General features: G+C 64.7%; 54 protein-coding genes and 7 tRNA genes (2 of these 61 running past the window's edge). 43 read left to right on the forward strand and 18 right to left on the reverse strand.

What is annotated here, in order from left to right; all coding sequences use genetic code 11:
* Together BKX93_RS19290 and lgt are read right to left on the reverse strand one after the other, a co-directional pair.
* Window positions 1-602 carry the 5' portion of an ABC transporter substrate-binding protein gene (locus BKX93_RS19290; protein ID WP_046157285.1) on the reverse strand. The gene continues 202 nt to the left of window position 1, outside the view, so the window shows 602 of its 804 coding nt (coding positions 1-602); the start codon lies at window positions 600-602; its stop codon lies beyond the left edge, outside the window.
* A gap of 182 nt (window positions 603-784) precedes the next feature.
* A complete protein-coding gene (gene lgt, locus BKX93_RS19295; RefSeq protein WP_046157284.1) occupies window positions 785-1,636 on the reverse strand; it encodes a prolipoprotein diacylglyceryl transferase in 852 nt (283 codons plus the stop codon).
* 197 nt (window positions 1,637-1,833) lie between these two features.
* On the opposite strand from lgt, the gene ilvD reads away from it, so the two are divergent.
* Window positions 1,834-3,690 (forward strand): dihydroxy-acid dehydratase, encoded by a 1,857-nt coding sequence (ilvD, locus tag BKX93_RS19300; RefSeq protein WP_046167460.1) that lies wholly within the window; start codon window positions 1,834-1,836, stop codon window positions 3,688-3,690.
* A gap of 161 nt (window positions 3,691-3,851) precedes the next feature.
* On the opposite strand, the gene BKX93_RS19305 is transcribed toward ilvD, so the two are convergent.
* The 3 genes from BKX93_RS19305 to BKX93_RS19315 form a co-directional block, all read right to left on the reverse strand.
* A complete protein-coding gene (locus BKX93_RS19305) occupies window positions 3,852-4,172 on the reverse strand; it encodes an SMR family transporter (protein WP_070980935.1) in 321 nt (106 codons plus the stop codon).
* A complete protein-coding gene (locus BKX93_RS19310) occupies window positions 4,169-4,537 on the reverse strand; it encodes a DMT family transporter (protein WP_070980937.1) in 369 nt (122 codons plus the stop codon). Before BKX93_RS19310 ends, BKX93_RS19305 begins: the two co-directional genes overlap by 4 nt.
* A gap of 165 nt (window positions 4,538-4,702) precedes the next feature.
* Window positions 4,703-5,797 (reverse strand): AAA family ATPase, encoded by a 1,095-nt coding sequence (locus tag BKX93_RS19315; RefSeq protein ID WP_070980939.1) that lies wholly within the window; start codon window positions 5,795-5,797, stop codon window positions 4,703-4,705.
* A 297-nt stretch (window positions 5,798-6,094) separates the two neighbouring features.
* On the opposite strand from BKX93_RS19315, the gene BKX93_RS24850 reads away from it, so the two are divergent.
* Both BKX93_RS24850 and BKX93_RS19320 read left to right on the forward strand, forming a co-directional pair.
* The gene (locus tag BKX93_RS24850; RefSeq protein ID WP_145929341.1) at window positions 6,095-6,274 is read left to right on the forward strand and encodes a hypothetical protein; all 180 of its coding nucleotides are present in this window, start codon (window positions 6,095-6,097) and stop codon (window positions 6,272-6,274) included.
* A gap of 339 nt (window positions 6,275-6,613) precedes the next feature.
* The gene (locus BKX93_RS19320) at window positions 6,614-7,687 is read left to right on the forward strand and encodes a hypothetical protein (RefSeq protein ID WP_070980942.1); all 1,074 of its coding nucleotides are present in this window, start codon (window positions 6,614-6,616) and stop codon (window positions 7,685-7,687) included.
* Window positions 7,688-7,740: 53 nt separating this feature from the next.
* On the opposite strand, the gene BKX93_RS19325 is transcribed toward BKX93_RS19320, so the two are convergent.
* Window positions 7,741-8,667, reverse strand: a complete 927-nt coding sequence (locus tag BKX93_RS19325) for a LysR family transcriptional regulator (RefSeq protein WP_070980944.1) — start codon at window positions 8,665-8,667, stop codon at window positions 7,741-7,743.
* 172 nt (window positions 8,668-8,839) lie between these two features.
* Here BKX93_RS19325 and BKX93_RS19330 point away from each other — a divergent pair, with 172 nt between their 5' ends.
* The 10 genes from BKX93_RS19330 to BKX93_RS19375 all read left to right on the forward strand — a co-directional run bounded on the left by BKX93_RS19330 (window position 8,840) and on the right by BKX93_RS19375 (window position 18,798).
* Complete coding sequence (locus BKX93_RS19330; protein ID WP_046167457.1) at window positions 8,840-9,541, forward strand: pirin family protein; 702 nt, start codon at window positions 8,840-8,842, stop codon at window positions 9,539-9,541.
* Between the two features lie 88 nt (window positions 9,542-9,629).
* Window positions 9,630-10,283: a hydrolase gene (locus BKX93_RS19335; protein ID WP_046167456.1), complete on the forward strand. Its 654-nt coding sequence runs from the start codon at window positions 9,630-9,632 to the stop codon at window positions 10,281-10,283.
* 65 nt (window positions 10,284-10,348) lie between these two features.
* Complete coding sequence (locus tag BKX93_RS19340) at window positions 10,349-12,229, forward strand: amidohydrolase (protein ID WP_070980945.1); 1,881 nt, start codon at window positions 10,349-10,351, stop codon at window positions 12,227-12,229.
* Window positions 12,230-12,333: 104 nt separating this feature from the next.
* Window positions 12,334-13,581, forward strand: coding sequence for a serine hydroxymethyltransferase (glyA, locus tag BKX93_RS19345; protein ID WP_046157138.1), 1,248 nt, complete (start codon window positions 12,334-12,336; stop codon window positions 13,579-13,581).
* Window positions 13,582-13,723: 142 nt separating this feature from the next.
* On the forward strand, window positions 13,724-14,182 hold the full coding sequence (nrdR, locus tag BKX93_RS19350; protein WP_021476991.1) for a transcriptional regulator NrdR: 459 nt from the start codon (window positions 13,724-13,726) through the stop codon (window positions 14,180-14,182).
* Window positions 14,183-14,239: 57 nt separating this feature from the next.
* The gene (locus tag BKX93_RS19355) at window positions 14,240-14,788 is read left to right on the forward strand and encodes a GNAT family N-acetyltransferase (protein WP_070980947.1); all 549 of its coding nucleotides are present in this window, start codon (window positions 14,240-14,242) and stop codon (window positions 14,786-14,788) included.
* Window positions 14,785-15,318 (forward strand): GNAT family N-acetyltransferase, encoded by a 534-nt coding sequence (locus BKX93_RS19360; protein ID WP_070980949.1) that lies wholly within the window; start codon window positions 14,785-14,787, stop codon window positions 15,316-15,318. Before BKX93_RS19355 ends, BKX93_RS19360 begins: the two co-directional genes overlap by 4 nt.
* The gene (gene ribD / locus BKX93_RS19365; protein WP_070980951.1) at window positions 15,315-16,421 is read left to right on the forward strand and encodes a bifunctional diaminohydroxyphosphoribosylaminopyrimidine deaminase/5-amino-6-(5-phosphoribosylamino)uracil reductase RibD; all 1,107 of its coding nucleotides are present in this window, start codon (window positions 15,315-15,317) and stop codon (window positions 16,419-16,421) included. Before BKX93_RS19360 ends, ribD begins: the two co-directional genes overlap by 4 nt.
* A 99-nt stretch (window positions 16,422-16,520) precedes the next feature.
* The gene (locus BKX93_RS19370) at window positions 16,521-17,162 is read left to right on the forward strand and encodes a hypothetical protein (protein ID WP_070980953.1); all 642 of its coding nucleotides are present in this window, start codon (window positions 16,521-16,523) and stop codon (window positions 17,160-17,162) included.
* A 148-nt stretch (window positions 17,163-17,310) separates the two neighbouring features.
* The gene (locus BKX93_RS19375) at window positions 17,311-18,798 is read left to right on the forward strand and encodes a carboxypeptidase M32 (protein ID WP_070980955.1); all 1,488 of its coding nucleotides are present in this window, start codon (window positions 17,311-17,313) and stop codon (window positions 18,796-18,798) included.
* A 145-nt stretch (window positions 18,799-18,943) separates the two neighbouring features.
* On the opposite strand, the gene BKX93_RS19380 is transcribed toward BKX93_RS19375, so the two are convergent.
* On the reverse strand, window positions 18,944-19,813 hold the full coding sequence (locus BKX93_RS19380) for an alpha/beta fold hydrolase (RefSeq protein WP_070980957.1): 870 nt from the start codon (window positions 19,811-19,813) through the stop codon (window positions 18,944-18,946).
* A gap of 731 nt (window positions 19,814-20,544) precedes the next feature.
* Here BKX93_RS19380 and BKX93_RS19385 point away from each other — a divergent pair.
* The 4 genes from BKX93_RS19385 to BKX93_RS19400 all read left to right on the forward strand — a co-directional run bounded on the left by BKX93_RS19385 (window position 20,545) and on the right by BKX93_RS19400 (window position 25,523).
* The gene (locus BKX93_RS19385) at window positions 20,545-21,069 is read left to right on the forward strand and encodes a fimbrial protein (RefSeq protein WP_046157131.1); all 525 of its coding nucleotides are present in this window, start codon (window positions 20,545-20,547) and stop codon (window positions 21,067-21,069) included.
* A gap of 68 nt (window positions 21,070-21,137) precedes the next feature.
* Window positions 21,138-21,887: a fimbrial biogenesis chaperone gene (locus BKX93_RS19390; RefSeq protein ID WP_046167448.1), complete on the forward strand. Its 750-nt coding sequence runs from the start codon at window positions 21,138-21,140 to the stop codon at window positions 21,885-21,887.
* Window positions 21,888-21,942: 55 nt separating this feature from the next.
* Entirely contained in the window at window positions 21,943-24,513 is a 2,571-nt protein-coding gene (locus BKX93_RS19395; protein WP_145929342.1) for a fimbria/pilus outer membrane usher protein, read from the forward strand.
* 44 nt (window positions 24,514-24,557) lie between these two features.
* A complete protein-coding gene (locus tag BKX93_RS19400; protein WP_046157128.1) occupies window positions 24,558-25,523 on the forward strand; it encodes a fimbrial protein in 966 nt (321 codons plus the stop codon).
* Window positions 25,524-25,595: 72 nt separating this feature from the next.
* Here BKX93_RS19400 and BKX93_RS19405 read toward each other — a convergent pair whose 3' ends face one another.
* From BKX93_RS19405 to BKX93_RS19415, 3 genes are all read right to left on the reverse strand, one after another.
* Window positions 25,596-25,898, reverse strand: coding sequence for a hypothetical protein (locus BKX93_RS19405; RefSeq protein ID WP_046157127.1), 303 nt, complete (start codon window positions 25,896-25,898; stop codon window positions 25,596-25,598).
* A gap of 421 nt (window positions 25,899-26,319) precedes the next feature.
* Window positions 26,320-27,933, reverse strand: coding sequence for an MFS transporter (locus BKX93_RS19410; RefSeq protein WP_046157126.1), 1,614 nt, complete (start codon window positions 27,931-27,933; stop codon window positions 26,320-26,322).
* Window positions 27,930-29,582 carry a GMC family oxidoreductase gene (locus BKX93_RS19415; RefSeq protein ID WP_070980959.1) on the reverse strand — a complete coding sequence of 551 codons (1,653 nt, stop codon included), beginning with the start codon at window positions 29,580-29,582 and terminating at the stop codon, window positions 27,930-27,932. Before BKX93_RS19415 ends, BKX93_RS19410 begins: the two co-directional genes overlap by 4 nt.
* Window positions 29,583-29,748: 166 nt before the next feature.
* On the opposite strand from BKX93_RS19415, the gene BKX93_RS19420 reads away from it, so the two are divergent.
* A complete protein-coding gene (locus BKX93_RS19420; protein ID WP_070980961.1) occupies window positions 29,749-30,666 on the forward strand; it encodes a LysR family transcriptional regulator in 918 nt (305 codons plus the stop codon).
* 9 nt (window positions 30,667-30,675) lie between these two features.
* Entirely contained in the window at window positions 30,676-31,530 is an 855-nt protein-coding gene (locus BKX93_RS19425) for an AraC family transcriptional regulator (RefSeq protein ID WP_070980962.1), read from the forward strand.
* 67 nt (window positions 31,531-31,597) lie between these two features.
* On the opposite strand, the gene guaB is transcribed toward BKX93_RS19425, so the two are convergent.
* Complete coding sequence (gene guaB, locus BKX93_RS19430) at window positions 31,598-33,061, reverse strand: IMP dehydrogenase (protein ID WP_046157122.1); 1,464 nt, start codon at window positions 33,059-33,061, stop codon at window positions 31,598-31,600.
* Window positions 33,062-33,202: 141 nt separating this feature from the next.
* Between guaB and BKX93_RS19435 the strand changes: the two genes are divergently transcribed.
* The 12 genes from BKX93_RS19435 to BKX93_RS19490 all read left to right on the forward strand — a co-directional run bounded on the left by BKX93_RS19435 (window position 33,203) and on the right by BKX93_RS19490 (window position 40,228).
* Window positions 33,203-33,631: a DUF4124 domain-containing protein gene (locus tag BKX93_RS19435; protein ID WP_046157152.1), complete on the forward strand. Its 429-nt coding sequence runs from the start codon at window positions 33,203-33,205 to the stop codon at window positions 33,629-33,631.
* Window positions 33,631-35,436: an excinuclease ABC subunit UvrC gene (gene uvrC / locus BKX93_RS19440; protein ID WP_082113719.1), complete on the forward strand. Its 1,806-nt coding sequence runs from the start codon at window positions 33,631-33,633 to the stop codon at window positions 35,434-35,436. Before BKX93_RS19435 ends, uvrC begins: the two co-directional genes overlap by 1 nt.
* 86 nt (window positions 35,437-35,522) lie before the next feature.
* The gene (gene pgsA, locus BKX93_RS19445) at window positions 35,523-36,104 is read left to right on the forward strand and encodes a CDP-diacylglycerol--glycerol-3-phosphate 3-phosphatidyltransferase (protein WP_021477010.1); all 582 of its coding nucleotides are present in this window, start codon (window positions 35,523-35,525) and stop codon (window positions 36,102-36,104) included.
* A gap of 101 nt (window positions 36,105-36,205) precedes the next feature.
* Window positions 36,206-36,281, forward strand: a tRNA-Gly gene (locus tag BKX93_RS19450).
* Between the two features lie 22 nt (window positions 36,282-36,303).
* A tRNA-Gly gene (locus BKX93_RS19455) sits at window positions 36,304-36,379 on the forward strand.
* Window positions 36,380-36,401: 22 nt separating this feature from the next.
* Window positions 36,402-36,477: transfer RNA gene (locus BKX93_RS19460), tRNA-Gly, on the forward strand.
* A 25-nt stretch (window positions 36,478-36,502) separates the two neighbouring features.
* A tRNA-Gly gene (locus BKX93_RS19465) sits at window positions 36,503-36,578 on the forward strand.
* A 26-nt stretch (window positions 36,579-36,604) separates the two neighbouring features.
* Window positions 36,605-36,680: transfer RNA gene (locus BKX93_RS19470), tRNA-Gly, on the forward strand.
* A gap of 45 nt (window positions 36,681-36,725) precedes the next feature.
* Window positions 36,726-36,799: transfer RNA gene (locus BKX93_RS19475), tRNA-Cys, on the forward strand.
* 214 nt (window positions 36,800-37,013) lie between these two features.
* The gene (locus tag BKX93_RS19480; protein WP_046157121.1) at window positions 37,014-37,910 is read left to right on the forward strand and encodes an N-acetylmuramoyl-L-alanine amidase; all 897 of its coding nucleotides are present in this window, start codon (window positions 37,014-37,016) and stop codon (window positions 37,908-37,910) included.
* A 183-nt stretch (window positions 37,911-38,093) separates the two neighbouring features.
* Entirely contained in the window at window positions 38,094-39,281 is a 1,188-nt protein-coding gene (gene ampC, locus BKX93_RS19485; RefSeq protein ID WP_083340704.1) for a class C beta-lactamase, read from the forward strand.
* Window positions 39,282-39,526: 245 nt separating this feature from the next.
* Window positions 39,527-40,228 (forward strand): hypothetical protein, encoded by a 702-nt coding sequence (locus tag BKX93_RS19490; protein ID WP_046157120.1) that lies wholly within the window; start codon window positions 39,527-39,529, stop codon window positions 40,226-40,228.
* Between the two features lie 52 nt (window positions 40,229-40,280).
* Here the strand turns inward: BKX93_RS19490 and BKX93_RS19495 are convergent, their stop codons facing one another.
* Window positions 40,281-40,637, reverse strand: coding sequence for a hypothetical protein (locus BKX93_RS19495; RefSeq protein WP_046157119.1), 357 nt, complete (start codon window positions 40,635-40,637; stop codon window positions 40,281-40,283).
* Between the two features lie 131 nt (window positions 40,638-40,768).
* Complete coding sequence (locus tag BKX93_RS19500) at window positions 40,769-41,452, reverse strand: DJ-1/PfpI family protein (RefSeq protein WP_046167444.1); 684 nt, start codon at window positions 41,450-41,452, stop codon at window positions 40,769-40,771.
* 83 nt (window positions 41,453-41,535) lie between these two features.
* Between BKX93_RS19500 and BKX93_RS19505 the strand changes: the two genes are divergently transcribed.
* Window positions 41,536-42,483: a GlxA family transcriptional regulator gene (locus BKX93_RS19505; protein WP_070980967.1), complete on the forward strand. Its 948-nt coding sequence runs from the start codon at window positions 41,536-41,538 to the stop codon at window positions 42,481-42,483.
* Window position 42,484: 1 nt separating this feature from the next.
* Here the strand turns inward: BKX93_RS19505 and BKX93_RS19510 are convergent, their stop codons facing one another.
* Window positions 42,485-42,748, reverse strand: a complete 264-nt coding sequence (locus tag BKX93_RS19510; protein WP_046168709.1) for a hypothetical protein — start codon at window positions 42,746-42,748, stop codon at window positions 42,485-42,487.
* Complete coding sequence (locus tag BKX93_RS19515) at window positions 42,745-43,539, reverse strand: N-acetylmuramidase domain-containing protein (RefSeq protein WP_046168708.1); 795 nt, start codon at window positions 43,537-43,539, stop codon at window positions 42,745-42,747. Before BKX93_RS19515 ends, BKX93_RS19510 begins: the two co-directional genes overlap by 4 nt.
* Window positions 43,540-44,252: 713 nt before the next feature.
* On the opposite strand from BKX93_RS19515, the gene BKX93_RS19520 reads away from it, so the two are divergent.
* The 6 genes from BKX93_RS19520 (at window position 44,253) to BKX93_RS19545 (ending at window position 49,710) form a co-directional block, all read left to right on the forward strand.
* Window positions 44,253-44,337, forward strand: a tRNA-Leu gene (locus BKX93_RS19520).
* 183 nt (window positions 44,338-44,520) lie between these two features.
* Window positions 44,521-44,985, forward strand: coding sequence for a ProQ/FINO family protein (locus tag BKX93_RS19525; RefSeq protein ID WP_046157114.1), 465 nt, complete (start codon window positions 44,521-44,523; stop codon window positions 44,983-44,985).
* 122 nt (window positions 44,986-45,107) lie between these two features.
* Complete coding sequence (gene htpG, locus BKX93_RS19530; protein ID WP_070980969.1) at window positions 45,108-47,003, forward strand: molecular chaperone HtpG; 1,896 nt, start codon at window positions 45,108-45,110, stop codon at window positions 47,001-47,003.
* A gap of 105 nt (window positions 47,004-47,108) precedes the next feature.
* Window positions 47,109-47,525: a VOC family protein gene (locus BKX93_RS19535; protein ID WP_046168706.1), complete on the forward strand. Its 417-nt coding sequence runs from the start codon at window positions 47,109-47,111 to the stop codon at window positions 47,523-47,525.
* 62 nt (window positions 47,526-47,587) lie between these two features.
* Complete coding sequence (locus BKX93_RS19540) at window positions 47,588-48,181, forward strand: cysteine hydrolase family protein (RefSeq protein ID WP_046168705.1); 594 nt, start codon at window positions 47,588-47,590, stop codon at window positions 48,179-48,181.
* Between the two features lie 59 nt (window positions 48,182-48,240).
* A complete protein-coding gene (locus BKX93_RS19545) occupies window positions 48,241-49,710 on the forward strand; it encodes a hypothetical protein (RefSeq protein WP_046168704.1) in 1,470 nt (489 codons plus the stop codon).
* 2 nt (window positions 49,711-49,712) lie between these two features.
* Here the strand turns inward: BKX93_RS19545 and BKX93_RS19550 are convergent, their stop codons facing one another.
* A complete protein-coding gene (locus BKX93_RS19550; protein WP_144408920.1) occupies window positions 49,713-50,123 on the reverse strand; it encodes a hypothetical protein in 411 nt (136 codons plus the stop codon).
* A 93-nt stretch (window positions 50,124-50,216) separates the two neighbouring features.
* Here BKX93_RS19550 and BKX93_RS19555 point away from each other — a divergent pair, with 93 nt between their 5' ends.
* From BKX93_RS19555 to BKX93_RS19575, 5 genes are all read left to right on the forward strand, one after another.
* Window positions 50,217-51,065: a segregation and condensation protein A gene (locus tag BKX93_RS19555; RefSeq protein ID WP_046157108.1), complete on the forward strand. Its 849-nt coding sequence runs from the start codon at window positions 50,217-50,219 to the stop codon at window positions 51,063-51,065.
* The gene (locus tag BKX93_RS19560; protein ID WP_070980971.1) at window positions 51,062-51,871 is read left to right on the forward strand and encodes a carbon-nitrogen hydrolase family protein; all 810 of its coding nucleotides are present in this window, start codon (window positions 51,062-51,064) and stop codon (window positions 51,869-51,871) included. The genes BKX93_RS19555 and BKX93_RS19560 overlap by 4 nt, the downstream gene beginning before the upstream one ends.
* 68 nt (window positions 51,872-51,939) lie before the next feature.
* Window positions 51,940-52,407 (forward strand): OsmC family protein, encoded by a 468-nt coding sequence (locus tag BKX93_RS19565; RefSeq protein ID WP_046168702.1) that lies wholly within the window; start codon window positions 51,940-51,942, stop codon window positions 52,405-52,407.
* Between the two features lie 15 nt (window positions 52,408-52,422).
* Entirely contained in the window at window positions 52,423-52,884 is a 462-nt protein-coding gene (locus BKX93_RS19570; protein WP_070980973.1) for a thioredoxin family protein, read from the forward strand.
* A 3-nt stretch (window positions 52,885-52,887) separates the two neighbouring features.
* Window positions 52,888-53,292 carry an NUDIX hydrolase gene (locus BKX93_RS19575; protein WP_070980974.1) on the forward strand — a complete coding sequence of 135 codons (405 nt, stop codon included), beginning with the start codon at window positions 52,888-52,890 and terminating at the stop codon, window positions 53,290-53,292.
* Between the two features lie 16 nt (window positions 53,293-53,308).
* On the opposite strand, the gene BKX93_RS19580 is transcribed toward BKX93_RS19575, so the two are convergent.
* Window positions 53,309-54,133, reverse strand: coding sequence for an undecaprenyl-diphosphate phosphatase (locus BKX93_RS19580; protein ID WP_046168699.1), 825 nt, complete (start codon window positions 54,131-54,133; stop codon window positions 53,309-53,311).
* A gap of 149 nt (window positions 54,134-54,282) precedes the next feature.
* Window positions 54,283-54,685: the end of a methyl-accepting chemotaxis protein gene (locus BKX93_RS19585; protein ID WP_052717696.1), read on the reverse strand. Its footprint extends 1,226 nt past the window's final position; 403 of the gene's 1,629 nt are visible here — the last part of the coding sequence; its start codon lies off the right edge, out of view; its stop codon occupies window positions 54,283-54,285.

Below are 54,685 nucleotides of genomic sequence, written 5' to 3' on the forward strand. Positions count from 1 at the left end.
TACTTGGCCTTGTCCGGCGCGTTGGCCAACAGCGCGGCCAGCTTGGAGCCGTCCTGGGTGATGGCCTGGACGTTGCCGTTGCGCAGCGCGGTGAAGGCCAGCGGGGTGTCGTCATAGGCGACGACGGTGGTCTTCGGGTACTTGTCGCGCAGGTACACTTCCTGGGTGGTGCCCTTGTCCACGCCTACGCGCAGGCCGGCCAGCTGCTCCGGCTTCTGCAGCGCGCCCTTGCGGACGATGAACTGCTGGCCGGAGGCGAAGTAGGGCAGGCTGAAGTCCACTTGCTTCTTGCGCTCGTCGGTGACTGTGAAGTTGGCGGCGACGATGTCGGCCTTGCCGGACACCAGCAACGGCACGCGGTTGGCCGGGTTGGTCGGGATCAGTTGCAGCTTCACGCCCAGTTTCTTGGCGATATGCTGGGCCACGTCGACGTCCAGGCCGGAAATCTGGCGGGTCTTGGCGTCCAGGAAGCCGAACGGCGGGTTGCTGTCGAAGGCGGCGACGCGCAGCACGCCGGCTTTCTTGATGTCATCCAGGCGGTCGGCCAGGGCGGCGGTGGAAGTCAGGGCAACGGCGAGTGCGAGGGCAATGGTCTTTTTCATGGCGAGCCTTGTAGGGTTGTTTGCCGATGTGAAGCTGATTGCCGCCATCTTATCCGAATGAATTAATATCCAGAAATTATAAAAAATTAGTTATATATTCCGGAATTTGTTTTAAAGCTGGCGTGTCGCGTTTGCCGGGCGCAAAAAAGGCCGGGATGTCCCGGCCCTTCGCATCAAAACGCTCAGCCCTGTTTGCGCCGGCCGAAGAATACCAGCAGCCCGATGCCGATCACGATCATCGGCAGGCTCAGCCACTGGCCCATGCTGATCACGTCGGACTTGCCGAAGATGCCGGCATCCGGATTGCGGAAGTATTCGCTGATGAAGCGGGCCAGGCCGTAGCCGATCAGGAACAGCGCCGACACCTTGCCGGTGGCGCGCGGCTTGGCGCTGTAGATCCACAGCGCGCCGAACAGCACGATGCCCTCCAGCGCGAATTCGTACAGCTGCGACGGGTGTCGCAGCAGGCCGCCGTACTGCATCAGCATGTTCATCAGGTCGGCCGATTGCTGGGCCTCGGCGATGTCCTCCATCCGAGCCTGCGGGAACAGCATCGCCCACGGCAGGTCCGGGCTGGCCACGCGGCCCCACAGCTCGCCGTTGATGAAGTTGCCGACGCGGCCGGCGGCCAGGCCCAGCGGCACCAGCGGCGCGACGAAGTCGGTCAGCTGCCAGAAGCCGCGGCCCACCTTGCGGCCGTAGATCGCCACCGCGATCAGCACGCCGAGGAAGCCGCCGTGGAAGGACATGCCGCCTTTCCACACCATGAAGATTTCCAGCGGATGGCTGAAGTAGTAGCCGGGCTGGTAGAACAGCACCTCGCCCAGGCGGCCGCCCACCACCACGCCGACCGCGCCGTACATCAGCATGTCGTCCAGCTGCGGCACGGTGAGCACGTCGTTGCCGTTTTTCAGGCGGTATTTGCCCATGGTGAGGAACAGGGCGAAGCCCAGCAGGTACATCAGGCCGTACCAATGAACGGCCAGCGGGCCCAGGTGGATAGCCACCGGATCGAACTGAGGATGAATCAGCATTTGTCAGTGATGTGCGTTTGCGGTAAAAGAAATGTGACGAGATTATACGGAAAGCGTTCCCCGCCGTCGCGCCGCTCACCCGCGGCGATGCGGCATCATGGTTGGTCCACCCGGCACCCGCGGACCAACCGCCGCCAGCTTACCCTGCTGGCGTGACGGAACGACGACCGGTTTTGTTTACCGATTAAGGATGCATCATGCCTCAATACCGCTCCCGCACTTCCACCGCCGGCCGCAATATGGCGGGTGCCCGCGCGCTGTGGCGCGCCACCGGAATGACAGACGCCGACTTCGGCAAGCCCATCATCGCCATCGCCAACTCCTTCACCCAGTTCGTGCCCGGCCACGTGCATCTGCAGAACATGGGCCAGCTGGTGGCGCGCGAGATAGAAAAAGCCGGCGGCGTCGCCAAGGAATTCAACACCATCGCCATCGACGACGGCATCGCCATGGGCCACGGCGGCATGCTGTACAGCCTGCCCAGCCGCGACCTGATCGCCGACAGCGTGGAATACATGGTCAACGCCCACTGCGCCGACGCGCTGGTGTGCATCTCCAATTGCGACAAGATCACCCCCGGCATGCTGATGGCGGCGATGCGCCTCAACATCCCGGTGGTGTTCGTCTCCGGCGGGCCGATGGAGGCCGGCAAGGTGCAGTGGGGCAACGAAGTGCGCAAGCTGGACCTGGTGGACGCGATGGTGGAGGCCGCCAACAGCGCGGTGTCCGACGAGGACGTCGACCGCGTCGAGCGCTCCGCCTGTCCCACTTGCGGCTCCTGCTCCGGCATGTTCACGGCGAACTCGATGAACTGTCTGACCGAGGCGCTGGGCCTGAGCTTGCCCGGCAACGGCAGCCTGGTGGCCACCCACGCCGACCGGAAAGAGCTGTTCCTCAAGGCTGGCCGCCTGATCGTCGAGCTGGCCAAGCGCCATTACGAGGGCGAGGACTTCTCCATCCTGCCGCGCGGCATCGCCACCAAAGAGGCCTTCGAGAACGCGATGAGCCTGGACGTGGCGATGGGCGGCTCGACCAATACTGTGCTGCACTTGCTGGCCGCAGCCAGCGAGGCCGGCGTCGATTTCAAGATGGCCGACATCGACCGCATCAGCCGCGGAGTGCCGTGCCTGTCCAAGGTGGCGCCGGCGACGCAGAAATACCATATGGAGGACGTTCACCGCGCCGGCGGCGTGATCGGCATCCTGGCCGAGCTGGACCGCGCCGGCCTGATCCACCGCGACGTCGCCACCGTGCACAGCCCGACGCTGGGCTCGGCGCTGGAGCAGTGGGACGTGATGCGCCACGGCGAAGGCAGCGAGCCGCACCGCCTGTTCCGCGCGGCCCCGGGCGGCGTGGCCACCACCATCGCCTTCAGCCAGAGCATGCGCTACCCGACGCTGGACGACGACCGCGCCGACGGCTGCATCCGCGACCAGGCCCACGCCTACTCGCAGGACGGCGGCCTGGCGGTGCTGTACGGCAATATCGCCGAGCGCGGCTGCATCGTGAAGACCGCCGGCGTCGACGAATCGATACTGAAATTCACCGGCCGCGCCCGCATCTTCGAAAGCCAGGACGCGGCGGTGGAGGGCATTCTCGCCGACCAGATCGTCGCCGGCGACATTGTCATCATCCGCTACGAGGGGCCGAAAGGCGGCCCGGGCATGCAGGAGATGCTGTACCCGACGTCCTATCTGAAGTCCAAGGGCCTGGGCAAGGCCTGCGCGCTGCTGACCGACGGCCGCTTCTCCGGCGGCACCTCCGGCCTGTCCATCGGCCACGCGTCGCCGGAAGCGGCCGAAGGCGGCGCGATCGGCCTGGCGCAAGAGGGCGACACCGTGGAGATCGACATCCCCAACCGCCGCATCCATCTGGCGGTGTCTGACGAGGAGCTGGCCAAGCGCCGAACCGCGATGGACGCCAGGGGCCGCGACGCCTGGAAGCCCGTCGGTCGCGAACGCGTGGTCAGCCCGGCCTTGCGCGCCTACGCGGCGATGACCACCAGCGCCGACACCGGCGCGGTGCGCGATGTGTCGCAAGTGGAACGCAAATAAATAAAGCGTAGGGTGCGTCACCCCGCCAGGGGCGACGCACCTAAGGCGACACGCCGAAATAGAAGGGGAGGCCAAGCGCCTCCCCCTTTTTTGTTCCAGGCGGGCCTGAAAATTTCGCCGCTGTCCCGCTCGGGACGGTGGAATTTTCGGGCCTGGCTGATTTACACGGTGGACAAGGTCACCACCGACGCCGCGACGATGCCGATGCCGGCCCAGCCGATCGGCTTCAGTTTTTGCTTGTACAGCAGGCGGCCGCCGATGGCGGTGCCGAGAATGCCGATGGAGCCCCACAAGGCGTAGGCGATGGCTAGATCCATGCCTTTTACCGCTTGGCCCAGCAGCGCGAAGGCCAGCCACACCAGCAGGATGGCGCCTATGCCCCAGGCGCGGCGGCGGAAACCGTCTGATTTTTCCAGCATCAGGTTGGCGCCCACTTCTATCAGCGCGGAGGCCAGCACGAACAACAGGTAAACGGTTTTCATGCCGCGGCCTCCTCATCATGGGTTTCGCCCATTGTCACGCAGACCAGGCCCAGCAGCGCGAGGCCCAGGCCAAACACTTCCTGCGGCACCAGCTTTTCGCCGAACAGCCAGACGCTGACCGCGGTCAGGCCGACCAGGCCCAAACCTTCCCACACCGCGTAGGCGACGCCGACCGAGATCGCGCGCAGCGCGAGGGACAGCAAATAGTAGGACAGCGCCAGCGCCAGCGACATCCAGACATAGCCCAGATAGCCGCCGCTGCGGGCGGCGACCGCCATGAACGAGGTGCCGACGATTTCACAGACGATGGCCGCCATCAGGATCAGCCAGGCAACGAGCAGAGGGGAGAAGAATTTTTTACACATAGTGTTGAATAAAATAAACAAGACAGGGGTAGGACCTTGACCATATGACCGGAGTTCCCCGCATATCGCGTTACTTGATTGGCATGTTGTATAAAATCGGCGAATTTTCTTAAAAATGGCATGCAAAAAAGCCGCCTGGAGGCGGCTTGGTCGATGCGAGGGGTGTCAGTCGTTCCGCAGCAGGGTTTCGCCATCCTGCTGGGCGAGCTGGAAGGTTTTCAGCGGTCGGTGGCGGCGGATCCGCTCGGCCAATTCCGGCGAGTGGCTGGTCACCCACAGCTGGCTGTGGCGGCTGGCCTCGGCGATCAGCCGCGCCAGCGCCGGCAGCAAGGCCGGATGCAGGCTGTTTTCCGGCTCGTTCAAGGCCATGAAGGCGGGTGGCCGGGGGCTGAGCAGCGCCACCGCCAGGCATAGGAAGCGCAGCGTGCCGTCGGACAGCTCGGCGGCCTCCAGCGGCCGCAGCAGACCGTCGCGCTGCATCAGCATCTGGAAGCGCCCTTGCTGCGTGTCCACCAGGAAGCGGCAATCGGGGAAAGCGTCGGCCAGCATGCTGTCCAGCAGCTCGCGATCACCGATCTCGACGATGGTCTGGAACGCGGCGGCCAGATTGGCGCCGTCGTGCGCCAGCACCGGCGAACGGATGCCGACCTGAGGCGCGCGCAGCGGCGAGCCGGGCCAGACGGCGAACTCGTGGTAGAAGCGCCAGTTGCGCAGTGTCTCGCGGATTTGGGACAGTTCCGGATAGCGGTGCGGCTCGGCCAGCTGGCCGAAGATGGACTCCTCGGCGCGCAGGCTGGCCGGGTAGCTGTTCCGCTCGCCTTCCACGCCGCAGAGAAAAGCGGCCTGGTTGCGGCGCTCCAGCAGCAGCGTGGAAGGCCGCCGGCCGTGCCCGGCCAGCCACAGGCTTTCCTCCTTCACTAGCGGGTCCAGCGAGAACAGGCTGAGGCTGGGTTCCGGGTAGCCCAGTTGCAGTTCGTAGTCGTAGTCGTCCAGGCGGGCGGACAGGATCATCCGTTTCGGCGCGCGCGGCTTGTCGCCGCGGCGGGCGCCGCCGGCCCACATCGCCTTCTGCGCGCCCCCTTCCTGGGCCAGCGCGGCGGACAGCCGGCCTTCGGACGCCGCATGCAGCAACTGGATGGCCTTGTACAGATTCGATTTGCCGCAACCATTGGGGCCGACGACAACGTTGAGCGAGTCCAATTCAAGCGTCAGCTTGCGTATCGAGCGAAACCCGGCGAGATGGAGGCTGTGTATCGGCATGTGGAAAGGTTTGGGCGAGGAGAAGGTCTGAGACCGCGCGGCAAGGATGGCGGTTCCCGGGCCGGCGGATGGGGAGGCCGGTCTGGGTGGGGCGAAAGTTATTGGGTATTGATTATTGTCATAATGCCGCAGCGTGATCCTGTTAGCATGCGCCTGCGTTGTCTGACAGTTGGGAACTCGTCAAGCCGCGCGCGGTCCGTCCAAGTATTCCCCTTCAAGCTTTTTCTCTAGGTTGTTCGGTTCACTTCGTGAAAAACCGAACAATACTGTCCGCCGAAGATTCGTTTTGTTTCGAAAATGAAATATCTGTTAAATGCATATGGAATTGATATATTTTCAATTATACACCAATGGCATTTTGATAGACTGTTGAACAGCGATGAAAAAGAGGCGCTGCCGCTTGCGCCGCAAGCTGCGGGGCGGGAGGCTTCTGGCGGTTCCATTGTGACGGAATGTCCGTACAGCAATGATTTTTAATATTTTTGGGAGTGTTTGTGTGGCGGGCGGGCAAAAAAAATGCGCGGTGCCTTACGGCCCGCGCCAAGTCTACAAAGGAGAAATAGAGGAGAAACTATCAAGAAGCAATTGCTGCATCTCAACGAGAACGGATTATCCGGATTGCGGTACCGAGTGTCAACATGTGCGTTTTCGAAAATGTCGAGAAATGTAAGTTTTTGTCGCGCCTTGATACATTGCCTGCTGGAATGCCTGATTTTCCATTGCTTCAGCCCGTTGGCATGGCTCGCTTCCCTCCGCGCAAGAACGTGGCGGCTGTGCCACAATAGGCGCTTTCGATAGTTGCAGGATGTCAGCACCATGGACGCCGTCCGCCATATTCTTCCCGATCCGCGCCAGTACCACCCGCAGGTTTCCCTGACCAACCGCCTGATCCATCACGCCCAGTCGGTGCTGGACGCGCCGAATGCGGATGACCGCGAAATGTGGCGCCAAGGGCTGGCGGGCGCGATGGACGAAATGCTGCAGCGCCGCGAGCTGCTGTCCATCTCCGTCGCGCTGGCGATGGTGCCGTCCCAGGCCTGCTACCAGGTGGTATGGGACGCCTTGCGCCAGACCGTGGAAGGCGGCAGCGCCAATGTGGCGCTGTTCGCGCTGCCGCTGGTGCTGGTGGCGGGCAGCCGCGAGCAGGCGACGCTGCCGGCCGAAATCGCCGATATCGATGGCCTGAACGATCTCTTGCGCCGGCATGGCGTGTTCGCCGACGGCGACGCCGCGCTGGGCGGCGCGCTGCTGCACCCGGACAGCCTGACCGGCCTCGACGCGGTCAAACTGTACGAGATGTCGCGCCAGGGCGCCGACGCGCGCAATGGCCTGCCTAGCCAGCCGGCGCCGATCACGGTGAAGGAAGAGGGCGTATTCCTGCGCTATCTGCTGGGCGCGGCGATCCTGCGCGACGGCGCGGAGCCGCCAGTGAAGCTGGGCGGCTTGGTCGGCGCCTGGGGCATGCCGGTGATGAAATTCCTCGGCGAGCAGCTGAAGACCGAAGGCGTGACGCTGTTCCCGATCGCCCGTCCGCCGCTGCCGGCGATGCAGGCGCTGGTGGCCGGCAACTTCGCCCGCTTCGAAGTGGCGCTGCAGGTGTTCGCCAGCAGCCAGATCCGCCGCCTGCGCGAGCTGGACAAGGACCCGGTGGCGATTCTGTCCGCTCACGACAACGGCGAGCTGCACTTCACCTTGTCGGCCAAGGGCGATGAGCGCAATTGGGAAGGCTTCGTCTGGCCGCTGGCGTCGCTGGACAACGTCAAGCTGATAGAAGAGAACTTCCGCGAGCTGATGCGCGAATGCCATGTGCGCGACGTGCATGTGCTGGCGGAGCTGCAGGCGGAAAGCCGGGACGGCGTGCCGCTGTTCTTCACCGCCGACGATTTGTAAGGCCGCGATCTTCGAAAATCGGCCCCGCCTCTAGCGGGGCTTTGTTTTGCCCGTCAGCCGGCGTCGTCTTCCATCCGCACCCAGGGCGCGCCGGCCAGTTTTTCCGCCAGATAGTCGATCAGCGCTTGCACGCGCGCCGGCCGCCCGCGTCCCGGCGGCGTCAGGATGTACAGCGCGATGGGATCGACCTCCCAGCCCGGCATCGCCGCTTCCAGGCGGCCCGCCTGCAGGTCTTCCCAGGCCAGAAACTCCGGCTGCAAGGCCAGTCCCAGCCCGGCCCGCAGCGCCGGCGCCAGCGCTTCGGCGTTGTTGACGCGCAGCGCCGTCGGCACTTCCAGCGCGAACTCTCCTTTCTCCGCATGGCGGAAGCGCCAATGGCGGTTTTGCGCGTTGCTGTAGCGCAGGGCGCGGTGCCCGGCCAGCTCGCCTGGATCGGCCGGCCTGCCGTGGCGCTCGAAATACGAGGGCGCGCCCACCAGCAGGATGCGCACCGCGCACAAGCGCCTGGCCAGCAGGCTGGAATCGGCCGGCGAGGCGATGCGCAGGGCCAGGTCCATCCGGTTCGCCACCAGGTCCACCTGTTCGTCGCTGAAGTGAAAATCCAGCTCCACCTCGGGGTGGCGCGCCATGAATTCCGGCAACAAAGGGGCCAGGTGGGAGATGCCGAAGGACATCGGCGCGGCGACGCGCACCGTGCCGCGCAGGCTGCCGGATTGCTCGGCGACGTCGGCCTCCACCGCCTCTCCCTCGGCAAGGATGCGCGCCGCCCGCTCCAGCGCGGCGTCGCCGGCCGCCGTCAGCGCCAGCCGGCGGGAGGTGCGGTGCAGCAGCGTGGCCTTGATCCTCGCTTCCAGCCGCGTCACCGCCTTGGACACGGTGGCCTGCGACAGCGCGAGTTCCTCGGCCGCGCGGGCGAAGGAACCGCATTCGGCTACTTTGGCGAAGATGGCCCAGGCTTCAAGATCGGGAAGTCGTTTCATGTTCCATGCCGGAAAGGGAGGGGTTGGGGGCAAAGTCTAGCAGTCAACTGCCAGGATGGCGCGTTGATCATGACTAAAATAGAAATGATGCTATTCAATCTATTCCATTTTAATCCTGATGCCGGCTGTTTATAGTGGCTACATCATTCTTCCGCCATCGCAGGAGCAAGCCATGATCGAACGCCGACCCTTCGCCAGCCTGGGCGCAGCCCATCACGGCTGGCTCGACGCCAAACACCATTTCTCCTTCGCCGACTACCGCGACCCGGCGCGCATGCACTGGGGCGCGTTGCGGGTGTGGAACGACGACACCATCGCCGGCGGCGGCGGCTTCGCCCCGCATCCGCACGCCGATATGGAAATCATCACCTATGTCCGCGAAGGCGCGATCAGCCATCAGGACAATCTGGGCAACCGCGGCCGCACCGAGGCTGGCGACGTGCAGGTGATGAGCGCCGGCAGCGGCATCGTCCATTCCGAATACAACCTGGAGCCTGTCGCCACCCGCATCTTCCAGATCTGGATCTACCCGGACAGCCGAGGCGGCGAGCCGTCTTGGGGCAGCAAGCCTTTTCCCAAGGCCGACCGCTCCGGCGCCTTCGTCGCGCTGGCCAGCGGCATGGCCGGCGATGACGGGGCCTTGCCGATCCGCGCCGACGCCCGCGTGCTGGGCGCCACGCTGAAGGCCGGCGAAAGCGCCGACTACCGGCTGGGCGCCGGCCGTCGCGGCTATCTGGCGCTGTCCGCCGGATCGGCCCTGGTGAACGGCGTGGCGCTGCAGACAGGCGACGGCGCGGCCATCCGCGACGAGGACCTGGTTCGCGTCGAGGCCGGCGAGGATGCCGAACTGATCCTGGTGGACACCCGGGAATGACGCGTTTGGCGAGCGGTGGGGCGGCGGCCCCCCGCCGACGCCCGTCCATCGAACCGGCCGCCGGCATATTTACAATGGAGAAACCGTGATGAAACCGACCGCTACAGCCGCGCCCAGCCCCTTGCTGCTGACTCCGCGCGACCACACGCTGATCATGATCGACTACCAGTCGCAGATGGCCTTCGCCACCCATTCCATCGATATTCCGACGCTGCGCAACAACGCCGGCCTGGTCGCCAGCGCCGCCGCCGGATTCGGCGTGTCCGCCATCCTGACCACCGTCGCGGAGAAAAGCTTTTCCGGTCCGATGTTCGACGAAGTGACCGCGCCGTTCCCGGACTTGCGCATGCTGGACCGCACGTCGATGAACACCTGGGAAGACGCCGCGGTGATCGCCCGCGTCAATCAGATCGGCAAGAGCCGCATCGTGCTGGCCGGCCTGTGGACCAGCGTTTGCATCGTCGGTCCGGCGCTGTCCGCGCTGGACCAGGGTTTCGAGGTCTACGTGATCGCCGACGCTTGCGGCGACATCTCGACCGAGGCGCACGAGCGCGCGATGCAGCGCATGGTGCAGGCCGGCGCGCGGCCCATCACCTCGCTGCAGTACCTGCTGGAGCTGCAGCGCGACTGGGCGCGCGCCGACACCTATGAGCTGACCACCGGCATCGCCGCCAAGCTGGGCGGCGGCTACGGCCTGGGCATCCGTTACGCCAAAACCATGTTCGGCGGCCACGAAGGCTGATCGCCGCGCCGCTGCCGGCCGCGTCTATCCGCCGGCGGCGGCCGATATCCAGGGGAGAAGCCATCATGGCTACAGCTGATACGATTCTGCGCAATGGCCGCATCGCCACGCTGGACCGGCGGCGACCGCAGGCAAGCGCCGTCGCCGTCAAGGATGGCCGTTTCCTGGCGGTGGGGGAGGAGGCCGAGATCATGGCGCTGGCCGGGGCGGCCACCCGCGTCGTCGACCTCAGGGGGCGGCGCGCGTTGCCCGGCCTGATCGACAACCACACCCACCTGGTGCGCGGCGGGCTCAACTTCAATATGGAGCTGCGCTGGGACGGCGTGCGCTCGCTGGCCGACGCGATGGACATGCTGCGGCGGCAGGTGGCCGTCACGCCCGCTCCGCAATGGGTGCGGGTGGTGGGCGGCTTCACCGAGCACCAGTTCGTCGAGAAACGGTTGCCGACGCTGGACGAGATCAACGCCGCCGCGCCGGACACGCCGGTTTTCCTGCTGCATTTGTACGATCGCGCCTTGCTCAATGGCGCGGCGCTGCGCGCCGTGGGCTACGGCCGCGATACGCCGGCGCCGCCGGGCGGCGAGATCGTCCGTGACGGCAACGGCAATCCCACCGGCCTGCTGCTGGCCAAGCCCAACGCCGCCATCCTGTACGCGACGCTGGCCAAGGGCCCCAAGCTGCCGTTCGACTACCAGCTCAACTCCACCCGCCACTTCATGCGCGAACTGAACCGGCTGGGCGTGACCGGCGTCATCGACGCCGGCGGCGGCTCCCAGAACTACCCGGATGATTACGAGGTGATCCGGCAACTGGCCGATTCCGGGCAGATGACGGTGCGGTTGGCCTACAACCTGTTCACCCAGAAGCCGAAGGCGGAAAAGGAGGATTTCCTGGCTTGGACCGGCAGCGTCCGCTACAAGCAGGGCGACGATTATTTTCGCCACAACGGCGCTGGCGAGATGCTGGTGTTTTCCGCCGCCGATTTCGAGGACTTCCGCCAGCCACGTCCCGACATGGCGCCGGAAATGGAGGGCGAACTGGAAGAAGTGGTGCGCATCCTGGCGCAGAACCGCTGGCCGTGGCGCTTGCATGCCACTTACGACGAAACCATCTCCCGCGCGCTGGACGTGTTCGAGAAGGTGGATCGCGACATCCCCCTGCAAGGGCTGAATTGGTTTTTCGACCACGCCGAGACCATTTCCGAGCGCTCGATGGACCGCATCGCCGCGCTGGGCGGCGGCATCGCGGTGCAGCACCGGATGGCCTACCAGGGCGAGTATTTCGTCGAGCGCTACGGTGCGGCGGCGGCCGAGTCGACGCCGCCCATCGCCCGCATGCTGGACAAGGGTTTGAAGGTGTCGGCCGGCACCGACGCCACCCGCGTCGCCTCCTATAATCCCTGGGTGTCGCTGGCCTGGATGATCACCGGCAAGACTGTCGGCGGCTTGCGGCTCTATCCGCAGCGCAACTGCCTGGACCGCGAAACCGCGTTGCGGATGTGGACCGAGAACCTGGCCTGGTTCACCAACGAGGAGGGCGGGCGCGGCCGCATCGAAGTGGGCCAGCTGGCAGATCTGGTCGTGCCGGACCGGGATTTCTTTTCCTGCCCGGAGGACGACATCTCCTTCCTGGTGTCCGAGCTGACCATGGTGGGCGGCCGCGTCGTTTACGCCGCGGGCGGTTTCGCCGAGCTGGACGACAATCCCTTGCCGCCGGCGATGCCGGACTGGTCGCCGGCGCGGACCTTCAAGGGCTACGCCGCCTGGGGCGATCCGCAAGGCTCCGGCCGCCATTCGCTGCATCGCCAGGCCTCCGCCGCTTGCGGCTGCGCCAGCGCCTGCGGCATGCACGGCCACCAGCATGCGCGGGCCTGGGGCGCGGAGCTGCCGGTATCGGATGCCAAGGGCTTTTTCGGCGCTTTGGGCTGCTCCTGTTGGGCGGTGTGAGGGGCGCGACGCAGCCTGGGCGAGCTTGCTTCACGTTAAGGTTTCGATCCGGGCATTTCGTGTAGAATGCCCGGATCGTTAACCCTTTGATGGATGAGTCAAAGATGTTCGCTGCTGACCAGACGATCGCCAAATTCGACCCAGAACTCGCCGCCGCCATCGCGGCTGAATGCCAACGCCAGGAAGATCACATCGAGCTGATCGCCTCGGAAAACTACACCAGCCCGGCCGTCATGGAAGCCCAAGGCTCCCAGCTGACCAACAAGTACGCCGAAGGCTATCCGGGCAAGCGCTTCTACGGCGGTTGCGAGCATGTGGATGTCGTTGAGCAACTGGCCATCGACCGCGTCAAGCAGCTGTTCGGCGCCGAATACGCCAACGTCCAGCCGCACTCCGGCTCCCAGGCCAACCAGGCGGTGTACTTCTCCATCCTGAAGCCGGGCGACACCGTGATGGGCATGAACCTGGGCCACGGCGGCCACCTGACCCACGGCTCCCCGGCCAACCTGTCCGGCAAGATGTTCAACATCGTCGCCTACGGTTTGAACGACAAGGAAGAAATCGACTACGACGACATGGAGCGCGTGGCGATGGAAACCAAGCCGAAGCTGATCATCGGCGGCGCATCCGCCTACGCGCTGCGTTTCGACTTCGAGCGCATGGGCCAGATCGCCAAGAAGGTCGGCGCTTACTTCATGGTGGACATGGCTCACTACGCCGGCCTGGTGGCCGCGGGCCTGTACCCGAACCCGGTGCCGCACGCCGACTTCGTCACCTCGACCACCCACAAGACCCTGCGCGGTCCGCGCGGTGGCATCATTCTGGCCAAGGCCGAGTTCGAGAAGAGCATCAACAGCAATGTGTTCCCGACGCTGCAAGGCGGCCCGCTGGAGCACGTGATCGCCGCCAAGGCCGTCGCCTTCAAGGAAGCGCTGCAGCCGGAGTTCAAGGAATACCAGCAGCAGGTGTTGAAGAACGCCGCCATCATGGCCAAGACCCTGGCCGAGCGCGGTCTGCGCATCGTGTCCGGCCGCACCGAGAGCCACGTGTTCCTGGTCGACCTGCGCCCCAAGGGCCTGACCGGCAAGCAAGCCGACGCGCTGCTGGGCCGCGCCCACATCACGGTCAACAAGAATTCGATCCCGAACGATCCGGAAACCCCGTTCGTCACCTCGGGCGTCCGCATCGGCTCCCCGGCCATCACCACCCGCGGCTTCAAGGAAGCCGAGGCCATCGAAGTGGCCAATATGGTCGCCGACGTGCTGGACAATCCGAACGACGACGCGCTGATCGCCCGCATCGCCGAGAAGGCCACCGCGCTGTGCCACCGTTTCCCGGTGTACGCCAAGTAATCAGCCGGCTCGCCCGGATGCATAAAAGCCGCCCGCAGGGGCGGCTTTTTCTTTGCCAGGACCGGCTCGAGCCATGGCCGGCGGTGCGGGCGAGCGGCATTGCTGATAACATCCAACTATTGCAACCCACAGGATTATTGTCATGAAATGCGCGTTTTGCGGCAACTCGGACACCCAGGTGATCGACTCCCGCGTCAGCGAGGACGGCAGCAGCATCCGCCGCCGTCGCCGCTGCCCGGCCTGCGACAAGCGTTTCACGACCTTCGAGACTGCCGACGTGCGCATGCCGCAGGTGGTGAAGACCGCGGGCCACCGGTCCGAGTTCGACATCGAGAAAGTGCGCACCAGCTTCCTGCGCGCGCTGCACAAGCGGCCGGTGTCCACCACGCTGGTGGACGAGGCGATAGACCGCATCTGCCACAAGCTGCTGCAGCTGGGCGAGCGCGAGGTCAGCAGCCGCCAGATCGGCGAGATGGTGATGAACGAGCTGGCGCGCCTGGACAAGGTGGCTTATGTGCGTTTCGCGTCGGTTTACCGCAGTTTCCAGGATATTTCCGAATTCACCGACGCGATCAAGGAAATCCAGAAGTCGTCGCATTGACAGTCCGGTATTGGGTTGATTAGGCTGGGTAATTTAATTGTCATTTTTAGAGACGCCATGACCGCCATTGCCCAGACACGCGTTGCCCTGCTGCCGCCCGACGTTGCCTACGCCGAGCGGCTGTTCGCATTGATAGACGAAAGCCGCGGCACGCTGCGCGTCTGGCTGCCCTGGGTAGACGCCACCCGCAGCGTTGAGGATAGCCGGCAGTTCCTGGCCGGCATCGCCGATGGCGCGCGCAATGGCGCGGTCTGCGCGTCCTGGCTGGTTGAGCGGAACGGCGAACTGGCCGGCTGCATCGACATCCACGGCATCAGCAAGCTGCATCGCTCCGGCTTTCTTGGTTACTGGCTGGCCGACCGCTTCGTCGGCGAGGGCGTGATGGGCGAAGCCGCGGCACAAGCCCTGGATGCGGGTTTCGGCGCGCTGGAGTTGAACCGGATCGCCATCCTGGCGGGCGTGGACAATACCCGCAGCCGCGCCGTGGCCGAGCGCCTGGGCTTCGTCCGCGAGGGCGCGCAGCGCGAGGGGCTGTATCTGCATGGCCGTTATCACGATGCTTGCCAGTACAGCATGCTGGCCGGCGACTGGCGGGCGCGGCGATGAGCGCGGTGGAGATCCGCCCGCCGGAGCCGGCGCGCGACGCCGAGCGAATCTACGCGTTGATCGAACGCCACCGCGGCACCTTGTCGCAATGGTTGGCGGGCATCGTCAGGCCGCGATCGGCGGCGGACACCGAAGCCTTCCTGCGCTTGCAGGCACAAGGCAATGACGAGGGACGCTGCGCGCACCGGGTGATTCTGGCGGATGGCGAAATCGCCGGCATTTGTTCGCTGCACGGCATCAGCGCCGTCCATCGCTATGCCCGCCTCGGCTACTGGCTGGCCGACAGCCACGTCGGCCGGGGCGTGATGTCGCGCGCGTTGACGCTATTGTTGAACTACGCGTTCGAAGACCTGGCGCTGCGCCGGCTGGAGCTGGGCTGCGCGCCGGAGAATCTGCGCAGCTGCCGCGTCGCCGAGCGGCTGGGTTTCCGGCTGGAGGGGGAGCTGCGCGACGCGCAGTTCCTGGGCGGCCGCTTCTGGAATATGCGTTGCTACGGCCTGCTGGCCGATGAGTGGAAGAATCGAACATGACGGACTATAGCGCCGACGACTACCTGTACATGCAGCGCGCGCTGCGCCTGGCCGAGGGCGCGACGCGGCGGGCGGCGCCGAACCCCGGCGTCGGCTGCGTGCTGGTCAACAACGGCCGGGTGGTGGGCGAGGGCGCGACGCTGGCGGTGGGGGGCGACCATGCCGAAATCCAGGCGATCAAGGACTGTCTCGCGCGGGGCGAAAGCCCGCGCGGCGCCAGCGCCTACGTGACGCTGGAACCGTGTAGCCACCATGGCCGCACGCCGCCGTGCGCGGCGCGCCTGATCGCCGAAGGCGTCGCGCGGGTGGTGGCGGCGATGGTGGACCCCTATCATGAAGTGGCGGGCCGAGGCATCGCCATGCTGCGCGCGGCCGGCGTCGAGGCGTCGGCGGGGTTGATGGAGGCCGAGGCGCGCTGGACGCACCGCGGCTTCCTGTCGCGCGTCGAGCGCGGCCGGCCCTGGGTGACGCTGAAGGCCGCCTCCACGCTGGACGGCAAGACCGCGTTGCTGAACGGCCGCAGCAAATGGATCACCGGGCCGGAGGCGAGGATGGACGTGCAGCGGCTGCGCGCCGCGCATGGCGCGATCCTGACCGGTAGCGGCACCGTGCTGGCCGACGATCCTCAATTGACCGTGCGCGAGCTGCAGGTGGCGGCGCAGCCCTGGCGGGTGGTGCTGGACGGCGATTTGCGCACCGATGCCGGCGCGCGCGTCTACCAGGATGGCGGCGCATTGCTGGCGAGCTGCGAGACGGACGAGGGCCGCTTGGCCGCGTTCCGCGAACGCGGGGTGGATGTCCTGGCGCTGGCGCGCCGCGATGGCAAGGCCGATCTGGCCGATCTGCTGGCGCAACTGGCCGGGCGCGGCATCAACGAACTGATGGTGGAGGCCGGCGCCGGCCTCAACGGCGCCATGTTGCGCGCCGGGCTGGTGGACGAGATCGTGCTGTACCTGGCGCCGTCGTTGGCCGGCGACGCCGCGCGCGGCTTGTTCGCCTGGCCGGCGCTGGAGGATCTGGCCGACAAGATCGAGCTGGATATCGCCGACATCGGCAATGTGGGACGGGATCTGCGGCTGGCGCTGCGTCCGCGCCGCGTTTAGCGCCGCCTGTCCTCCTGCCGGCTCCGGCTGCGTTATCGCTATCGGAGGCGCGGCGTTTCCGCCGCCATGGGAGAGTGCGATGGTTGCGAGGGCTGGGGCATGAATCCCCGCGAGGCGACGCTGGATGCCTATCTGAAGCTGATTGCCCGGCTGGGCGCCGACGACGGGGTGGTGGCGGCGCGGCGGGAAATGCTGGGGCGTTTGCTGGCCCGGCTTGCCGGCGCGAAGCGGACTTCCGGCGATTATCACGCCCATGTCGGGGGCTTCGTCGCGGATTGCGGGCAATCCGAGCGAGTGCTGGCCATCACCTGCGCCCGCGAGTTCTATTATTTCTGGCTCGACGACATGAAGAAAATGGTGGAAATGACGGCCCGCGCCGGCTTTTCCATCCATAACCCGGATTTTCCCTGGCATGGCGATTTCAACGCGCTGCTGGGCGCGATGCGCGAATCCGGCTTTTCGCGTTTTCCGCCCTCGCTGGGCCTGTATCTGGGCAAATCGTTCGAAGACGGCGCCGGCGAGGCCGATATCCTTCAGCGCGAACATCTGCTCAAGGCCTTGCTTTTCCTGCTCGATCCCCATCCTCCCACCTCCAGCCATTACCGGATGGCGGTGGACGCGCTGTTACAGCATCTGGCGGACGCTGCTGCCAGGCAACAGCTACTGGCGCTGGTGCGCGAGTATTTCGGCTACTGGCAGTCCTTCCCTTTTTCCCATCATCGGAAAAGCGGGGCGCGGTGAAGGATTTTGGTGAGTAAAACTCATCAGTTGCTTTTGTGCCTGCCATGCGCGTTGCGCTTTCCATCCTTTGTTCATATGGATGAATTCCCATGATTGACCCGCTAGGCTGGCGATGTGAACATGCGTTTTCTACACAAAGGAGAATGCGATGGGACATCAGACGGCCTATCAGAGCCTGACCCGCACTTTTCAACGGCTGCATCATTTCGGCCATCTAGGTTCCATCGCCAGCTGGGATCAGGCGGCGATGATGCCGGCCAAGGGCAACGAGGCGCGCGCCGCCGCCCAGGCCGAGCTGCAGGTGCTGATGCATCAGTTGATCACCGCTCCGGAGCTGGCGCAGCAGCTGAGCCGAGCCGAGCGGGAGGATCTGGACGAGTTGCAACGCGCCAATCTGCGCGAGATGCGCCGGGAATGGCGGCAGGCCAACTTGCTGCCCGCCGAGCTGGTGGAGGCCAAAACGCTGGCCGCCGCGCGCTGCGAGCATGCCTGGCGCAGCCAGCGCAAGAATAATGACTGGCGGGGGTTCCTGCCCAATTTTCGCGAGGTGCTGAGGCTGGCGCGGCAAGAGGCGGCGCTGCTGGCCGAGGCCAACGGCGTCAGCCGTTACGACGCGTTGCTGGACAAGTACGAGCCGGGCGTGAAGAGCGCCGAGATCGCGCGCATCTTCGACGACGTGAAGACCTGGCTGCCCGGCTTGATCTCCCAGGTCCGCGCCAAGCAGGCCGGCGAGGCGGTGATCCGGCCGCAGGGGCCGTTTCCGGTCGAGCGGCAACGCGAATTGGGCCTGGAAGCGATGAGGCTGCTGGGATTCGATTTCGACGGCGGCAGGCTGGATGTCAGCGCCCACCCGTTCTGCGGCGGCGTGCCCGAGGACGTGCGCATCACCACCCGCTACCGCGACGACGATTTCGTCCAGAGCCTGATGGGCATCATTCATGAGACCGGCCACGCCCGCTACGAACAGGGCCTGCCGCGAGATTTGCTGTCGCTGCCGGTCGGCCGCGCCCGCTCGATGGGCATACACGAGAGCCAGAGCCTGTCGTTCGAAATGCAACTGGGTTGCAGCCGCGGCTTCCTGCAATTGCTGGCGCCGATGCTGCGCCGCCATTTCGGCGCTCAGCCGGCCTTCGACGCCGACAACCTGGCCAAGCTGTTCACCCGGGTCGAACCCGGCTACATCCGCGTCGACGCCGACGAACTGTGCTACCCGGCGCACGTGATCCTGCGCTTCGAGATCGAGCGAGCGCTGATCGACGGCGAGATCGAAGCCGAAGACGTGCCGGCGCTATGGGATGAAAAGATGATGGCCTACCTGGGCGTGGACACGCGCGGAAACTACCGCGACGGCTGTCTGCAGGACATCCACTGGACCGACACTTTCGGCTATTTCCCCAGCTATACCTTGGGCGCGATGTACGCGGCGCAGTATTTCGCGACGCTGCGGCGGCGGGAGCCGGGGCTGGACGACAAGATCGGCCGGGGGGAGCTGGAGCCGGTGTTCGGCTGGCTGCGCGAAAACATCTGGACCCAGGGCAGCCGCTGGACCACCGAGGAACTGGTCAGGCGCGCCACCGGCGAAGCGTTGAATCCGGCGCATTACCGCGCTCATCTGGAAGCGCGCTATCTGGGCTAGCCGCAGGGGGCCGGAGCCGTTACTGCCCTTTTCGACACGCGAACAAAACCCCTGATCCCGCGTTGCGCCTCCTTGTCGTACCACTGGCATTGCTTGCGTCGGCGCGCCTTGGCTCAGCTTCTCTGCGAGGCTTTGTCGGCGGCGCTTAGTCTTGCCGCAGCAGGAAGCGTTCGACTTCGGCAGCCATTTGTTCCGGTTTCTCCCATTGCAGCATATGGCCGGCGCCGGTGATCGTGGCCTCGCTGAGGCGGGCGAAACAGGCGCGGCGCTGGTCCAGCGTGGCCATCACGTCGCTGACGACGGGGTGGCCGAACGGCTGCTCGCCCAGCAGCCACAGCACCGGCGCGGTGATGCGGCGCCAACAGGCCATCGCCTCCTCCAGCCGATACAGCACTGGGTTGACCATTTTATGGCGCGGGTCGGCGCGGTAGACCACGCCGCCGTCTACCGGCCGGGTCAGCTCCGCGGCCAGCCAGCGCGCCCGCTCGGGCGTCAAACCCGGATTGCGGGCGATCAGCTTGCTCGCCGCCTGCTCCGGCCTTTCCATCGGTTCGAACCCGATCGCTTGGCTGGTTTCCCGCAGCCAGCGGCCGTAACGGCCTGGCGCCTCGGCCGGCCGGGTGGGGTTGAGGCCGAAGCCTTCGGCCAGCACCAGCTTCGCCACTCTTTGCGGGCAGACGCCGGCGTAGATGCCGGCGATCATCGATCCCATGCTGTGTCCCAGCAGGTTGACCGGCTGGTCCGGCGACAGTTGGCGCAGCAGATCGTCGAGGTCGGCCAGGTAGTCGGGGAAATAATAGCTGCCGTCATTCCATTGGCTATCGCCGAAGCCGCGCCAGTCGGGCGCGACGACCCGCCACTCTCCTTGCAGCGCGTCCACCATGAATTGAAACGTGGCGGAGCTGTCCATCCAGCCGTGCAGCAGCACCAGCAGCGGCGCGTCGTCGTCGCCCCAGCGGCGCAGGTGGCAGCGGCGTTGATTGAGCGTCAGGTATTGGCTGGAGGAGGGGGTCATGTCGGGCGGGTTCCGTTCGGTGCGCAGCCGTTCAGTCTAACTGCGCGATGACAGTGCGGATAGTGGCGGCTCGGGCATTATTGGTAATGGAAATGAAAATGTCATTATGGTTTGCCTTTTCTTTGGAATTTGGCGTATTTATTAAATTAAAAGTTTAAAATGTTGTTAATTTGATGCAAGAATGCGACACGCCAGTACAGCCATGACAAACTGTTATCTTGATAAAAATCCTTTTTAATCAATGGATTGATTTTAATTTTTACATAAATGCTCAAGTAAGAAGATGTTGAAAGTTATGTCTTTTTTGATTTAACCTTACGTCCATATCGCAGCTAAACCGCGCAAGCGGAGGTTCCCGGCAAGGGATGCCAGATGCGATGAAGCTGAGCATTGTCCAGCCATGGAAGGCGAAAGACGGCCGTTTTCAACGACGTCCGCCGCCGATCTTCAGGGTTTTGCCCACCTCTTTTTTTCAATCTGATGACGAACGACTGTCAGATGGCTTTGATTAGATTTGATGTGTTTTGTGAAATCTGATTATTGTTTTATTGAAAATTGGCGGCAGCGAAGCCGGCTTCGGACGGGCTCGGCGCCGGAACATCTCAAGTGCAGGCAGGGATCGCAAGATTGCCGAAGATGCCTTGACGTGTCGGACAGCTCTTCAACTTCTGCCCCCTGCGGGCAGGCAATCGGGCAAATGCACTGCCTGCAATTTCAACGGAGACTATTAAATGAAACAGATCGTAACTGCAGCTTTGATCGGCTTGGGCGTGTACTCTTCCGGCGCCATGGCCGCTGACGGCAAAATCACCGTCACTGGAAACATCGTTGCCCAGACCTGCACCATCGCCGGCACTTCCGGCTCCAACGTCACCGTGAACCTGCCGACCGTGGGCGCTTCCTCGCTGGCCAGCACCGGCCAGACCGCCGGCGCCACCCCGTTCGCGATCAACCTGAGCAACTGCCCGTCCAGCCTGAAGAGCGCGCAGACCCGCTTCGAAGTGGGCCCGACCGTGAACCCGACTTCCGGCAACCTGCTGAACAGCACCGGCGCCGGCTCGGCTTCCAACGTTGAAGTTCAGCTGCTGAACAACACCTTCAACGCCATCAACCTGAGCACCAACGCCAACTCGCAGCAAGTCGCCATCAGCGGCGGCGCCGCCACGATGGGCTACTACGCCCAGTACATCGCCACCGGCGCGGCTGGCGCGGGTTCGGTGAACACCAGCGTTCAGTACTCGATGACCTACCAGTAACAGGCGTCATCCGGCAGGCGGCCCGCGAGCCGCCCGCCGGCATCTTTTGCATGGAGGCGGGTTAGGAAATGAAACAAGCAGTATGGCGAGGAGCGCTCGCCCTGGCGATCGCCGGCTCGGTATGGACCAGTGCGGCCTCGGCCGGCGTGGTGATTTCCGGAACCCGCGTCGTGTACAAGGCGGAAGACCGCGAAGTGACCGTCAAGGTCAACAACCCGGGCAAGGAACCGTCCCTGGTGCAGGTGTGGGCCGACAGCGGCAACGAGAAATCCGTTCCAGACACCGCCGACGCGCCTTTCCTGATCATGCCGCCGATTTTCCGCGTGGACCCGGCCAAAGGCCAAACCTTGCGCCTGACCTTCACCGGCGCCGATCTGCCCAAAGAACGCGAGTCGGTGTTCTGGCTGAATGTGCTGGATGTGCCGCCGCTGCCGAAGGCCGGCAACGAGCAGCGCAATTTCATGCAAGTGGCTTTCCGTTCCCGCATCAAGCTGTTCTATCGTCCCGCCGGCCTGCCGGGCACGCCGGACGATGCAGCCGACAAGCTTTCCTGGTCTTTGCTGCCGCAGGCCGGCGGCAAGGGCTACATGCTGCGCGCGTCCAACCGCGCCGCGTACAACGTCTCGCTGAACCGGGCGATGCTGCTGGTGGGCAAGCATGAGTACGAAACCGATGGCGGCATGGTGCCGCCGGGCGGCAGCCACGACTTCGCGCTGAAGGACTTGAAGCTCAAGCCGGACGCAGGCGCGAAGCTCACCTACGAAAGCATCAACGATTACGGCGCCCCAGTCATGCACAGCGCGCCCTTAGCTCCCTGATAATTCCAGCGTAGGCCTGCCGGGGCTGCGCGCTCCCGCAGGAGACGATCTAGCCATGAAGCACTTGATGACACGACAGTCCGATAACAGCTGGGCCCTTAGCCCGCTCAGCTTGTTGATTTTCGGCTTGTTCGGCGGCCAGGCTGCCTTGGCGGATACGTCCGCGGCGGAAAACGCCGCGCTGGGTGATGTGCAATTCAATCCAGTCTTCATCAATCAGAATTCCAACGGGAAAAAAGTCGATCTTTCCCGCTTCAACCAGATGGGCGGTGCTTTTCCCGGCAATTACCGCGCCGACGTCTACGCCAATGCCGTCTGGATAGGCCGCCGCGACGTGCAGATGAAGGAGCTGGCTGAAGGCAAGGTGCTGGCCTGCTTCAACCGCGCGATGATGGATGAGCTGGGCGTGGATTTCACGAAGGTGGGGAATGCGGCCGGCGTCCCGGGACGGGATGAGCCCGCCCGCTGCGTCGACATCGCCACGGTGGTGCCCGGCGCATTCTCCAGCTTCAACAGCTCGGATCTGCGCCTGGATGTCAGCATTCCGCAGAAATACATGCGGGCCCAGGCGCGCGGCTACGTCGCGCCGGAATACTGGGACGCCGGCGCGCCGTTCGCCGGCTTCCTCAATTACAACGCCAATGGCTATCGCTACGACAACGGCGGCGCCGGCAAGTCGACGCAATATTATTTCGGCGCCAACGCCGGCCTGAACATCGGCTTGTGGCGCTTCCGCTATAACGGCTCGCTGACGCAGCAGGACAGCGGCAACGGCCGGAGCCAGCGCAACTACCAGGGCGCGTCAGCCTACACCCAGCGCGATGTGACCGACTGGCACTCGGTGTTGACCCTGGGCGATTACTTCACGCCCTCAGACATGTTCAGCAGCGTGCCCTTCCGCGGCGTGCAGCTGAGCTCCGACGACCGGATGTTGCCGGAGTCGATGCAGGGCTACGCTCCGGTGGTGCGCGGCGTCGCCGAGACCAACGCCAAAGTATCGATTCGCCAGAACGGCAATCTGATTTACGAAAATGTGGTGCCGCCGGGCGAGTTCAGCATCGACGATCTCTACAACACCGGCTTCTCCGGCGACCTGGAAGTGACGGTCACCGAGGCGGACGGCCGCGTGCGAAAATTCGTCGTGCCTTACGCCGCCGTGCCCCAACTGCTGCGCGAGGGACAATCGCGCTATGCGATCACCGCGGCGCAATGGCGCGACAACTCGCTCAACAAGCGGCCCGATTTCGTGCAGGCGACCTACCAGCGCGGCATCAGCAACAGCCTGACCCTGTACGGCGGCCTGATCGCCGCCGACCATTACCAGTCGGCGCTGTTCGGCTCCGGCGTCAATACGCCGCTGGGCGCACTGGCGCTGGATGTCACCCAGTCCTGGGCCAGCAATCTGCCGTACAACGCCAGCGCCGCCAATATGCAGGGCCAGAGCTATCGGGTGACCTACAGCAAGCTGATGGAGTCGACGCGCACCAACTTCACGGTCGCCGCCTATCGCTTCTCCACCGATGGCTATCTGGAACTGCGCGACTACGCCAACCTGATCAACCAGGTCGGCGTGGTTTACCGCGCCAAGAACAAATTCCAGCTCAATGCCGACCAGCCGCTGGGCGATGGCCGCGGACAATTGTTCTTCACCGGCTCCACCCAGGATTACTGGAACCAGAAGGGCCGGGATCTGACTTATCAGCTGGGTTACAGCAACAGCTTCAAGTCGGTGAGCCTGAACCTGTCCGCCGGCCGCACCCAGGATTCGACCGGCCGCATCGTCAACCAGTACATGCTGAGCCTGTCAATGCCGCTGGGCCGCGAGCCGTATTCCCCGCTGCTGAGCACCAGCGTCAGCGGCAGCAGCGATCGCAGCGGCAACGCGCAGATCAATCTGAGCGGCACCACCGGCGAATTGCGCAACCTCAGCTACAACGTCTACGCCAGCGGCAATCGCAGCAGCGCCGGTGCCAACAGCAGCGGCGGCGGCGGCAGCGTGCAGTATGCCACCTCGGTGGCGACGCTGACCGCGGGAGCGAGCTCGAGCGGCGGCAACTCCCAGGCGAATGCCGGCATCAGCGGCGCGCTGGTGTTCCATCCGGGCGGCGTGACGGCGGCCCAGTCGCTGGGTGAATCCTTCGCCGTGGTGGAGGCACCGGGAGCCGAGGGCGCGGCGGTGAGCAACACCAACGGCGTGCGCGTCAACAAGAACGGCTACGCGGTGGTGTCCTCGCTGATGCCGTACCGCCGCAACGAGATCACGCTGGATCCGAAGGGCATGGATCAAGACGTGGAATTGCAGGAAACCAGCGTGCAGGACGCGCCGCGCGCCGGCGCCATCGTGATGCTGAAATTCAACACCCAGCAGGGCAAGCCGGTGATCGTGACGCTGAAGCGGCCGGACGGCAGCCATCTGCCGGTGGGCGCGACGGTCAGCGGCGGCGACGATTTCCTCACCATGGTGGGGCAGGGCGGACGCGCCTTCCTGCGCGGGGTGGAAGGCAAGCCGCTGACGGCGAGCTGGGGCAGCGACGCCGGCCAGCAATGCCGTTTCAGCTACCAGTTGCCGCAGAAGACGGGCGACGCGGCCTATATGCGGACCGATGCCGTTTGCGAGCCGCTGTGATGTTTGGCGCGAGCCACTAGAGATACCGGGAAAGCGATAGGAAAATGAAGAAACTGATCTGCCGCGGAATATATGGATGGCTGCTGGCGCTGATGCTGGCCATGCCGCTGACCAGCCATGCGCTGGGATGCTGGAACGGCAGCAACAGTTCCGGCAACGTCACCTCCACTTTCAATCTGCCGGGCAATTTGTTCGTCTCCGCCAACGCGCCGGCCGGCACCATCATCTGGCAGTCATCATTGCAGAATCTGAGCCTGTACTGCTCGCAGAGCATAGGCGAGAACGTGTATTTCTGGGTGAATCCGAAGAGAGTGGCTTTGGCCCCCGGCTTGCAGATCGGCATCATCTTCAATGGCCAGACTTACACCCAGAGCAGCGGCGCTATCGATACCGGCATCTATGTGCCGAGGGGCGGTTCCGTCAATCGGGTCTTGCAGTATTCCATCGTGTTGCTGAAGACCACTGGCGCGCCGTCCAGCGGGACTTCTTCGGTCAACCAGTATTCGGTATTCCAACTGGACGGCATCGGCGGCATCAATGCCGCGCCCGGCATCAACTTCAATCAGCTGATCAACGGCAGCGTCACCTTCACGCCCGGCGGCACCTGCGATCTGAGCGCGAACGGGCAGTACACGGTGAATCTGCCCACGGTGGCCAGCGGCCAGTTCGCGTCGGTGGGCAGCGCGCTATCCCGCTATGCCTTCACCATCACGGCCGCCAATTGCTCCACCGGCGTGAGGACGGCGACTTTCCGCTTCTCGGGCACGGCCGACTCGAACAATCCGGTGCTGTTCGCCAATACCGGCGGCTCGGCTCAGGGCGTCGCCATCAACTTTGGCAGTTCGGCCGACGGCGCCAATATCGGCGCCAACAACACCAACAACACCCGGGTGGTGAACGTGCAGTCGCAGATGGCGCAGCTGGGCGTGTTTGCGGAGTACATGCGGACGGCCAACGTGGTGGCGGGCAGCCTGCAGACGGCGATCACGATCGACATGTTGTACCAATAGCCGATCAGTCTGCGGCGACAATGAAAAAAGCCTTCGGCCAAATGGCCGAAGGCTTTTTTGCGTGGTGTCGGGTCAGTTGTAGACGATGGTGACCAGTTGTCCGTTGCTTTGAGCGGTCGAGCCGGCCATGTTGACGGCGGCGATGCTCAGCGACTGGGTATTGTCCATGCCGGAGCAGGATTGCCCGGACGCCATTTTGCGGGCGGCCTGGTATTGGCGGGGATTTTGCGCGTAGCTCAGCAAGGTGCTGCTGTTCTGGGCGCAAGGTTCCTTGACGATGGAGCCGCTGAAGTTGACGGTGCCGCCGTTGGAGGCCATGGCAAAGCCGGATTGCAGAGCGGCCAGCGCTGCCAGAGTCAGTATGGCTTTTTTCATTTGAGTCTCCCTGTTGGCGGCCCGCGAGCTGTTGTTCGTGGGTTTATAAACAAATTATTTAAATTAATTCGTTTATATTTAATTTGTTCTGTTAGGCAAAGTATAGGCATAGGAATTGTAAACATCAAGCCTATGTTTAATTGAATTATTAATAATAATAATTTAAAAATAGCGAGCTGGCCGCAGCGCGCGGCTTTGATTGGCGCCGCGGAGGGCGGCTTTTCGGCAGGGATAATTTCAAGTTATTGCATTTTTGCGGGATTGCTTGATTTTTGGCTGTGCCGGGGAACGACGGAGGGGCTGGCGCGCGAGCCATGGCTTTTCTGGGAGAGGGCTGCCGATGGCGAGGAAGCAAAAGCCCCCTCGGTGGAGGGGGCGGCCGCGGGGGCAAGGTGCGGTGGCGATGGGGTGTGCTTAAGGTTCAGTGGCGATGGATGTCGTTGCGAAAGGTTTCCTTCAGGAAGAGCAGGCTTACAACAAGGCTGACGGCGTAGACCACGATCGGGTACCACAGGCCGTACAGGATGTCGCCGGTATAGACCACCAGCGAAAAGGCGACGGTCGGCATCAGCCCGCCGATCCAGCCGTTGCCCAGGTGATAGGGCAGCGACATCGAGGTGTAGCGGATGCGGGTGGGAAACAGTTCCACCATCATCGCGGCCAGCGGGCCGTAGGTCAGCGCCGAGATCACCGACAGCAGCACCAGCACCAGGATCACCATCGCGTGGTTGATCTTGGCCGGGTCAGCCTTGTCCGGATAACCGGCGGTTTTCAGCGCGTCCTGCAGCGCTTTCTTGTCGAAGCCCTGTTGCACGGTTGCGCCGATGTGGACTTCGGTGACGCCGGCCGGCGCGGCTTTTTGCTGGTAGGGCACGCCGCTCTTGGCCAGCAGCGCCTTGGCCTGGTCGCACGGGGTGTTCAGCTTGGCTTTGCCGATGGGGTCGAATTGGAAGTGGCAGCTGGCCGGGTCGGCCACCACCGTCACCGGGGCGCGGGACTGGGCTGAGGCGACGTCCGGGTTGGCGTAGGCGGTCAGCCAGCTGAAGGCGGGGAAGGTCAGCGCCAGGCCCAGCGCCAGGCCGGCGATCAGCACCGGCTTGCGGCCGATGCGGTCGGACAGGTGGCCGAAATACAGGAACAGCGGCGTGGTCAGGATCAGCGACGCGATCAGCATCAGGTTGGCGGTTTGCGGGTCGACTTTCAGGATCTGCGTCAGGAAGAACAGCGAGTAGAACTGCGCGCAGTAGAAGGTCACCGCCTGGCCGCCGTTGAAGCCGAACAGCGAGATCAGCACCACTTTCAGGTTGGCCCAGTTGCCGAAGGCCTCGCTGATCGGCGCCTTGGAGTGCTTGCCCTCGGCCTTCATTTTCAGGAAGGCCGGCGACTCCTGCATCGACAGCCGGATCCAAGTGGAGATCGCCAGCAGGAAGATGGACAGCAGGAAGGGCAGCCGCCAGCCCCACTCGTTGAAGGCGTCGCCGGTGAGCTTGCGGCAGGCCAGGATCACCAGCAGCGACAGCAGCAGGCCGGCGCCGGCGGTGACCTGGATCCAGCTGGTGTAGCCGCCGCGCTTGTGGTCCGGCGCGTGTTCGGCCACGTAGATGGCCGCGCCGCCGTATTCGCCGCCGATAGCCAGGCCCTGCAGCATGCGCAGCGACACCAGGATCAGCGGCGCGGCGATGCCCAGCGTGGCGTAGCCGGGCAGCATGCCCACCAGGAAGGTGGACAGGCCCATGATGACGATGGTGGCGAGGAAGGTGTACTTGCGGCCCACCATGTCGCCTAGCCGGCCGAACACCAGCGCGCCGAACGGCCGCACCACGAAGCCGGCGGCGAAGGTCATCAGCGCGAAGATGAAGGCGGTGGTCTCGTTGACGCCGGAGAAGAACTGCTTGCCGATGATGGCGGCCAGCGCCCCGTACAGGAAGAAGTCGTACCATTCGAACACCGTGCCTAGCGACGAGGCGAGTATCACCTTGCGCTCGGCGCGGCTGATGCCGGCGGTGGAAGCCGCCGATGCGATGCTGTTGCTCATGTCCAGGTCTCCTTTGCGGGTGGGGACGGCGTCCGTATCGGCGCCGCTTGCTTGTTGTCCTGCTCTATCATCTGCGCCGCCTTGGCGGCGATCATCAGGGTGGGGCTGTTGGTGTTGCCGGAGGTGATGGCGGGCATGATGGACGCGTCCGCCACGCGCAAGCCGGCGATGCCGCGCACCCGCAGCCTGTCGTCCACCACCGCCAGCTCGTCGCGGCCCATCTTGCAGGTGCCCACCGGGTGGAAGATGGTGGTGCCGATCCGGCCGGCGGCGTCGATCAGCTGCTCCTCGCTCCGGTACTGCAGGCCGGGCCGGTATTCCTCGGGCAGGTAACGCGAGAGAGCCGGCGACGCGGCGATGCGGCGCGTCAGGCGGATCGCCGCGGCGGCGACGCGCTGGTCTTGCGGATGGCTGAGATAGTTGGGCTGGATCAGCGGCGGCGCGTCCGGGCGAGCGCCGCCGATGGCGACATGGCCGCGGCTCTCGGGCCGCAGCTGGCACACCGAGGCGGTGAAGGCGGGGAACGGGTGCAGGGGCTCGCCGAAGCGTTCCAGCGACAGCGGCTGCACATGGTATTCCAGATCCGGCGTGGCGACGTTAGTGCCGCTGCGGGCGAAGGCGCCGAGCTGGCTGGGCGCCATCGACAGCGGCCCGCCGCGCTTCCACAGGTATTCCCAGGCCATCGCCAGCTTGCCGCTCCAGCTGGCCGCGCGGCGGTTCAGCGTGGAGGCACCTTGAACCTTGAACACCAGCCGCAGTTGCAGGTGGTCCTGCAGATTCGCGCCGACGCCGGGCAGAATACGCAGCGGCGCAATGCCATGGCTCGCCAGCAAGGGCGCCGGGCCGATGCCGCTGCGCTGCAGCACAAGGGGAGAGCCGATGGCGCCGGCGGCGAGGATGATCTCGCCGCGGCAGTGGGCCTGCAGCGGCATTCCCTGTTGCATAAATGCGATAGCGGCGGCGCGGCCGTTTTCCAGGATCAGCCGGTCGGCCTCCGCGCCGGTCAGTACCGTGAGATTGGCGCGATCGCGGATCGGCCGCAGGAAAGCGCGCGCGCTGCTCCAGCGCCAGCCGCCTTTCTGATTGACCTCGAAGTAGCCGCAGCCGGCGTTGTCGCCGGTATTGAAATCGTCAGTCGGAGCGATGCCCTGCTCGGCGGCTGCGGCGCGGAAGGCGTCCAGTATCTCCCAGGACAGCCGCTGCCTCTCCACCCGCCATTCGCCGCCATGGCCATGCAGCGGACGCGCGGCGTCGAAATGGTCTTCCATGGCGATGAAGTGGGGCAGCGCGTCGCGCCAGCCCCAGCCGCGGTTGCCCTGCGCCTCCCAGTGGTCGTAGTCGGCGGCCTGGCCGCGCATGTAGATCATGCCGTTTATCGAAGAGGAGCCGCCCAGCACCTTGCCGCGCGGGTAGCCCAGCGAGCGGCCGCCTAGCCCGTCTTCCGGCGCGGTGCGGTAGCACCAGTCGGTGCGGGGGTTCCCGATGCAGTAGAGGTAGCCCACAGGGATGTGGATCCACGGGTAGTCGTCGTTGCCGCCGGCTTCCAGCAGCAGCACGCGTTTGTCCGGATCGGCGGACAAGCGGTTGGCCAGCAGGCAGCCGGCGCTGCCTGCGCCGACGATGATGTAGTCGAATTCGCCGCTGAGCATGGCGGGATGCTCCGGTCATGTCGTTGTCGTAGCTGGCATCTAAACCGAAGCGGAGGCCGCTGGGAATAGCCAGCGGGAAACAACGTATGTTAATTTTTTAACAGGCGGCGGCGAATTGGCCGCCGTTTTCGTGTGCAAACGCACAACACCCATCGCGGGGAGGACCATGTTCGACTGGAACGATGTCCGCTTTTTCCTGGCCTTGCAACGCAGCGGCAAGCTGTTGAGCGCGGCGCGGCAGATGGGCACCACCCATGCCACGGTGGCGCGCCACATCGCCGCGCTGGAGCGGGTGCTGGGCCAGCCGCTGTTCATCCAGCAGGCGGACGGCTACATGCTGACCGCCGCCGGGCGCCAGTTGCTGCCCTTGGCCGAATCGCTGGAGAACACCGCTTCGCAGATGCTGGACAGCGGCAGCAGGGGCCATGCCGAGGTGAGCGGCGTGGTGAGGCTGGGCGCGCCGGAGGGGCTGGGCGCGCTGTTTCTGGCCCGCCACATGCCGGCGCTGATGGCGCAGTATCCGGGATTGGAGATCGACCTGGTGGCGGTGCCGCGCTTCGTCAGCATCACCAGCCGCGAGGTGGACATCGCCATCGCGCTGGAGCGGCCGCAGGCCAATATGGTGGTGACGCGCAAGCTGACCGATTACTGCCTGGGCTTGTACGCCACGCCGGCCTATCTGGCGGGCCATGCGCCGATACACGAGCGCGAGGATCTGAACGGCCATGCCATCCTCGCCTATGTCGACGACCTATTGTTCACCCGCGAGCTGATGTACCACCATGGACTGTGCCGCCATCCCAGCATGCCCTTGCGCAGCACCAGCGTGGTGGCGCAGAAGGAGGCGGCGCTGGCCGACGGCGGCATCGCGGTGTTGCCTTATTACACGATTTACGATGATCCGCGGCTGGCGCAGATCCTGCCCGAGCTGCGCATCGTCCGCTCCTACTGGATCAGCGCGCGCAGCAACATCCGCCGCACGCTGCGCTACCGGGTGGTGTGGGACTACGTGGTGGACTTGTGCCAGCGCATGCAATGGCTGCTGTTGCATGAACCGCAAGATCGATCAATCGAAACCGCCTAGGCTATCCGCATGAGACACGCATACCGGCAATTCGGCCCAGGCACCTTGTACACGGTGCGCCTGCTGCGCGCGCTGGATTATCTGTGGCGCCATCTGGACGAGCCGCTGCTGCTGGACCGGCTGGCGGAGGAGGCCTGCTTCTCGCGGTTTCACTTCCATCGGCTGTACCGCAACCTGATGGGCGAAACCGTGATGGAGAGCCGGCAGCGCATGCTGCTGCATCGGGCTGCCGGCGAGCTGGGGAGGGCGGACAAACCGCTGGCCAGGATCGCGGCGCGGGCCGGCTTCGCCAGCAGCGCCGCCTTCATCCGCGCCTTTGCCGGCCGCTACGGCGAGACGCCGGGCCGCTACCGCCAGCGTCGTCTCATGTTTCTCAATCAAAGGGAGAGGACCATGCGTCAGGTAGAGATTGTGGAAAAGGATGCCGTCAGGGTGCTGATGCGCCATCATCGCGGACCGTATATGGAGATCGGCCAGGCCTTCGACGCGCTGCGCGCCGTCCAGGGGCCGCAGCAGGACGGCGACCCGCCGGGGAGAAGCTTCGGCATGTATCTGGACGACCAGGCGCAGACGCCGGTGGCCGACTGCCGATCCATCGCCTGCACCACCATGCCGGAAAGACTGTGGGACCGGCAGGTGGATGGTTTCGAGTGGGGCAAGATTCCAGCCGGGCGCTACGCGGCCCTGCTGCATACCGGGCCCTATGCGGAGCTGGAGGAGAGCTGGGACTGGCTGTACCGCCACTGGCTGCCGGCCAGCGGCGAGGTGCCCGGGGACACGCCCTGCGTGGAGGAGTATCTGAATGCGCCCTACGACACGCCGCCGTCCGAGCTGAAAACGCTGCTGCTGCTGTCGCTGGCCTGACCGGGCCTGCGCGCTAAAAAAGCCCGCGTTGTGAAACGCGGGCTTTTGTCCGACCAGGCGAACCGGCTTAGCGGTCCACGTGGTAGTTCGGCGCTTCCTTGGTGATCTGCACGTCGTGGACGTGGGATTCGCGGATGCCGGCCGAGGTGATTTCGACGAACTGCGCCTTCTGGTGCAGGTCGGCGATGGTCGGGCAGCCGAGGTAGCCCATCGACGAACGCAGGCCGCCCACCAGCTGGTGGATCACCTGGGAGATCGGGCCCTTGTACGGCACGCGGCCTTCGATGCCTTCCGGCACGAACTTGTCTGCGGCGTTGGAGCTGTCCTGGAAGTAGCGGTCGGCCGAGCCCTGGCTCATCGCGCCGAGCGAACCCATGCCGCGATAGGACTTGTACGAACGGCCCTGGAACAGTTCCACTTCGCCCGGGGCTTCTTCGGTGCCGGCGAACATGCCGCCCAGCATCACCGCGTTGCCGCCTGCGGCCAGCGCCTTGGCGATGTCGCCGGAGAAGCGGATGCCGCCGTCGGCGATCATCGGCACGCCGGTGCCCTTCAGCGCTTCAGACACGTTATGGATGGCGGTCAGCTGCGGCACGCCGACGCCGGCGACGATGCGGGTGGTGCAGATGGAGCCGGGGCCGATGCCGACCTTGACGCCGTCGGCGCCGGCCTTGACCAGGTCCAGCGCCGCTTGGGCGGTGGCGATGTTGCCGCCGATCACCTCGACATGCGGGAAGTTCTGCTTGACCCAGCGCACGCGGTCCAGCACGCCCTGGCTGTGGCCGTGGGCGGTGTCGACCACGATCACGTCCACGCCGGCCGCCACCAGCGCCTTGACACGCTCTTCGGTGTCGGCGCCGGTGCCGACGGCCGCGCCGACGCGCAGGCGGCCCTGGCTATCCTTGTTGGCGTTCGGGTGTTCGCTGGTCTTGATGATGTCCTTGACCGTGATCAGGCCCTTCAGCTCCCAGGCGTCGTTGATCACCAGCACGCGCTCCAGGCGGTGCTTGTGCATCAGTTCGCGGGCTTCGTCGATGCTGGCGCCTTCCTTGACGGTGATCAGGCGCTCGCGCGGGGTCATGATGGAGCCGACGGTCTGGTCGAGACGGGTTTCGAAACGCAGATCGCGGTTGGTGACGATGCCGACCACCTTGCCGTCTTCGATCACCGGCAGGCCGGAAATCTTGTACTGGCGGGTCAGCAGCACCAGATCGCGCACCAGCATGTCCGGCGCGATGGTGATCGGGTCTTTCACCACGCCGCTCTCATAGCGCTTGACCTTGGAAACCTCGGCGGCCTGCTTCTCGGCGCCCATGTTCTTGTGCACGATGCCGATGCCGCCTTCCTGAGCCATGGCGATGGCGAGGCGGGCTTCGGTCACCGTATCCATGGCGGCGGAAACCAGCGGCAGGTTCAGGGTGATGTTGCGAGTAAGTTTGGTGCTCAGCGCTACGTCGCGCGGCAGAACTTCAGAATGGGCCGGGACGAGGAGGACGTCGTCGAAGGTGTAGGCTTTCTCGATGATGCGCATCGCATTTCCTTAGGCGGCAAAGCCGCATTATACCGGATCGTCAACTGTTCTGCAAAAACAGCGTAATGCGGCGTTTTGCGCGGCCAGGAGGCAGGCTTTACAATCCGGATATAAAGCGATGACAGCGGCGGGATGGTGACGATGAAGTCTTTTCTAGTATGGACGATTTTGGCGGCGTCGCTGATGCCGGCCCTGGCCGCGGCCGAGGTCTACACCTGGACCGACGCCAACGGCAACAAGGTGTATTCCGATCAGCCGCCGCCCAGCGTGAACGCGCGGCGGATGAACGTGCGCGCGCAGCCGGCGCCGCCAGCCTCCGCTCCCCAGGCCGAGAAGAAGGCGGAAAAGAAAACCGACAACAAGGCGGTGGCGTCCGACAACGCCGCCATCTCCGCGGCCAACGCCAAGATCAAGGAGCAGAACTGCAAGTCGGCGCAGACCAATCTGTCCACGCTGCAGCTGAACGGCCGCATCCGCATGCCGGGCTCCACCGCGCTGGCCACCGACGCGCAGCGCAACGAGCTGATCCGCCAGGCCCAGAAAGATGTCCAGACCTGGTGCGCCAAATAGTGTCCAAGCCCGCATTCGATTACCAGAACGTATTGCAGAACCTGCCCGCGCTGCCCGGCGTCTACCGGATGCTGGGGGAGGGCGGCAAGGTGCTGTACGTCGGCAAGGCGATAGACCTGAAGCGCCGCGTCAGCTCCTATTTCCAGAAGAGCGACCTCAGCCCCCGAATCCAGTTGATGGTCAGGCAGATCGCCAGCATCGAGACCACGGTCACCCGCACCGAGGCCGAGGCGCTGATTCTGGAAAACAACCTGATCAAGGCGCTGGCGCCGCGCTACAACATCCTGTTCCGAGACGACAAGTCCTATCCTTATCTGATGTTCAGCGGCCACGCGTTTCCGCAGATGGCCTATTATCGCGGCGAGCCGAAGAAGCCCAACCAGTACTTCGGCCCCTATCCCAACGGCTACGCGGTGCGCGAAAGCATACAGATCTTGCAGAAGGTGTTCCGGCTGCGCACTTGCGAGGACGCGGTGTTTGCCAACCGTTCCCGCCCCTGTCTGCTGTACCAGATCAAGCGCTGCTCCGCGCCCTGCGTCGATCATATTTCCAAAGACGAGTACGCGGCCGACGTGGCCAGCGCGGTCGCCTTTCTCAACGGCAAGCAGAGCGAACTGATAGGCGCGCTGACTGAACGGATGGCCGCCGCCGCCGAAGCGATGGAGTTCGAGCAGGCGGCGGAGCTGCGCGACCAGATCCAGGCGTTGGCGCGGGTGCAGGAAAAGCAGTTCGTCGCCAGCAACCAGAGCCAGCAGGACTGCGACGTGGTGGCGGCGCGGGTGGGCGACGGCATGCCCTGCGTCAATCTGGTGATGATACGCGGCGGCCGCCACCTGGGGGACAAGAGCCACTTTCCAGTCGGCGGCGAGGCCGATACCAAGGAGGAAATCCTGCAGGCCTTCGTCGCCCAGCATTACCAGCACGCGGCGGTGCCGGCCGCGCTGGTGGTCAACGGCGAGCTGGACGAAGCCCTGCAGTCCTTTCTGCAGACCCGCGCGGGCCGCAAGGTCTACATCGTCGGCAATCCGATAGGCGAGCGCCGGGTATGGCTGGAGATGGCGGAGAAGAACGCCGATCTGGCCATCCAGCAGAAGCTGGGCAGCAAGGCCACCCAGACGCAGCGCCTGGCGCAGTTGAACGAGGTGCTGGAACTGGAGGACGCGGGCCGTTTCGAATGCTTCGACATCAGCCACACCATGGGCGAGGCGACGGTGGCCTCCTGCGTGGTGTACGACAAGGGCGCGATGCAGCCCACCGAGTACCGCCGCTTCAACATCACCACCGCTTCGCCCGGCGACGATTACGCCGCGATGCGCGAAGTTCTGTCACGCCGCTACGGCAAACTGGCGGAAGGCGAAGGCCGGCTGCCGGACGCGGTGTTCATCGACGGCGGCAAGGGCCAGGTGGGAGTGGCGCTTGAGGTGATGGGCGAATTGGGGCTGAATTTGCCCATCGTCGGCATCGCCAAGGGCGAGGAGCGCAAACCCGGCCTGGAAACGCTGATCCTGCCTTACCTGGAAAAGACGCTACAATTGCGCCAGGATCATCCGGCGCTGCATCTTATCCAGACCGTGCGGGACGAGGCGCACCGCTTCGCCATCACCGGCCACCGCGCGCGCCGGGCCAAGGCGCGCACCGCGTCGACGCTGGAGGAGATTCCCGGCATCGGCGCCAAGCGGCGCCAGCAGCTGCTGACCCGCTTCGGCGGATTGCGCGGCGTGGCGGCGGCCAGCATGGAGGATCTGGCGCAAGTGGACGGCATCAGCCAGACGCTGGCGGAAAAGATTTACAATGCGCTGCATTGACGATTGAAAACGGCGGGCGTCCCTGATCCAGGCTCGGGGCGCCGGCCGGCGTTGTTGACGAGCCTGAAGCGACAAGACCAAGACCAATGCCCTTCAATTTGCCGATATTACTGACTTGGCTCAGGGTCGCCCTGATCCCCATCTGCGTGGCGGTGTTCTTCCTGCCGGACTCCATTCTGCTGCTGCACAGCCGCAATATCGTGGGGGCCGGCATTTTCGCATTGGCGGCCGCCACCGACTGGCTGGATGGCTATCTGGCGCGCAAGCTGGGGCAGACCTCGGCCTTCGGCGCCTTTCTCGATCCGGTGGCGGACAAGCTGATCGTCGCCGCCGCGCTGATCCTGCTGGTGCAGATGGGCCGCGCCGAGGGCTGGATGGCGATGATCATCATCGGCCGCGAGATCACCATTTCGGCGCTGCGCGAGTGGATGGCCGGCATGGGCAGCCGCAGCAGCGTGGCCGTCGCCTATATCGGCAAGCTGAAAACCGCCGCCCAAATGCTGGCGATCACGCTGCTGCTGTACGACGGCGAGTTGCTGCCGGGGCTGGATGCCCGCGGCTTGGGAAATTTTTCCATGTACGTCGCCGTCATATTGACTTTGTGGTCAATGGTTTATTACTTGCAGATGGCTGCCAAAGAGTTCGCGGGTAAAAAAATAGACGTTTGAGTGTTGACAGCCTCAAGCAAATCTCTATAATTCGCAGTCTCTCGCCGCCGCTGACGAAGCAGCAGCGAGATTAAGCAAAGCGTTGTAGCAAGTTACGCAGCGCGGGAATAGCTCAGTTGGTAGAGCGCAACCTTGCCAAGGTTGAGGTCGCGAGTTCGAGCCTCGTTTCCCGCTCCAGTAGCTTGAAACAATTTGTGATGCGGGAATAGCTCAGTTGGTAGAGCGCAACCTTGCCAAGGTTGAGGTCGCGAGTTCGAGCCTCGTTTCCCGCTCCAGTAGCTTGAAAAAATTTGTGATGCGGGAATAGCTCAGTTGGTAGAGCGCAACCTTGCCAAGGTTGAGGTCGCGAGTTCGAGCCTCGTTTCCCGCTCCAAAAATAGTTTGAAACAGTCTGCAATGCGGGAATAGCTCAGTTGGTAGAGCGCAACCTTGCCAAGGTTGAGGTCGCGAGTTCGAGCCTCGTTTCCCGCTCCAGCATCAGACTTGAAACAATTTGCATTGCGGGAATAGCTCAGTTGGTAGAGCGCAACCTTGCCAAGGTTGAGGTCGCGAGTTCGAGCCTCGTTTCCCGCTCCAAAATTCAGATTGATCAGATATAATCTGGTCGATTCGCCGGTTAACGGCGGGGTAGCAAAGTGGTTATGCAGCGGATTGCAAATCCGTCTACGCCGGTTCGATTCCGACCCCCGCCTCCAGATATAACCCCGTAAATCCAAGGATTTACGGGGTTTTTCTTTTTCATCCCATACACTTGAAATTGCCAGGCTCGATGGTTTTTCCTTTCTTCATCATTCATCAGCAGGAAAGGCGATATGCCGCGCGCGGCTTGATCGGGATTTCCGCGCGGAGCGGGCGGTCTGACCGGACAGGACATATCGCATCACGCGCCGGAGGGCGGAAGGGAAAAGAATGGCGAATCGCAGACAGTTTTTGTGCCGGACCGGGATGATCGCCGCAGGCGGCGCGCTGCTGGCGGCTCCGGCCGTAAGGGCGCAGGGAGAAACGGGGGCGCTCTGGATCGATGAATCGCATGCGTCGGCCAACCAGGATTCCCGCGTCCGCACCCTGGTGCTCCATTATACGGCGGAGGACTTTGCGGCTTCGCTCAAGCTGCTGACGGACGCGCAGTACCGGGCCAGCGCCCATTACCTGGTGCCGGATGCCGCAACCCTGGCCGCGAAGCCCGCGGTTCTGAGGCTGGTGCCGGAGAAGAGGCGGGCCTGGCATGCCGGCGACAGCTATTGGCGCGGCGAGCGCTATGTGAACGGCAGCTCGATAGGCGTGGAGATCGTCAACCGCGGCTATCCGTCGCCGCAGCAGGACGACTGGCCGCCGACGTTGCGGGACTGGGTGGCGTTTGACGACGCCCAGATCGCCCTGGTGGGCAGGCTGGCGGCCGACATCATGGCCCGCCACCGGATCCCGCCGCGCAACGTCGTCGGGCATGCCGACATTTCGCCGGGCCGCAAGGTGGATCCGGGGCCGAAGTTTCCCTGGGAGAGGCTGTACCGGGAGTTTGGCGTCGGCGCCTGGCCCGACGAGAACGATGTCCGCCGTTTTCTGTCCCGCCGGCTGCCGACGGACGCGTCGGATTGGCAGGAGCGTTTGACGGCCTATGGCTACGATGCGCCGGAAAGCGGGGCATGGGATGCCGAAACGCGGGCCGTCATCGCGGCATTCCAGATGCACTTCCGGCCCGCTCGCTATGACGGGGAGCCGGATGCGGAGTCGTCGGCGATTCTCGACGCGCTGCTGAGCAAGTATGCCGGACGGGTGCCCGAGGATGAGGAAGCGGGCCATCCATGAGACGAAAGGCCGCCAGCGCCGGCATTTTGTTTACAGTCCATTAACGGTTACGGATGTTACGTTTCTTGCGGTTTACGCTGGCCGCCGCGGTTTGTAACTTGGCGGGGCTTTCCCAATCGGGACCAAGCGCCGCGCGGAGAGGCCGCGTCGGCCGCCATGTCCCCGCACCGGAGTTCCGCGATGATGCGATCCCTGAAATTTCGAACCTTGGCAGGCGTGCTCGGCTGCCTTTCCCTTGTTCCGGCTGCGGCTTTGGCCGCCAATGACGGCGGCGGCGCCGACCTCGGCAAGGCGGTGGAAGCGGTGATTCCGCCGCTGATGAAGGCCAACGACATTCCCGGCATGGCGGTGGCGGTGCTGGCAAACGGCGAAGCCCGCTACTTCAACTATGGCGTCGCCTCCCGGGAGAGCGGCCAGGCCGTGACCCAGGACACCCTGTTCGAGCTGGGCTCGATCAGCAAGACCTTCACCGGCATCCTGGGCGCGTACGCGCTGGCGCAGGGCAAGCTGTCGCTGGATGACAAGGCCAGCCGCTACCAGCCCGAGCTCAAGGGCAGCGCTTTCGACCGCATTTCCTTGTTGCAACTCGCCACTTACAGCGCCGGCGGCCTGCCGCTGCAGTTTCCGGATGCGGTCGCCGATCAATCTTCGATGCTGGGCTATTACCGCGCCTGGAAGCCGGGTTACGCGCCGGGCGCGAGGCGTCTGTACTCCAATCCCAGCATCGGCTTGTTCGGGCATCTTGCCGCCCGCAGCCTGGGCCAGCCTTTCGATGAGGCGATGCAGCGGGGGCTGTTGCCCAAGCTGGGTTTGAGCCATACCTTCATCCACGTTCCGGCGGCGGAGCAATCGCGCTACGCCTGGGGCTATTCCAAGGCGGGCAAGCCGGTGCGGGTAGGGCCGGGGGCGCTCGACGCGGAGGCTTACGGCATCAAATCCAGCGCGGCCGACATGCTGAAATACCTGGCGATCAACATGTCCGGGCGGACGGAGCCGGCGTTGCGGCGAGCCATGGATGCCAGCCACGCTGCTTATTACCGGGTTGGCGATCTGCATCAGGGCCTGGGTTGGGAGGGCTATCGCTACCCGCTCAGCCTTGAGCGTTTGCTGGCGGGCAATTCTAACGAGATCGCATTCCAGCCGCAGCAGGTGGCGTGGCTGAATCCGCCTCGCCAGGCAGGCGCGGACATGCTGCTGAACAAGACTGGCTCCACCAACGGTTTCGGCGCTTACGTGCTGTTCGTGCCGGCGCGCAAGGTGGGCATTGTGATGCTGGCCAACCGCAACTACCCCAATGCCGAACGCGTCCGGGCGGCTTATCGGATCTTGTCGGCGTTGGATCCGTCGTTGGCGCATGCCGGGAGGCCGTGATCTGGCGGGCGCTTGTTGGCCGCCATTATGACTGTTCTTTTGATCAGGGTTGGCCGAATTTTATGCGTTTATAATTTTTTCATACAAGGACAGTCATAGTTTAGATTCATCAGGCCGGCATGCCGAAGCATCGCCGGCCTGTTGCCCGGCATCCTGCGCCGAATGGGCTCATCGCGCCGAGGGGGAGTTCCGGTATCCGCCGCAGAGGCGGGTTCGCGGCAGTGCAACCTCAGGAGGAAAACGCCATGGCCTCGGTCAACCAGTTCGCTTACGTTCCCGGCACCAGCACCTACAAATTCGCCTATGGCGGATCCATTCCCAACATGCCCGTCGTCAATATGCCCGCCGATACCAATTGGCTGCGCTGGGCGATGCTGAACGACGGCGAGTATTACCGGATGTATTTCTTCAAGGGCAGCAGCGCCAACACGCTTTACCAGGCCGCGTTCAACCCGGCGAGCGGAGCGTACGAGTTCGGCTACAACTCGATCAAGGAGCTGCTGATCACCGGCGCGCCGGCCGATGCCGACGCCAGCAGCCTGGCGATGCTGTACGACAGCGGCACCAAGACCTATCGGCTGTATCTGCGCCGGCTGGGCGCGCCGACGGTGCTGTACCAGTTCGGCTTCAATCGGGAAACCAGCCGCTATGAATACGGCTACAACTCGATTCCCACGCTCAACGTGGCGAAGGCCCCGAACGATACCGACTGGCATCGCTGGTCCATGCTGTTCGACGGCAACGCTTACCGCCTGTACGCGTTCAAGGTGGGCAGCGTCGATACCTTCTATCAGTTCGCCTACAACCGGCAAACGAATCAATACGAGTACGGCTTCGATTCGATCCCGGTGCTGAATCTGGTGGACATACCGGCCAACAGCAACCTGACCAGCATGGCCATGCTGTTCGGGCAGGGCGACTACCGCCTCTACTTCCAGACGCTTTGACGCGCGGCAGGGCGTGGCGGGCGAGATTCCCGCCGCGCGCTTGGATGCTGGATCAGCTGCCGGTCACCACCAGCATCAGGCGGATTTGTTCCGGCGAATCCGCGGCCGGCAGTATCCGGTAACAGTCTCGCCCGCCGGCGCCCGCGCCGCCCTCCAGATGGCATTCCAGTACATTGCAGACGTAGCTCAGCACGGCTTGCCGCATGCTTAGCAGCTCCTCGGCCAGCGACAGCTCGACATAGGGCATGAATTGCTCGTCGGCCTGCGCCCGGGCGGGAAGGCCTGCCTTGCTCAGCAGACCGGCGATCCGGTCGGCCTGCTGGATGATGTGCTGCCGCGCGTAGAGCGCGTCCAGCTGGGCGCGGTATTGGTCCGCCGCGTGTCTGACCAGTTCGGCATACAGGCTCATCGTTCACCTCGCGTGGAGGAGCGCGGATCGCGCCGGGATGCCGGGAATCTGCGCCGGGATGGGGCTTCATGCTCTAGGTGTAGCCGCTGGCGAGGCGGCGTCGGTCAGCCTCTTGGACAGTTTTTCCTCTTTCACAGGCTCGAGGCGGCGCGTATCACCGCTTTTTCGCGCCGATCGCGGACTTGGTCGATCCGCCGCCGCGCAGCGGCCAGCACTTCCGGGCTGGCCAGTTCCGGCCGGCCGGAGGCGAACGGCGGCGCCGGCGCGTATTCCAGCGTCAGCTGCACCGTCTGCGCGAACTCGGGGCCGGCGATTTCCGCCATCAGGGTCAGCGCCATGTCTATGCCGGCGGTGACGCCGCCGCCGCTGAACAGTTTTCCATCCACCACCACCCGGTCCGGGCAGGGATGGGCGCCGAAGGCCGCCAGGCTGTCCAGCCAGGCCCAGTGGCAGGCGGCGCGGCGGCCTTTGAGCAGGCCGGCCGCGCCAAGCAGCAAGGAGCCGGTGCAGACCGAGCTGAGGTAATCGGCGCCGGCGGCGAGGCGGCGCAGCTGTTCCAGCAGCTCGGCATCCTCCATTGCTTCCATGGTGCCCAGTCCGCCGGGGACGCACAGCAGGTCGCAGCGTTCGATGTCGGCCAGCCGGGCGATGTCAGCGAAGACGACGCCGCCGTCGGCGCGGATGTCGCCGCCCCGGCTGGAGGCCAGCAGGCAACGGGCCCGTGGGAGCTTGCTCAGGAATTCCAGCGGACCGGTGAAGTCCAGTTGGGTGACGCCCGGATACAGCGCGAAAACGATGGTATAGGGGTGGTTCATGATGCCTCCCGGCGGTGATTGACCCCGCAATCATCGGCCGGCTATGCTGTGGCGCAAATGACTAAATTCCAACTTTTCATGCCATGACGCGAGACATCGCCATCCTGTTGTTCGACGGTTTTCAGCTATTGGACGCGGCGGGGCCGATCTCCGTTTTTGAATGCGCGCTCCGCTATCGGCCGGGCGCGTACCGGCTGACGCCGCTGACCGTGGCCGGCGGCGCGGCGCGCAGCTCCTCAGGCATCGCGCTGGACAGCCGGCCGCTGTCCGCGATGCCGGCGCCGGACACGGTGCTGGTGGCCGGCGGGGAGGGCGCGCCTTCCGCGCTGGGCTGCGGGGAGACGCTGGCCTACCTGCGGCGTTGCGCATCGGCTTCCCGGCGCGTGGTCAGCGTTTGCACCGGCGCTTTCCTGCTGGCGGAGGCCGGCTTGCTGGATGGCCGGCGCGCGACCACCCATTGGGCGCATAGCGGGGAATTCTCTCGCCGCTATCCGGCGGTGGCGCTGGATACTGACCGCATCTTCATCCGCCAGGGCAACATCTGGACCGCGGCCGGGGTCAGCGCCGGCATCGATGTGGCGCTGGCCTTGGTGGCGGAAGACATGGGCGAGGAGATCGCCCGGCGTTGCGCGCAGCGGCTGGTGGTGTATTACCGCCGCCCGGGCGGGCAGTCGCAGTTTTCGTCGCTGCTGGAGATGCAGCGGCCGGACGGACGCTTCGCGGCTTTGTTGGACCAGGTGCGGCGGAGCTTGGATGGGGCTTGGGACGTGGAGTCGTTGGCTGGATTTTGCTGCCTGAGTCCGCGCCATTTCTCGCGGCTGTTCCAGTCCGAGGTGGGCATGCCGCCGGCAAAGGCGGTGGAGCAACTGAGGGTGGAGGCCGCGCGCGCCGCGCTGGAAAGCGGCGAGCGTTCCATTCAGAAGGTGGCCCGGCTGTGCGGCTTCGGCGACGCGGAGCGCATGCGCCGCAGCTTCCTGCGGGTGCTGGGGCGGCAGCCGTCCAGCTTGCTGCGCTCGCCGGCAGACGAATGACTCAATGGCGAGATCGCAGCAGGCGTCGGGTTTCGTCCGCCAGTTCGCGCTGAGCCGACGCCAGCAGCTTCATGTCCAGATCCTGGATGGCCAGCTGCTGCGCCTGTTGCTGATTGATGGTCAGCAACTGTTGCTCGCGCAACTGCAATTGCGCGATTTGGGTTTGCAGCGCCGCGCTGCGGCCGAACTGCAGGTCGAGCAGCTGCAGCGGAAACAGCAAGGCGAGCGCGGCGGCGGCGAGCCGGAGCGGCGCGTACGGCGTCATGCCAGCCTCCTCGCCCTGTCATGGGCGGCGGCCAGGCGGGCGTCGTACAGGCTGTCCAGCCAGGCGGGGCCCTGCCGGATGCGCGCCGTCGCGCGCCAGCGGCGTTCGCGAAGGGTTTGCAGCAAGGCGGGGCGCGCGCCCAACAGCCGGACCAGGCCGTCCAGCTGGCGGGCCTCGTCCCTCTCCATTTCCGTCCGAAACGACCGGGCGTCGGCATAGCCCAGCTCCTGCCAGAGGAAGCCGGGCAATCGGTACAGTCCCCAGAGGCAGGACTCGACGGCGACCGTTTCCCCCGCCACGGCGGCCAGCCGCCGGAAACGCTCCCATTCCGCGGATGGGCTTTGATAGCCGCCGCGTATGGGCTTGCACAGCTCGGGATGGCGGCTGGCGAGGCGATTGGCGTCCAGGCCGGCCTTCAAGGCTTGGCGATAGGCGATATGGCGCTCCAGCAGGATGCGCGCGCTGCCGTCGGGCAGGAAGCCGCCGTCTTCCGCCTCGGTCTCGCAGAAAGCCTTCAGGCTGGGGGGCGGCAAGCGCAGGCGGTCGGCGGCATCGAGCAGATCCGCCTCGCGAAGCCGACGCGGATCGCGCAGGCCGCGCAGCGCCGCCTGCGTGGCGTCGCCGGCCACGCCGTTGACCACCAGGCCGGCGCGGCGTTGCAGCCGGGCCACCGCTTGTTCCGTGGCCGTTCCATACCATCCATCCACCTCCAGCCTGGAGCCCTGGCTGTTGAGACGGATTTGCAATTCCCGCACCTCCTGGCCGTGCGCGCCCTTGCCCAATGCTTGCATGTGGTTTCTCCGCAAATGGATGCGGGCCGGCATGGCCGGCGCGCTGCTGTGATTGGAGGCCAGTTTAGAAAGCGGCCGGCGCAGGCCGGCAGGGGAACCATGTCAGTGGCGGGGTGGGCGAGAGGGCGAGAGGGGCTCGCATTACGCGGGGGAGGGGCTTTGCCGGGAGCGGGCATTTGGCGGCGGCAGCTGTGCCGGAATCGGCCCGGGCGCTGATTCTGTATCGCCTAGGCTGAAATGAATAAGGAGGCGAGTAAATATATTGATAATGATTCAATGCGGAAGTGTGGTGAAATTCGTCAGTATTTGATAGGCATCACCAAGGCGTTTTTATCGGAGGGTTATTGATAACGCCCATATACCTAAGATATTGACCGGAAAAACAGCTATTTAGTCGTCATTTGCATAACATCCATTGTTAATCGAGATGATTTTATGCGCGGCGCATTGCCGCCGATGGGCATTTGCCTGCCGCAGCGTTGACAGCTCTGGCCATTGCCGTTAAAGTGCAGCGTCTCATTGGCAGGCAATGCTTTAAAATCAAATCGTTGCCGCTGATAAAACGCGCTGCTAAATCATATCAAGACGAAATAAGCTGAATAATCGGCCGATTCGCAAGCGGCGGGTGATCATCCTGCACTGCCTGGGATGCGATATTTAAAATGCATTGTCAGCCCGCGTTGCGCTGGGCTACAATTGCCCGCTTTGCTGCTGCCCCGGTGGTGAAATTGGTAGACACAAGGGACTTAAAATCCCTCGGCTTCGGCTGTGCCGGTTCGACCCCGGCCCGGGGCACCATCAGCAATCCGGCCGCGGAAACCGTTTTGTCCCTATGCGGGCAGATGGCGGCGTTCATCTTGCTGGATTAAAATTCACATCCTGGCGACGCCGTCGTCTAACTGGACAAGTGGCCGGTTGCACCACGCCTCTTGATTGGGCAGCATGCGCTGTCTTTGCATCAACGGATCTAGATTGAAGTTCATGAAGCCAAATACTGAAACGGCACTCGGTGCTGCTCTCAAGTCTGCAGTCCAAAGCTTGTCCAAGAAAAAGCAGACCGAGATGATCGCGGACCACATCTACGGCAAGTTTGACGTGTTTCGCCAGTTCCGGCCGTTGGCGCTCGGCATTCACGAGAGCCTGATCGCGGCGTTGTCGCAGTTCGATCCGGCCCTGATTTCCCGCGTGGTGGCCAACCATTGCCGCAAGCCGCGCTACCTGAAGTCGCTGGCACGCGGCGGCAAGCGTTTCGACCTGAACGGCAAGCCGCAAGGCGAGGTGAGCGCCGAGGAGAAGCGCGCCGCCGAGCTGCAGATGCAGCCGAAGAACGCCCCGGCCGCCGAAGCCGAGACGGCGCCGGTAGAGGCCGCCGCTCCGGCAGCGGTCGACGCGGTTCCCGCCGTGGCGGAAGCCGCGCCGCAGCAGGATGGCCAGACCGAGTCCTGATCGGTTTCCATTGACGAAGAAAGCCCTGTCGCTCGACAGGGCTTTTTGCATTCCGGCTACTTGAAATGCGGCTGAAAGCCGCCATCTGCCCGCTATCGCCAACCTCAATAACATTGACGACCATGAGTGCACAGAAAGAAACCCTGGGTTTTCAGACCGAAGTCAAACAGCTGCTGAAGCTGATGATCCACTCCTTGTATTCCAACAAGGAAATCTTCCTGCGTGAGCTGATCTCCAATGCGTCGGACGCGGCCGACAAGCTGCGCTTCGAGGGCCTGGCCAAGCCGGAGCTGTTCGAGAACGATCCCGAGCTGAAGATCCGCATCGCCTTTGACAAGGACGCCCGCACCGTCACCATCGCCGACAACGGCATCGGCATGAGCCGCGACGAAGTGGTGTCCCACATCGGCACCATCGCCAAGTCCGGCACCAAGTCCTTCTTCGAGCAGCTGTCCGGCGACGAGAAGAAGGACGCCCACTTGATCGGCCAGTTCGGCGTAGGCTTCTATTCCGCCTTCATCGTCGCCGACAAGGTGACGCTGACCACCCGCCGCGCAGGCGAGGCCGATGCGGTGCGCTGGGAGTCGCAGGGCGAGGGCGAGTACACGCTGGAGAGCGTGGAAAAGGCCGAGCGCGGCACCGTGATCGTCCTGCACCTGAAAGAGGGCGAGGACGAGCTGCTCAACGATTGGAAGCTGAAGGGCATCGTCCGCAAGTACTCCGACCACATCTCCATCCCGATCGAGATGAAAAAGGGCAGCGGCTACGGCGAGGACGGCGAAGTGGTGGTCAGCGACGAGCTGGAGGCGGTCAACTCCGCATCCGCGCTGTGGACCCGCTCCAAGAGCGACATCACCGAAGAGCAGTATCAGGAATTCTACAAGCACGTCGCCCACGACTTCACCGACCCGCTGGCCTGGAGCCACGCCCGCGTCGAGGGCCGCCAGGAGTACACCGAGCTGTTGTACATCCCGTCGCGCGCGCCGTTCGACCTGTACGACCGCGAGCGCAAGCAGGGCGTGAAGCTGTACGTGCGCCGCGTCTTCATCATGGAAGACACGGAAAAACTGATGCCGCACTACCTGCGCTTCGTGCGCGGCGTCATCGACAGCAACGACCTGCCGCTGAACGTGTCGCGCGAGATTCTGCAGGAGAGCAAGGACATTGACGCCATCCGCGCCGGCTGCGTGAAGAAGGTGCTGGGCCTGCTGGAAGACCTGTCGGCCAACCAGCCGGAGAAGTACGCCGCCTTCTGGAAGGAGTTCGGCCAGGTGCTGAAGGAGGGCGTGGGCGAGGACTTCGCCAACAAGGAACGCATCGCCAAGCTGCTGCGCTTCGTCTCCACTGCGTCGGAAGGCGCGGAGCCGACCGTATCGCTGGCCGATTACATCGGCCGGATGAAGGAAGGCCAGGACAAGATCTACTACATCACCGCCGACACGCTGGCCGCCGCCAAGAACAGTCCGCACCTGGAAGTATTCAAGAAGAAGGGCGTGGAAGTGCTGCTCTTGACCGACCGCGTCGACGAGTGGGTCACCGGCTCGCTGTTCGAATTCGACGGCAAGGCGCTGCAATCGGTCGCCAAGGGCGCGCTGGATCTGGGCGCGCTGGAGGACGAGGCCGACAAGGAAGCGCAGAAGCAGGTGGAGGAAGCGTCCAAGCCGGTGGTGGAAAAAGTGCTGAAGGCGCTGGGCGAGCAGGTGAAGGAAGTGCGCGCCACCGCCCGTCTGACCGAAAGCCCCGCCTGCCTGGTCGCGGGCGAGCATGACATGAGCGCCCACCTGGAGCGGATGCTGAAGGCCGCCGGCCAGAAGGTGGAAGGCAGCAAGCCGACGCTGGAGATCAATCCGGAGCATGTGCTGGTGAAGAAGCTGGCCGGCGAAGCCGACGAGGCTCGCGCCGCCGATCTGGCCCAGGTGCTGTACGACCAGGCGCTGCTGGCCGAAGGCGGCAAGCTGGAAGACCCGGCCTCCTTCGTCAAGCGCATCAACAAGCTGATGCTGGAGCTGTCGGCCTGAGCCTGTCCGCATAGATCCCGAAAATGAACCGCCCTTTCGCAGGGCGGTTTTTTTATTGCCATTGTCCTAATATGGGATTCCCCGCAATCGAACCAGGAGAAGGCGATGGGCGAGACGAGAGCGTTGCCGGGCGTGTATCCCTGCCTGTGCTACGACGACGCGGCGGCGGCGATGGTATGGCTGGAACGGGTGTTCGGCTTCCAACGCCGCTTCGCGGTGATCGAGGATGGCCGGGTGCATCACTCGGAACTGAGCCTCGGCAATGCGGTGATCATGGTGTCCAGCCCCAAGCCGGAGCAGCGGTGGATCGGCGCGGGCGGCCTGCCCGGCCTGGCTCAGGCCTTGTGCGTTTACGTGGAAGACCCGGCCGCGCATTACGAGAGGGCCAGGGCGCAGGGCGCCGAGATCGTGCAAGCGCTGAAAGGCGAGGACTACGGCGCCCTCGGCTATCTGGTGCGCGACCTGGAAGGCCAGCAATGGTATTTCAGCGACTATCTGCCCGGCGAATACTGGGATTCCTGAGCCGGTAGTGCGCAGTTTTCCGGCGCGTGGCATGATGCCATTTTCATTTGGAAGGCCATCTCATGCCCTCGCCGCTGCGATTCGCCACTGCCACGCCGCTGTTGCTGCTGATCGACATGCAGCAGGCGGTCGACCATTCCGGCTGGGGCCCGCGAAACAACCCCCAGGCGGAGCGAGTGTGCGCCGGCCTGCTGGCTGCGTGGCGCGAGCGCGGCTTGCCGTTGATCCATATTCGCCATGACTCTGTCGAGCCGGACTCCACTTACCGGCCGGGCCAGCCCGGCCATGCGTTCAAGCCGGAGGCCGCGCCGCGGCCCGGCGAGACGGTGATCGGCAAGCAGACCAACAGCGCTTTCATCGGCACCGGACTGGAGTCCTTGCTGCGGGAAAAAGGCTGGCTGGAGCTGGTGCTGGCGGGCGTCAGCACCAGCAACTCGGTGGAGGCGACCGCGCGGATGGCCGGCAATCTGGGTTTTTCCGTCTGGCTGGCGGAGGATGCCTGTTTCGCTTTCGACAAGACCGACTGGCGCGGCCGCCATCGCGGCGCCGATGAGGTGCACGCGATGAGCCTGGCCAATCTGGACGGCGAGTATTGCCGCGTCTGCGGCAGCGCCGACATCCTGGCCGCGATTGGCAATATTGCCGGCGCCGCGTGATCGCGGGCCGGCGGCGCGAAGGCTAAGATGCCGATCCCGGAAGCTTTGTCATTGTCATCATGTTGAGACTCACCGTATCCCACACCCTGCCGGCGGGCGGGCCGCAAGCCTTGGATCGGCAGGCGCTGCAACAAGCCTTGCAATGGCAGCCCGGCTTGCCGGCCGAGGCGCATGTCGACAGGCTGCGCCGCCCTCTAAGACGGCTGGATGAGCAGCCGCTGAGCCTGGCTGACAGGCTGCACGCGCTCAGGGCGTTGTTCGAGGCCTGCCTGCCGCTGATGTGGCGCGGCGCAGGGACGGAGAGCGACCGCGCCTTGCGCGGCTTATGGCGCGAGCTGCACGAAGCCTGCAAGCTGCTGGCCCAGGCCTGCGCCGCGCGCCGCGCCGGCCGCTTCAGCGACGGCGGCTTGCTGCGCCAGGCGCTGGGGCTGGCGCTGGGCAGCGCCTGGCAGCTGCAGCGCGGCCACGCGCTGGGATACGCGCCGTTGTTTCCCGGCTTCTGGCAGGACAGCCATCAGCTGTTCGCCGAAGCGCGCCGCCGCGGCTGGGAGGGCCGGGTCGCCATCGACGGCCAACCGTCGCTGGGCGCCGGCTACCGGCAGATGCTGCTGCTGGGCATCACTTCCAGCAACCGGCTGGATCCGGCGCGGCAATCGCTGCTTCTGGACTGGATCGCGGGCCATGGCCAGGCGCTGCGCCTGGAGGGGCCGCCGAAGAGCGGCGTTGAGGTGGAGGGCTGGCTGGTGTCGGCGGAAGCGGACAGCCCGGGCCGCTTCGCCGCCATCGCAGCGGCCGAGACGGCCGGCGGCTACTGGCGGGTGGACGCCGCCGACGTGGCCCGCCGCCTGCGGGCGGCCGCCCACGCGCGCGCCGACGAATTCTCCGCCGCGCAGTGGCAGTTGCTGGGACGTTTGGAACAAGAGTGGAGCCGGCCGCCGCAGCGCCGCCATCTGCGGCGCAATCAGCGCAACGGCCAGCGGGTGATTGTGGTGGGCGGCTTCGACGCTTGCTGGCGGCTGGCCGAAGAAGGACGCCTGCCGGACGATGTCGAGACCGGCGAGCTGCTATTGGGCAATCTCAGCCCGTCGGGCATGCGCCTGTATGGCGATTGTCCGCCGGGACTGCTGCAGGCCGGCGCGCTGGTGATGCTGAAGCGGCGCGGCTTCGAATGGCAGCTGGGTCTGGTGAGATGGATCAGCCTGCCCGGCGGCGACGCGCCGGCGGAGTGCGGGGTGGAATTCGTCGGCAAGCGGCCCCAGGCGGTGGCGGCTTGCGCCGTGACCAGCCACCCTGGCGCGCCGCTGGAGCCGGGCCTGCTGCTGCAGGCCGAGCGCCATTTCCGCCACCGCGGGGTGCTGGTGCTGCCGGGGCGGCAATACCAGGCGCTGCGGCCGTTTCAGTTGCGGGCGGACGGCGGCGAATGGCTGGTCCGGGCGCAACGCCTGCTGCAGCAGACCGGCAGTTGCCAATTGATGGAGATCCGGCTGGAGGACGCGGTGGACATGCCGCAGGCCGGCGAGCCGGCCTGAGGTCAGGACCAGGCCGCCAGGTGCCTGGGCGGATAACAGGCCTGCCGGCCGGCTTCGCCGGAGTGGCAATGGATGCTGAGCACGCGGCCGCTGGACAGGTCGCCCGCCACGCTGAAGGTGACGGGATGGGTTTTCCAGCCGCTGCGGGCGGTGCCGGACAGGCGGAAGCGGTATTGTCCCGAACCGCTGCCGTCTTCCTGGGCGACCAGCCGGGTGGTTTCCGGATAGCCCAGCTCTTTTTCTATGATGCGGCGGCTGACTTCCTCGATCTCGCGCTTGCGCCAGAAATGATCGGAACTGGCCGAGAGACGGCGCGGTTCGGATGCGTGGGAAGCGCCGTCGCCGTCCAGGCCGCAAGCGGAAAGCGGCAGGCAGAGCAGGCCGAGCAAAACAGGCAATGGATGTAGCGACACGCTGGCGTGACTCCCACTGTCGAAACCGGTTTGTGCGCCGCAGCGGGCAAAAGTTCAACCGGCGCGCGTCTGCTTGCTGGTATCCTTGTCGCCATGAGCGACGTACCCTTGAATGCCCCCGACTCCCCCGCGCCGGATTTCCAGCTGATCTCGCCCGAGCTGCCGCCCAGCGTGCCGATCGCGCATGTGTTCGGCCAGCCGGTGCTGGAGGTGCCGCAGGACCTGTTCATCCCGCCCGACGCGCTGCAGGTGATCCTGGAGAGCTTTGAAGGCCCGCTCGACCTGCTGCTCTACCTGATCCGCAAGCAGAACCTGGATGTGCTCAACATCCCGATGGCCGAAATCACCGCCCAGTACATGTCCTACATCGACGCGATGAAGCATGGCCGGCTAGAGCTGGCGGCCGAGTATCTGCTGATGGCGGCGCTGCTGATCGAGATCAAGTCGCGGCTGCTGCTGCCGCGGCCGCAGCTGGACGAGGACGGGGAGCCGGACGACCCGCGCGCCGAGCTGGTGCGCCGGCTGCTGGAGTACGAGCAGATGAAGCTGGCGGCGCTGGAGCTGGACAAGATTCCGCAGGCGGAGCGCGACTTCGCCTGGCTGGCGGTGCTGATCGAGCAATCGGCCGAGCAGCGGCTGCCGGACGTGGGCGCAGCCGACCTGCGCCAGGCCTGGATGGCCATTCTGTCCCGCGCCAAGCACCGCCGCCATCACAAGGTGGAGAAGGACGAGCTGTCGGTGCGCGAGCAGATGAGCTGGATCCTGCGCTACCTGGATGGCAAGGAGTATGTGCCGTTCGAAGAGCTGTTCGACGTCGACAAGGGCGTCGCCCACCTGGTGGTGAACTTCATCGCCGTGCTGGAGCTGGTGAAGGAAGGCATGGTCAAGGTCAGCCAGGATGCGCCGTACCAGCCCATCTACGTGCGGATCGCGCTGGCATGAGCGTGATCCGCCTGGCCCTGGCGCAGCAGCCCGCGCCGGACGATCCATCCGGCCGCCTGTCGCTGCTGAGGCAGTGGTGCGAGGCCGCGGCGGCGGATGGCGCGCACTTGCTGCTGCTGCCCGAGATGTGGTCCACCGGCTACGCGCCGGAGCGGATGAACGCCGCCCATGCCTGGGGCGACGATGAAGCGATATTGGCCGAAATATCCCAGTTGGCCGACGGATTGGGGCTGGCCATCGGCTTCACTTATCTCGCCCGCCGCGACGGCGCGCTGCGCAACCGGCTGCGCCTGTACGGCGCCGATGGCTCGGTGGCGCTGCAATACGACAAGGTCCACATCTGCGATTTCACCGACGGCACCGAGACCGCGCTGCAAGGCGGCGAAGGCTTTGTCTGCGCCGATGTCGAGTTGGGCGGCGAAACCGTGCGCATCGGCGCGATGATCTGTTTCGACCGCGAGTTTCCCGAGTCCGGCCGCAGTTTGATGCGGCAGGGCGCGGAACTGGCGTTGGTCCCGAATGCCTGCCCGATGCGCGAGGATGCCGAGCTGGGCGATGTCCGCCTGCAGCAGCTGCGAGGCCGGGCGCTGGAAAACCGTTTCGCCGTCGCGCTGTGCAATTACCCGGCGCCGCAATACGACGGCGCCAGCTGCCTGATCGACGCGCGAGGCCATCTGCTGGCGGTCGCCGGCGAGCAAGCCCAGTTGTTGTCGGCTGATCTGGACCTGACCGCGTTGCGCCGCTGGCGCGCAGAGCAGGACGAGGTGTGGGGCCCCGACGCGCAGCGGCCGTCCTGCTACCGCTGAGCATCGTCATGTCCTTGTCATCGCCGTGCTATCATCGGCCTTGACCAACCGGACAAGGAGCGGAGGCGATGGCGCAGCATCAGGCGGAAGTGATCTGGAGGCGCGGCGGGCAGGATTTCCTCGATCGCCGCTACAGCCGCAAACATGTGTTGAGGTTCGACGGCGGAGCCGAGGTGCCGGGCTCTTCGGCGCCGGAGGTGGTGTCGCCGCCCTACTCGGATCCGGCCGCGGTGGATCCCGAGGAGGCCTTCATCGCTTCCTTGTCAAGTTGCCACATGCTGTGGTTTCTGGACATCGCCGCGCGCGCCGGTTTCCGCGTCGACGAATACCATGACCTCGCCGTCGGCGAGATGGGCAAGAACGCGGCCGGCAAGGCCTGGGTGGCCCGGGTGACGCTGCAGCCCAGAACGTCTTTTTCCGGCGACAAGCTGCCGACGCAGGAGGATCTGGAGCGCCTGCACCATGCCGCTCATGCCGAGTGCTTCATCGCCCATTCCGTCAAAACCGAAGTATTGTGCCAACCCCGCCTGGCCTGATCCCGGAGCCTCTCCATGAAGAAACTGCTGATTGTGTTGTCGTTGCTGCTCTCAAGCGCCGCCGCGCTGGCGGGCGACCTGCCATACGACGAAAAGGCCGACGCCAGGGCGGCATTGAGCCGGACGCTGGAGGCCGCGCAGCAAGGCCGTCAGCCGGTATTGCTGATTCTGGGTGCCAACTGGTGCCCCGATTGCCGCGCGCTGGACGCTGCGCTGAACAGCGGCAAGAACGCCGAGCTGCTGGCGCGGGAGTTCAAGGTGGTGAAGGTGGACGTCGGCAATTTCGACCATAACCTCGATATCGACGCCGAGTATGGGCACCCGATCGCCAAGGGCATTCCCGCCGCGGTGGTGCTGTCGCCGGACAACAAGGTGATCTACGCGACGCGCGCCGGCGAGCTGGCCGATGCCCGCAGGATGAGCGAGACCGGCATCTATGAGTTCTTCGAGCGTGTGAGCCGCCAGGCAAAGCAATAGGCGATGGCGTTCGAAGATACTTTCCGTCTCAGCGCCCGCGCGGTGATGGTTGATGCCGAAGGGCGGGTGCTGCTGCTGAAGGCGACTTATGGCGATCTAGCCTGGGGCCTGCCGGGAGGCGCGCTGGAACCAGGCGAAACCATCCATGAATGCGTGGTCCGCGAATGCCAGGAGGAGCTGGGATGGGAGGTAGAGCCGTGTTACCTGAGCGGCGTCTATTATCACCGCGCCTACAACTCGCAAGCTTTCGTGTTCCGCTGCGAACCGCGGACGGGCGCGGAGCCCAGGCTGAGTGCCGAGCATTCAGCCTGGCGTTATTTCGCCTTGCACGAATTGGGCGAGGTGCAGCGCCGGCGCGTCGTGGATTGCCTGGACTATGCCGGCGCGGCGGTCAGCGGCCGTTTCTGAGAGGACTTGCAGACGCTCAGGCGCTCCACTCGACCAGGCCGCTCCACCAGGTGCCCAGCACGATCAGGCCGAAGGCGATCCGATACCAGGCGAATACCGCAAAGCTGTGCGTCGAGATGAAGCGCAGCAGCGCGCGGATGGCGAGGAAGGCGAATACGAAGGACGCTGCGAAGCCGACGGCGAATACGCCGATGTCGTCGGCGCTCAGCGCGTCGCGGTGCTTGATGAGGCTGTACAGCGAGGCGGCGCCCAGGGTCGGGATGCCGAGGAAGAACGAGAACTCGGTGGCCGCCTTGCGCGACAGGCCCAGGAACAGGCCGCCGATGATGGTGGCGCCGGAGCGGCTGGTGCCGGGGATCAGCGCCAGGCACTGGCACAGGCCCACTTTCAACGCATCCTTGAGGCTCAGGTCGTCCACGGTAGCCACTGTCACCTTGTGTTCGCGCTTTTCCGCCCACAGGATGATCAAGCCGCCGACGATGAAGGCGATGGCCACGCAAACCGGGTTGAACAACACCGCCTTGATCTGCTTGGAAAACAGCAGGCCGGCGATGGCGGCCGGAATGAAAGCGATGACGATGCCGAGCAGCAGGTTGCGCTCATTGCCCGGACGGACGGCGCCGGCCATTGTTGAGCCTATCTTGCGCCGGTATTCCCACACCACGGCCAGCATCGCGCCCAGCTGGATGAAGATCTCGTAGACGTCGCGTTTTTCCTTGTCGAGAAAGCCCAGCAGGTCGCCGGTGAGGATCAGGTGGCCGGTGGACGAAATGGGCAGGAACTCGGTGATGCCCTCGACCAGGCCCATGATCAGGGAGTGGAACAGCAGGATCGGATCCATTGAACGCTCGGTTTGATGAGTGGAGGAAATGGACGCGATTATAAGCGAAGAGCATGAATATTGTTGGCAGCTTGTTGCGCGCCACGGCGGCGCGCGCAAGCAAACGGCTGCGCCGGAAGAAGACGCAGCCGGGAAGATGGGCTTGCCCGCTACAGGCGGAAACGGGTGGCCACGCTTTGCAGATTGGCGGACAGCGTGCTCAGCTGGCTGGAGGTGGTGGCCAGTTCCTGCACGGTGGCGTTGTTCTCCTCCGCCATTCGCGACACTTTCTCCATGTCCTGCGCCAGGCTCAAGCTGGTGCTGCGCTGCTCGGTCAGCGCGCCGGTGATGCTGTGTATCGTGCGCATGATGGTGTCGGCGCTGCTTTCGATCTCCCGCATCGAGTTCGACGCCTGCTCGGCGGTGCCGGACACGCCTTCCACACAGTCCAGGCTCTGGCCCATGCTGCTCACCACCTGGCCGACGCCTTGCTGGATCGAGCCTATCATCGTGGTGATTTCCTGGGCCGAGGTAGTGGTGCGTTCGGCCAGCTTCCTCACCTCGTCGGCCACC

This window comes from Chromobacterium vaccinii, from assembly GCF_001855275.1.
GTDB lineage: Bacteria > Pseudomonadota > Gammaproteobacteria > Burkholderiales > Chromobacteriaceae > Chromobacterium > Chromobacterium vaccinii.

What these genes read in the sequence shown, in the direction of transcription:
- lgt (WP_046157284.1), bottom strand. Translation starts at nt 1,636, where the DNA reads ATGCTGATTCATCCTCAGTTCGATCCGGTGGCTATCCACCTGGGCCCG.
- ilvD (WP_046167460.1), top strand. Translation starts at nt 1,834, where the DNA reads ATGCCTCAATACCGCTCCCGCACTTCCACCGCCGGCCGCAATATGGCG.
- BKX93_RS19305 (WP_070980935.1), bottom strand. Translation starts at nt 4,172, where the DNA reads ATGAAAACCGTTTACCTGTTGTTCGTGCTGGCCTCCGCGCTGATAGAA.
- BKX93_RS19310 (WP_070980937.1), bottom strand. Translation starts at nt 4,537, where the DNA reads ATGTGTAAAAAATTCTTCTCCCCTCTGCTCGTTGCCTGGCTGATCCTG.
- BKX93_RS19315 (WP_070980939.1), bottom strand. Translation starts at nt 5,797, where the DNA reads ATGCCGATACACAGCCTCCATCTCGCCGGGTTTCGCTCGATACGCAAG.
- BKX93_RS24850 (WP_145929341.1), top strand. Translation starts at nt 6,095, where the DNA reads ATGAAATATCTGTTAAATGCATATGGAATTGATATATTTTCAATTATA.
- BKX93_RS19320 (WP_070980942.1), top strand. Translation starts at nt 6,614, where the DNA reads ATGGACGCCGTCCGCCATATTCTTCCCGATCCGCGCCAGTACCACCCG.
- BKX93_RS19325 (WP_070980944.1), bottom strand. Translation starts at nt 8,667, where the DNA reads ATGAAACGACTTCCCGATCTTGAAGCCTGGGCCATCTTCGCCAAAGTA.
- BKX93_RS19330 (WP_046167457.1), top strand. Translation starts at nt 8,840, where the DNA reads ATGATCGAACGCCGACCCTTCGCCAGCCTGGGCGCAGCCCATCACGGC.
- BKX93_RS19335 (WP_046167456.1), top strand. Translation starts at nt 9,630, where the DNA reads ATGAAACCGACCGCTACAGCCGCGCCCAGCCCCTTGCTGCTGACTCCG.
- BKX93_RS19340 (WP_070980945.1), top strand. Translation starts at nt 10,349, where the DNA reads ATGGCTACAGCTGATACGATTCTGCGCAATGGCCGCATCGCCACGCTG.
- glyA (WP_046157138.1), top strand. Translation starts at nt 12,334, where the DNA reads ATGTTCGCTGCTGACCAGACGATCGCCAAATTCGACCCAGAACTCGCC.
- nrdR (WP_021476991.1), top strand. Translation starts at nt 13,724, where the DNA reads ATGAAATGCGCGTTTTGCGGCAACTCGGACACCCAGGTGATCGACTCC.
- BKX93_RS19355 (WP_070980947.1), top strand. Translation starts at nt 14,240, where the DNA reads ATGACCGCCATTGCCCAGACACGCGTTGCCCTGCTGCCGCCCGACGTT.
- BKX93_RS19360 (WP_070980949.1), top strand. Translation starts at nt 14,785, where the DNA reads ATGAGCGCGGTGGAGATCCGCCCGCCGGAGCCGGCGCGCGACGCCGAG.
- ribD (WP_070980951.1), top strand. Translation starts at nt 15,315, where the DNA reads ATGACGGACTATAGCGCCGACGACTACCTGTACATGCAGCGCGCGCTG.
- BKX93_RS19370 (WP_070980953.1), top strand. Translation starts at nt 16,521, where the DNA reads ATGAATCCCCGCGAGGCGACGCTGGATGCCTATCTGAAGCTGATTGCC.
- BKX93_RS19375 (WP_070980955.1), top strand. Translation starts at nt 17,311, where the DNA reads ATGGGACATCAGACGGCCTATCAGAGCCTGACCCGCACTTTTCAACGG.
- BKX93_RS19380 (WP_070980957.1), bottom strand. Translation starts at nt 19,813, where the DNA reads ATGACCCCCTCCTCCAGCCAATACCTGACGCTCAATCAACGCCGCTGC.
- BKX93_RS19385 (WP_046157131.1), top strand. Translation starts at nt 20,545, where the DNA reads ATGAAACAGATCGTAACTGCAGCTTTGATCGGCTTGGGCGTGTACTCT.
- BKX93_RS19390 (WP_046167448.1), top strand. Translation starts at nt 21,138, where the DNA reads ATGAAACAAGCAGTATGGCGAGGAGCGCTCGCCCTGGCGATCGCCGGC.
- BKX93_RS19395 (WP_145929342.1), top strand. Translation starts at nt 21,943, where the DNA reads ATGAAGCACTTGATGACACGACAGTCCGATAACAGCTGGGCCCTTAGC.
- BKX93_RS19400 (WP_046157128.1), top strand. Translation starts at nt 24,558, where the DNA reads ATGAAGAAACTGATCTGCCGCGGAATATATGGATGGCTGCTGGCGCTG.
- BKX93_RS19405 (WP_046157127.1), bottom strand. Translation starts at nt 25,898, where the DNA reads ATGAAAAAAGCCATACTGACTCTGGCAGCGCTGGCCGCTCTGCAATCC.
- BKX93_RS19410 (WP_046157126.1), bottom strand. Translation starts at nt 27,933, where the DNA reads ATGAGCAACAGCATCGCATCGGCGGCTTCCACCGCCGGCATCAGCCGC.
- BKX93_RS19415 (WP_070980959.1), bottom strand. Translation starts at nt 29,582, where the DNA reads ATGCTCAGCGGCGAATTCGACTACATCATCGTCGGCGCAGGCAGCGCC.
- BKX93_RS19420 (WP_070980961.1), top strand. Translation starts at nt 29,749, where the DNA reads ATGTTCGACTGGAACGATGTCCGCTTTTTCCTGGCCTTGCAACGCAGC.
- BKX93_RS19425 (WP_070980962.1), top strand. Translation starts at nt 30,676, where the DNA reads ATGAGACACGCATACCGGCAATTCGGCCCAGGCACCTTGTACACGGTG.
- guaB (WP_046157122.1), bottom strand. Translation starts at nt 33,061, where the DNA reads ATGCGCATCATCGAGAAAGCCTACACCTTCGACGACGTCCTCCTCGTC.
- BKX93_RS19435 (WP_046157152.1), top strand. Translation starts at nt 33,203, where the DNA reads ATGAAGTCTTTTCTAGTATGGACGATTTTGGCGGCGTCGCTGATGCCG.
- pgsA (WP_021477010.1), top strand. Translation starts at nt 35,523, where the DNA reads ATGCCCTTCAATTTGCCGATATTACTGACTTGGCTCAGGGTCGCCCTG.
- BKX93_RS19480 (WP_046157121.1), top strand. Translation starts at nt 37,014, where the DNA reads ATGGCGAATCGCAGACAGTTTTTGTGCCGGACCGGGATGATCGCCGCA.
- ampC (WP_083340704.1), top strand. Translation starts at nt 38,094, where the DNA reads ATGCGATCCCTGAAATTTCGAACCTTGGCAGGCGTGCTCGGCTGCCTT.
- BKX93_RS19490 (WP_046157120.1), top strand. Translation starts at nt 39,527, where the DNA reads ATGGCCTCGGTCAACCAGTTCGCTTACGTTCCCGGCACCAGCACCTAC.
- BKX93_RS19495 (WP_046157119.1), bottom strand. Translation starts at nt 40,637, where the DNA reads ATGAGCCTGTATGCCGAACTGGTCAGACACGCGGCGGACCAATACCGC.
- BKX93_RS19500 (WP_046167444.1), bottom strand. Translation starts at nt 41,452, where the DNA reads ATGAACCACCCCTATACCATCGTTTTCGCGCTGTATCCGGGCGTCACC.
- BKX93_RS19505 (WP_070980967.1), top strand. Translation starts at nt 41,536, where the DNA reads ATGACGCGAGACATCGCCATCCTGTTGTTCGACGGTTTTCAGCTATTG.
- BKX93_RS19510 (WP_046168709.1), bottom strand. Translation starts at nt 42,748, where the DNA reads ATGACGCCGTACGCGCCGCTCCGGCTCGCCGCCGCCGCGCTCGCCTTG.
- BKX93_RS19515 (WP_046168708.1), bottom strand. Translation starts at nt 43,539, where the DNA reads ATGCAAGCATTGGGCAAGGGCGCGCACGGCCAGGAGGTGCGGGAATTG.
- BKX93_RS19525 (WP_046157114.1), top strand. Translation starts at nt 44,521, where the DNA reads ATGAAGCCAAATACTGAAACGGCACTCGGTGCTGCTCTCAAGTCTGCA.
- htpG (WP_070980969.1), top strand. Translation starts at nt 45,108, where the DNA reads ATGAGTGCACAGAAAGAAACCCTGGGTTTTCAGACCGAAGTCAAACAG.
- BKX93_RS19535 (WP_046168706.1), top strand. Translation starts at nt 47,109, where the DNA reads ATGGGCGAGACGAGAGCGTTGCCGGGCGTGTATCCCTGCCTGTGCTAC.
- BKX93_RS19540 (WP_046168705.1), top strand. Translation starts at nt 47,588, where the DNA reads ATGCCCTCGCCGCTGCGATTCGCCACTGCCACGCCGCTGTTGCTGCTG.
- BKX93_RS19545 (WP_046168704.1), top strand. Translation starts at nt 48,241, where the DNA reads ATGTTGAGACTCACCGTATCCCACACCCTGCCGGCGGGCGGGCCGCAA.
- BKX93_RS19555 (WP_046157108.1), top strand. Translation starts at nt 50,217, where the DNA reads ATGAGCGACGTACCCTTGAATGCCCCCGACTCCCCCGCGCCGGATTTC.
- BKX93_RS19560 (WP_070980971.1), top strand. Translation starts at nt 51,062, where the DNA reads ATGAGCGTGATCCGCCTGGCCCTGGCGCAGCAGCCCGCGCCGGACGAT.
- BKX93_RS19565 (WP_046168702.1), top strand. Translation starts at nt 51,940, where the DNA reads ATGGCGCAGCATCAGGCGGAAGTGATCTGGAGGCGCGGCGGGCAGGAT.
- BKX93_RS19570 (WP_070980973.1), top strand. Translation starts at nt 52,423, where the DNA reads ATGAAGAAACTGCTGATTGTGTTGTCGTTGCTGCTCTCAAGCGCCGCC.
- BKX93_RS19575 (WP_070980974.1), top strand. Translation starts at nt 52,888, where the DNA reads ATGGCGTTCGAAGATACTTTCCGTCTCAGCGCCCGCGCGGTGATGGTT.
- BKX93_RS19580 (WP_046168699.1), bottom strand. Translation starts at nt 54,133, where the DNA reads ATGGATCCGATCCTGCTGTTCCACTCCCTGATCATGGGCCTGGTCGAG.